Here is a 55097-nt window from a genome sequence, read left to right as displayed (position 1 = left end):
AACCTCGCCCTCCTGCACAAGTTCCGGCACGACTGGGAGCAGGCGCGGGCCGCGGGCCTTCGGGCCGTCGCGCTGCTCGACCGGGAGACCGGGGCGCCCGACTGGTGGAACGTCGGCATCGCCGCGACCGCGCTCCAGGACTGGCCGCTGGCCCGCCGCGCCTGGCAGGCCTACGGGCTGCGGGTGCCCGGGGGTGCCACGGCCTCGGGTGAGCCGCTGGGGATGGACCTGGGCAGCGCCGCCGTACGGCTGTCTCCCGAGGGCGAGGCCGAGGTGGTCTGGGGGCGGCGGCTGGACCCCGCGCGCATCGAGGTGCTGTCGATTCCGCTGCCGTCCTCCGGGCGCCGCTGGGGCGAGGTCGTGCTGCACGACGGGGTGCCGCACGGGGAGCGGACGACTGCGTCGGGCCACGCGTATCCGGTGTTCGACGAGATCGAGCTGTGGGCGCCGTCGCCTGTGCCTACGTGGGTGGTGCTGCTCGAGGCTGCCACCGAGGCGGACCGGGACGCGCTGGAGCAGCTGGCTGCCGATGCCGGGTTCGCTGCGGAGGACTGGTCTTCCTCGGTGCGGTTGCTGTGCCGGATGTGTTCCGAGTCGCGGATGCCGTCGGATGAGGGGGACGGGGAGCATCTCGATCCGCACGATCACAGTGAGCCGGGGCATCCTGGGCCGCTGGGGCATCGGACGGACGGGCAGTTGTGGGTGCCGGAGCGGGAGTGCGGGGTGGCTGCGCCGGCTTCGCTGGTTCGGGGGCTGTTGGACGGGTGGGTTGCGGACAGTCCGGATTCTCGTGACTGGCGGGATTTGGAAGAGGTCTGCTAGGTCGTTGGTCGGGTGCGGGTCCGTTGTGGCTGGTCGCGCCCACGCGGCGGAGCCGCATATCAGACACAGTCCCGCGCCCCTGCGGGGGCGTGACCCCCGTACCCTGTATCCGCAGCTTCCCCCTGTTCTTGTTTTAGGAAGGCATACGTCGGTCATGGCCCAGCAGGACACCGATCAGCAGCACGCGGGCGTGCTCCCCGTCGACGACGAGGGGTTCGTCATCGACACCGAGGACACCGAGGAGCGGGAGAACGCCTGGCGTGAGCGCGGCACCTCGCGGCCCATCACCGTCGTCGGGAACCCCGTCCTGCACAAGGAGTGCAAGGACGTCACCGAGTTCGGTGAGGAGCTCGACCAGCTGGTCGCGGACATGTTCGCCAGCCAGCGCACCGCCGAGGGCGTCGGCCTCGCCGCCAACCAGATCGGCGTCGACCTGAAGGTCTTCGTGTACGACTGCCAGGACGACGAGGGCCGGCGGCACGTGGGTGTCGTCTGCAACCCGAGGCTCGTGGACCTGCCCGCCGACAAGCGCCGGCTCGACGACGCGAACGAGGGCTGTTTGTCGGTGCCCACCGCGTACGCGCCGCTCGCCCGTCCCGACTACGCCGAGGTCACCGGGCAGGATGAGAAGGGCAACCCGGTCAAGGTCCGTGGCACCGGCTACTTCGCCCGGTGTCTGCAGCACGAGACCGACCACCTGTACGGCTACCTCTACATCGACCGGCTCTCCAAGCGCGAACGCAAGGACGCGCTGCGGCAGATGGCCGAGAACGAGCCCCGCTACCCCGTGGTCGCCAACGACTGACGTCCCACCACCCCCGTCCGCGCGGCGCCTGTTCAGGAATCACTCCCCGAACAGGCGCCGTTCGCGTGTCCGTCGCACGTTCGATCGGATGTGCTCACTTAGTGATCCAGTTCCCGTCACACATGGGGAGAATCTCGACACCGTGGGGTAGTGAATGAAGCAAATCCATTCCCAGAATGGTCAGTTGTGGTGCTGAATGGGCGGTGCGGGGTTACGCAACGGCGCACGCCCGGTTCAGCGGCAGGGGCATGCGCAACTGGCGGCTGGAAGGGGTTTGTTCGTGCCTGCTTTCCCACACAGCACCACATCGACGCCGACGGCGATCGCGGTTCCACCGTCGCTCTCTCTCCCGGTGATCGAGGCAGCGTTTCCCAGGCAACTGCATCCGTATTGGCCCAGGCTCCAGGAGAAGACACGCACCTGGCTTCTGGAAAAACGGCTCATGCCGACGGACAAGGTTGCGGAATATGCCGACGGACTGTGCTACACGGACCTCATGGCGGGGTACTACCTCGGCGCCCCCGACGAGGTCCTCCAGGCGATAGCGGACTACAGCGCGTGGTTCTTCGTCTGGGACGACCGGCACGACCGTGACATCGTCCACCGCCGTCCGCGCGCGTGGCGGCGGCTCAGGTTCCGGTTGCACGCGGCGCTCGACTCCCCACGGGATCATCTGCACCACGAGGACCCGCTGGTCGCCGCCTTCGCCGACTGCATGGTGCGGCTGTACTCGTTCCTGCCGCCAACGTGGAACACTCGGTTCGCCGGGCACTTCCACGACGTGATCGAGGCTTACGACCGGGAATTCCGCAATCGCACCAGGGGAACCATTCCCACGGTCGAGGAATACCTGGCACTGCGCCGCCTCACCTTCGCGCACCGGATCTGGACGGATCTGCTGGAGCCGAGCGCGGGATGCGAACTCCCGGACAGGGTGAGGAAACACCCGGCATACCGGCGGGCGGCCCTGCTGAGCCAGGAATTCGCCGCCTGGTACAACGACCTCTGTTCGCTCCCGAAGGAAATCGCCGGAGACGAGGTCCACAATCTCGGCATCAGTCTCATCAAACACGAGGGGCTGACCCTCGAAGAGGCCGTACGGGAAATGCGAAGGCTGATCGGTAAATGCGTGGACGCATTCCTCGTCGCCGAGGCCGACGCCCTCCTTTTCGCCGACGGTCTCGACGACGGCACCCCGCGGGGAAAGGAACTGAGCGCCGCCGTCCGGGCCTGCGTCTGCAATATGCGCAACTGGTTCAGCACCGTCTACTGGTTCCACCACGAGTCCGGCCGTTACCGGGTCGACAGCTGGGACGACCGGTCCACGCCCCCGTACGTCAACAACGAAGCGGCAGGTGAGAAATGACCGTCGAATCCGTGAAACCCGAAGCCACCGTGGCTCCCGAGTCCGGTGAGCCGCCGCTCGCGGGCGGGGCCGTCCCCGTCCTCGGCCACGGCCTGCGCCTGGTCCGTGATCCGCTGAGCTTCCTGTCCGGGCTGCGGCGGCACGGCGATGTCGTACGCCTGCGGCTCGGCCCCAAGACGGTGTACGCGCCCACCACCCCCGAACTGACCGGCGCCGTGGCGCTCAACCCGGACTTCATCATCGCCGGGCCGCTGTGGGAGTCCCTGGAGGGGCTGGTCGGCAAGGAGGGCGTGGCCACCGCCAACGGGCCGCAGCACCGGCGCCAACGGCGCATCATCCAGCCCGCGTTCCGGCTCGACGCGATACCGGCGTACGGGCCGATCATGGAGGAGGAGGCGCAGGCGCTCGCCGAGCGCTGGCGGCCCGGTGAGACCGTCGACTGCACCCTGGAGTCCTTCCGGGTGGCCGTGCGCATCGCGGCCCGCTGCCTGCTGCGCGGCGACTACATGGACGAGCGCGCCGAGCGGCTGTGCGTCGCGCTCACGACCGTCTTCCGGGGCATGTACCGGCGGATGGTGATCCCCGCGGGACCGCTGTACCGGCTGCCGCTTCCGGCCAACCTCGCATTCAACCGGGCGTTGGCCGATCTGCATCGCGTGGTCGACGAGACCGTCGCCGAACGCCGGGCATCCGGTCAAAAGCCGGACGATTTGCTGACGGCATTGCTGGCGGCGAAGGACGCGAATGGCGACCCCATCGGGGAACAGGAGATCCACGACCAGGTCGTCGCGATACTCACCCCCGGCGGCGAAACCGTCGCGTCCACGATCATGTGGCTGCTTCAGGTGCTCGCCGAACACCCGGAACACGCGGACAAGGTGTGCGCGGAAGTCGAATCGGTCACCGGTGGCCGTCCTGTGGCATTCGAGGACGTACGGTCGCTCAGGTACACGAACTATGTGGTGGTCGAGACCATGCGTTTGTGGCCCGCGGTATGGATATTGACGCGCCGGGCGGTACGGGACACCGAACTCGGTGGCTATCGCATTCCGGCCGGATCCGACATCGTCTACAGTCCGTACGCGATCCAGCGCGATGCGAAGTCCTTCGACGACAGCGCGGAGTTCGACCCCTTGCGCTGGAGTCCCGAGCGGGCCGGGTCGGTTCCGAAACACGCCATGAGCCCGTTCAGCACCGGCAACCGGAAGTGCCCGAGCGACCACTTCTCGATGGCCCAGCTGACGCTGCTCACGGCGGCGCTGGCCCGGAAGTACCGCTTCGAGCAGGTGGCCGGCTCGGACGACACCCCCCGCCCAGGCATCACCTTGCGGCCGAACCGGCTCCTGGTGCGGCCCGTGCCCCGGTGACGGGTCAGGCGGCCGCCTCCGGACCCTGGAAGGTGCGCCGGTAGGCGTTCGGAGTGGTGCCCACCGCGCGCAGGAACTGGTGACGCAGCGCGGCCGCGGTGCCGAACCCGGCGCGGCCCGCGATCGCGTCCACCGTCTCGTCCGTCGCCTCCAGCATCCGCTGGGCCAGCAGCACCCGCTGGCGCAGGATCCAGCGGTAGGGAGTCGTCCCCGTCTCCTGCTGGAAGCGGCGGGCGAAGGTGCGCGGCGACATGTGCGCCCGCTCGGCGAGCTGCTCGACGGTGACCTCCTCGTCGAGGTGCTGCTCCATCCACACGAGCACCTCGCCGACGGTGTCGCACTTCGACCGGGGCAGCGGCCGCTCGATGTACTGCGCCTGTCCGCCGTCCCGGTGCGGGGGTACGACCATCCGCCGGGCGATCTTGTTGGCGACCTCGGGGCCCTGCTCCTTGCGCACGATGTGCAGACAGGCGTCGATGCCGGCGGCGGTGCCCGCGGAGGTGATCACCGGGTCCTCGTCGACGTACAGGACGTCCGGCTCGACCGTCAGCCGCGGGTAGGCGAGCGCGAGCTCCTCGGCGTGGTGCCAGTGCACGGTGCAGCGCCGGCCGTCGAGCAGTCCGGCGGCGGCGAGCACGAAGACGCCGGAGCACACGCTGAGCACCCGGGCGCCGCGCTCGACCCCGCGCCGCAGCGCCTCCAGCAACTCGGGCGGGAAGTCCCGGGTCTCGTAGCGGGCGCAGGCCGGTACGGCGATCAGGTCGGCCGACTCCAGCCTCTCCAGACCGTGCTCGAAGTGCATGGAGAAGCCCGACCGCGAGGTCAGCGTCGGGCCCTCGGCGGAGGCGACCGCGAAGTCGTACACGGGCAGTCCGTCGTCGCTGCGGTCGGTCCCGAAGACCTCGCAGACGACGCCGAGCTCGAAGGGGTTCACGCCGTCCAGGACGACGGCGGCCACGTTCTTCAGCATGCTGCCAGTGTGCCTCAAGGCTGGCAGTAAATCGAGGGTGTGCGGCAGTCCTGCCACTGTTTGTCAGGAGTCAACGGCGCGAGAGTAGTGACATGACTTCAGCGCAGACAGAAGGACTGATCGCCATGCTGACTGTTTTCGCCATCCTCGTCCTGCTGCTCGTCCCGTCGATGATCGGGATCGTGCACGACAAGCGGGTCGACCGTCAGATCCGGGAAGCGCAGAGGCGTTACTTCACCTCTACGGCGACCCACCACTCCTGAATGCCCTTGCAGGACACCTTGCCGGTCCCGGTGGCGCACAGCGGACGTGAGGAACTGAGCCGTACCCTGCCCGCCGAGACCGCCTTGAACGCGGAGTTCGCGTCCCCGGGCAGCAGGACGATCCCGCTGTTGGCGGCCTCCAGTCCACTGCCCTCGGTGGTGACCGGCTTCCAGGGGCGGCTCTTCGTCCCGTCCAGGGAGATCCGGAGGGTGTCACCCACCGCGAGACAGACCGTGCTGCCGCTGTCGGCCGCGTGGAGCTCCGAGGCCGGCGTGCAGTCGGGCGACGGCGACGCGGACGGGGATGACGACGAGGGCGGTGGCGACACGGTGCCGCTGCTGCCGCCTTCGCTCCCGGCCTCGGTCCCGCATCCCGCGAGCAGCAACGTCAGTACCGCGAGCGCGAGGGTGGTGTGACGGTTCGTACGGTGCATGAAGGCCTCCTGTTCCCCTTGGACGTATGACCCGTACACCTGGATCCAGGCCGGGCCCCGGTCGCCAAAAGCGGCGACCGGGGCCCGGGTCATGCGGGGGAGGTCAGCTGGTCGTCACGGCGGTGTCGTCGAGGACGAAGCTGGTCTGGAGCGAGGAGTCCTCGACACCGCTGAACTTCAGGGTGACGGTGGAGCCGGCGTACGAGGACAGGTCGATGGACTTCTGGGCGTAGCCGGAAGCCGCGTTGACGTTGGAGTAGGTGGCCAGGGTGGTCGAACCGGCGGTGACCGTCAGCTTGTCGTAGGCGGTGCTGCCGGTCTCCGCGGTGTCGATGTGCAGGTAGAAGGTGAAGGTGGCCTTGCAGCCGCTCGGCACGGTCACCGACTGGGACAGGGTGTCGGTGTGCGCGGAGCCGTACCCGTCCAGCCAGGCGTAGTACGAACCGGCGTGCGCCGACTCGTCGGTGGAGTTGGTGATGACACCGCTGGAGGAGGTCCAGGTGGTGCTGCCCGACTCGAAGCCCGGGTTGCCGAGCAGCTGCGCGGAGGTGCAGGTGCTGCCGCTCGAACCGACCGTCCAGGTGAAGGAGGCCGAGCCGGAGGCGCCGGTCGAGTCCTTCGCGGTGACGGTGACCTGGTAGGTGCCCGCGGTGGACGCCGTACCGGAGATCTTGCCGGTCGAGCTGCTGATCGACAGTCCGGTCGGCAGGCCGCTCGCGCTGTAGGTGAGGGTCGCGCCCGCGCTGTCGCTCGCGCTGATCTGCAGGCTGACCGAACCGCCGGTCGTCGTCGACTGGCTGCCCGGGTTGGTGACGGTCACGGTGTTGCCGGTGCTGGTGCCCGCGGTGAAGGCGGTGGTGCCGTTGGGGGTGCCCCAGCCGGTCGGGCCGTCGTAGCCGGTGGTCGCGGTGCAGAAGTACGAGGGGGAGCAGGAGCCGTTGTTGCCGCTGGTGACGTCGTACAGGTTGCTCGTGTGGCTGTAGGGGTACTTCGCCGGGTAGTCGCTGGAGCCCGGGGTGCCCGCCAGCGCGTAGACACCCGCGATGATCGGCGACGAGGCGCTGGTACCGCCGTAGACGGCCCAGCCGGAACCGCCGTAGGTGTCGTACACGGCCACGCCGGTGGCGGGGTCGGCGACGGCGGAGACGTCGGCCTCCATGCGCTTGGTGCAGCCGGTGTCGGTCTGCCAGCTGGGCTTGGGGTCGTAGGCCGAGCAGCCGGAGCCGGTGCCCTCGGTGGAGCTGGTCTTCCACACGGACTCGGTCCAGCCGCGGGAGTTGGAGGACGTGGACAGGGCGGTGCCGCCGACGGCGGTCACGTACTGGGAGGTCGCCGGGTACTCGGCGCCGTAGGCGGAGTCACCTGCGGAGACGGTGATGGCGACGCCCGGGTGCTTGAAGTAGGAGGTGTCCTCGCTGGTCTGGGAGGAGGCCTCGGAGCCGCCCCAGCTGTTGGACACGAACTTGGCGCCGAGCGCGACGGCCTCGTTCTCGGCGATGCCGAGGTCGGAGTCGTTCGCGGAGTTGGCCTCGACGAGGATGATGTTGCAGTTCGGGCAGACGGCGCTGACCATGTCGATGTCGAGCGCTTCCTCGCCGGCCCAGCCGGTGTCGTTGGTCGGCAGCGAGGTGGTGGAACCGGTCTGGCTGACCTGCTTGAAGCATCCGTTGGCGACCGTGCACGCCGACAGGCCGTAGGTCGAGCGGTAGGTCGCCAGGTCGGCGGCCGCGTTGGGGTCGTTGTACGCGTCGACCACGGCGACGGTCAGGCCCGTGCCGCCCGTCGAGGGCAGGTTGTAGGCACTGTGCAGGTTGGCCGGGCTGAGCCCGGAGGGCGCCGCGGCGGCGGCCGCGGACGCCAGCCGCTGCTTGATGTCGGTCCGGCGCTGGGCGAAGCAGGACGCGTGACCGGGGGACGGGGTGCCGCACAGGTGCGTGGTCGGCACCTTCTGGCCGGCCTTGCCGGTGGAGTGGAAGGTCTGACGGTCGGGGGAGGTGAGCGCCTTGGAGTTCTGGGCGGTGCGGGTGGTGTGGGTGGTCGCGGACACCGCGGGTGCCGCCTGGGCCGGTACGGCGACCAGCCCGGCGAGGCCGAGGGCGAGGGCGGGTATGGCGGTGCTCAGGAGTCTTCGCAGGCTCCGGCGGGGCTTTTCACGCATGGGGTACTGCCTCCATCGGTGGGGTTACAGGCAGGCCCGTGACGCGCGTAGCGGCGGCAGATCACGCAGTCATGAGCATGACGTGCCAGAAGCTAGCGGCCGTTGAGAAGGCGGGAGAAGCGGCGGGGGGAGATCTTTGCTGTGCCATAGCAGGCTCATGGACGGCCCATGGAAGCTCCATGGGCCGTCCAGGGCCTGGCGGCTAGAAGTCCTCGTCCAGGTCGACCGTGCCCTCCACGGCCACCTGGTACGCGGACGGACGCCGCTCGAAGAAGTTCGTCAGCTCCTGGACGCCCTGGAGCTCCATGAAGGAGAACGGGTTCTCCGAGCCGTACACCGGCGCGAAGCCGAGGCGCGTCAGGCGCTGGTCGGCGACACACTCCAGGTACTGGCGCATCGACTCCGTGTTCATGCCGGGCAGTCCGTCACCGCACAGGTCGCGCGCGAACTGGAGCTCCGCCTCCACGGCCTCCGCCAGCATGTCGGTGACCTGCTGCTGAAGCCGCTCGTCGAAGAGCTCCGGCTCCTCCTTGCGGACGGTGTCGACCACGTCGAAGGCGAAGGACATGTGCATGGTCTCGTCGCGGAACACCCAGTTGGTGCCGGTCGCGAGTCCGTGCAGCAGACCCCGGCTGCGGAACCAGTAGACGTACGCGAAGGCGCCGTAGAAGAAGAGGCCCTCGATGCACGCGGCGAAGCAGATCAGGTTGAGCAGGAAGCGACGGCGGTCGGCCTGGGTCTCCAGCCGGTCGAGCTTCTCCACCTCGTTGATCCACTTGAAGCAGAACGCGGCCTTCTCACGGATGGAGGGGATGTTCTCGACGGCGTCGAAGGCCGCCGCCCGGTCCTCCGGGTCGGGGAGGTAGGTGTCGAGCAGCGTCAGATAGAACTGGACGTGCACGGCCTCCTCGAAGAGCTGCCTGCTCAAGTACAGGCGTGCCTCGGGGGAGTTGATGTGCTTGTACAGCGTCAGCACGAGGTTGTTCGCCACGATCGAGTCACCCGTCGCGAAGAACGCGACCAGCCGGCCGATCATGTGCTGCTCGCCCTCGGACAGCTTCGCGAGGTCGGAGACGTCCGAGTGGAGGTCGACCTCCTCGACGGTCCAGGTGTTCTTGATAGCGTCCCGGTAGCGCTCGTAGAAGTCCGGGTAGCGCATGGGGCGGAGGGTCAGCTCGAAGCCCGGGTCGAGAAGGTTCTTGGCTTCGCTGGTCATTACTGGCAGGCCTCGCAGGATTCGGGGTTTTCCAGGGAGCAGGCGACGGCGTCCGTCTCCTGTTGCACGGGGACCGTCGCCCGGGCGGCGCGGGCGATACGGGTCGCCGGGCGCGAGCGCAGGTAGTACGTCGTCTTCAGCCCGGACTTCCAGGCGTACGCGTACATCGAGGAGAGCTTGCCGATGGTCGGCGTCTCCAGGAAGAGGTTCAGGGACTGCGACTGGTCGAGGAACGGGGTCCGCGCCGCCGCCATGTCGATCAGACCGCGCTGCGGGATCTCCCACGCCGTGCGGTACAACGCCCGTACGTCCTCCGGGATCCACGCGAAGTCCTGCACCGAGCCGTTCGCGTCGCGCAGCGCCTCACGGGTGCGGGCGTCCCAGACGCCGAGGTCCTTGAGCTCCTGCACCAGATACGAGTTGACCTGGAGGAACTCCCCGGACAGCGTCTCGCGCTTGAACAGGTTGGAGACCTGCGGCTCGATGCACTCGTACACGCCGGCGATCGACGCGATGGTGGCGGTGGGCGCGATGGCGAGAAGCAGGGAGTTGCGCAGTCCGGTGGCGGCGATACGGCCGCGCAGGGCCTCCCACCGCTCCGGCCAGGTGAGTTCGACGCCGGGGAAGTGGTCCGGGTGCAGGACACCCTGTGCCGTACGGGTCTTCTCCCAGGCCGGCAGCGGGCCGCTCCGCTCGGCGAGGTCGGCGGAGGCCTCGTAGGCGGCGAGCATCACGCGCTCGGCGATCCGGGTGGACAGGCGCTTGGCCTCGGGGGAGTCGAAGGGCAGGCGCAGCTTGAAGAAGACGTCCTGGAGGCCCATCGCGCCGAGGCCGACGGGACGCCACCTGGCGTTGGACCGCCCGGCCTGCTCGGTCGGATAGAAGTTGATGTCGACGACCCGGTCGAGGAAGGTCACGGCGGTGCGCACGGTGGCGTCCAGCCGCTCCCAGTCGAGGTCGCCGGTCGTCGTGTCGACGAACGCGCCCAGGTTCACCGACCCGAGGTTGCAGACCGCCGTCTCCCCGTCGTCCGTGACCTCCAGGATCTCCGTGCAGAGGTTGGAGGAGTGGACCGTGTGCCCAGGCAGGGCCGTCTGGTTGGCCGTGCGGTTGGCGGCGTCCTTGAAGGTCATCCAGCCGTTGCCGGTCTGCGCGAGGGTGCGCATCATGCGGCCGTAGAGGTCACGGGCCGGGATGGTCTTGCGCGCGAGCCCCTCGGCCTCGGCCTTGCGGTACGCCGCGTCGAACTCGTCGCCCCACAGGTCGACCAGCTCGGGCACGTCGGCGGGCGAGAAGAGGGACCACTCGGCGTCCGCGTTCACCCGGCGCATGAACTCGTCCGGCACCCAGTGCGCGAGGTTCAGGTTGTGCGTGCGGCGGGCGTCCTCACCGGTGTTGTCCCTGAGCTCCAGGAACTCCTCGATGTCGGAGTGCCAGGTCTCCAGGTAGACCGCGGCCGCGCCCTTGCGCCGGCCGCCCTGGTTCACGGCGGCGACCGAGGCGTCGAGGGTCTTCAGGAACGGGACGATGCCGTTGGAGTGCCCGTTGGTGCCGCGGATCAGCGAACCGCGGGAGCGGATGCGGGAGTACGAGAGACCGATGCCGCCGGCGTGCTTCGAGAGCCGGGCGACCTGGTGGTAGCGGTCGTAGATGGAGTCGAGCTCGTCCTTCGGGGAGTCGAGGAGGTAGCAGGACGACATCTGGGGGTGCCGGGTGCCGGAGTTGAAGAGCGTGGGGGAGGAGGGGAGGTAGTCGAGGCGGCTCATGAGGCCGTAGAGCGCGGCGACTTCGTCGAGTGCCCTGATCGTGTCGTCCTCGGCGAGGCCCGACGCCACCCGGAGCAGGAAGTGCTGGGGCGTCTCGATGACCTTGCGGGTGATCGGGTGCCGCAGGAGGTAACGGCTGTGCAGGGTGCGCAGGCCGAAGTAGCCGAAGCGGTCGTCGGCCTCGGTGTCGACCAGCGCGTCGAGCCGCTCGGCGTGGACGCGCACGAACTCGGCGGTCCGGTCGGCGATGAGGCCCTCGCGATGGCCGACGGCGACCGAGCCGGTGAACGAGGTGACGCCCTGTGAGGCGGCCTCGGCGGCGATGGAGACGGTCAGCAGCCGGGCCGCCAGCCTGCTGTACGCGGGGTCCTCGGAGATCAGGCCGGCCGCCGCCTCGGTGGCCAGCTCGCGCAACTCCGCGACCATCTCGGCGGATGCGCCCCGCGCGGACCGGCCGCGCAGCGCGGCGGCGGCGACCCGGCCGGGGTCGGCGTCGGGGAGGTCGGCGGTCAGCGCGGTCAGGGTCCGCAGCAACGCGGTTCCGGGACCGTCCTCGTCCACCAGGGTGGTCGCTGAAGCCGGGTCGGCTGGCGCGATGGTCACGTGGGGCTCTCCCTCGCTGGGCACAGGGGCCTTGCGGAGGGCAGGGGGCAGCACACGAGCGCGCACGGCGTCGCGTCCACCGGCCCATTCCACGAGGCCCGGACGTCATGACACCCGGGCCGGGATGGCACGGGCGTGCTGTCGACAGGTCCTCGGACTGACTCTCATGTGCGCTTATGCACGCATGAGTACACCGTTGCGGGACAGTTCCGGATTCACACCGGATTCCCCTGCGACGACAGCGAGCATGAGCATACATCTTGTGTCGGGTTCGGGTGACACCCCTAGATGTTGTGTCGCGGCGGTTTCAGAGTGTCAACTCATAGGCGAGGAGAGTGAAGTCCGGAGCCGCCGGTACGGGGTGCCAGTCGCGCTCCGGGGCGCGGGTGAAGCCCAGGCGTTCGTAGATGCGGTGGGCCGTGTGCATGGTGGGCTGGGTGCACAGGACGATGCCGGCGCCTGCGGCGCTCGCGCGGTCGATGCAGGCCTGTACGAGGGCTTGTCCTACGCCTATGCCGCGGGCCTCGTGGGACACGGCCAGCATGCGGATCTCCGCCTCTCCGGGGCGCGCTATCTCGGACATGGGGCCGCCGTCGGGGACGTAGGTGACTCCGCCGAGCAGTTCTGTTCCGAGGACGGCGACCAGGACTTCGGCGTGTGCCGCTCGCTTGGCCACGTCCTTGAGTTCCGAGAGGTACCAGTCGTCTTCGTCGCCGAAGGCCAGGAGGCCGTCGTCAAGGTAGGCCCTTGCCGTGATGTCGCCGAGGCGTTCGTAGTCGGCGGGTTCGGCGGGGCGGATCAGGATGTCCATGGGGGTGAGTGTGCACGAAAAGCGGGCCGCCGAGGGTCTTGCTCCCGGTGGCCCGCTGCGGGTTCGTCGTGGCTGGTTGCGCCCACGCGGCGGAGCCGCAGATCGATACAGCCCCGCGCCCCTGGAGGTTAGTGCGAGCTTCCTGCGGTAGCGGGCGGAAGTTCTACCTCCACCCCCGGGTCGCCCGCGTCCGCCGTGTAGTCCTCCGGGCTGGTCTCGTCGATGCCGTCGGGGGCCTTCGCCGCCTTCAGGACGAAGGTCAGGATCACCGTGACGACGACGTTGAGCACGAACGCGGTGAGGCCGATGTAGCCGATCTCGCCGATGCCCGGGATCTCCTTGGACGAGCCGCCGAAGTGCTTCTGGGTCGGGGAGGCGACGCCGTAGGCGGCGACCGTGCCGTAGATCATGCCGACGGCCCAGCCGGCGAGCAGCGCCCAGCGGTGGAACCAGCGGGTGAACAGGCCGCCGACCAGGGCCGGGAAGGTCTGGAGGATCCAGATGCCGCCCAGGAGCTGGAAGTTGATGGCGACCGTCTTGTCCATGGTGAGGACGAAGACCAGGGCGCCGACCTTCACCAGGAGCGAGACCAGCTTGGAGACCTTCATCTCCTGGGCCGGAGTGGCGTCCGGCTTGATGAAGTCCTTGTAGATGTTGCGGGTGAAGAGGTTCGCGGCCGCGATGGACATGATGGCCGCGGGGACCAGGGCGCCGATGCCGATCGCCGCGAACGCCACGCCCGCGAACCACGCCGGGAACATGTTCTCGAACAGCTGGGGGATGGCGAGCTGGCCGTTGGTGACCTTCACGCCGGCCGCGATCGCCATGAAGCCGAGCAGGGCCAGCAGACCCAGCATCAGCGAGTACAGCGGCAGGATCGTGGTGTTGCGGCGGATCACGTCACGGCTCTTCGAGGAGAGCGTCGCGGTGATCGAGTGCGGGTACATGAAGAGCGCCAGCGCGGAGCCCAACGCCAGCGTGGCGTACGTCCATTGGCCTGGCTCGGCGGGGGCCAGTGCGCCGCGCGGCTTCCCGGTGGCCGGGTTGGTCTGGCTGAACGCCTCGCCCGCCTTGGTGAAGATGTCGTCGAACCCGCCCAGCTTGATCGGGATGTAGATGATCGCCACCGCGATGACGATGTAGATGAGCGTGTCCTTCACGAACGCGATCAGCGCGGGGGCCCGCAGACCCGAGGAGTACGTGTAGGCCGCGAGCACGCCGAAGGCGATCAGCAACGGGAGGTCCTTCACGAACCAGTTCGTGTCCTCGCCGCCGCCGACGCCCATCACGTCGAGGACCGCCTGGATGCCGACCAGTTGGAGCGCGATGTACGGCATCGTCGCCAGGATGCCGGTGACCGCCACCGCCAGCGACAGTCCCTTCGAGCCGAACCGGCCGCGCACGAAGTCCGAGGTCGTCACATAGCCGTGCTTGTGCGAGACCGACCAGAGGCGGGGCAGGAACGTGAAGATCAGCGGGTAGACGAGGATCGTGTACGGCACCGCGAAGAAGCCGGCCGCGCCCGCCGCGTAGATCGCCGCGGGTACCGCGACGAAGGTGTACGCCGTGTAGAGGTCACCGCCCAGCAGGAACCAGGTGATCCAGGTGCCGAACGAACGGCCGCCCAGCCCCCATTCGTCGAGGCTGTCGCTCTCGGCCCGGCGCCAGCGCGCGGCCAGGAAGCCCATGACCGTGACGGCCAGGAAGAAGATGATGAAGACGGTGAGTGCCACGCCGTTGACGCCGTCGTTCACTTGGCACCTCCGTGGCGGGCGCGCTGGTCACGCTGCCAGAGCTTGTACGCGGTCATCGTCAGCGCGGTGGAGATCAGCACCCACAGCATCTGGTACCAGTAGAAGAAGGGGATCCCGATGAAGGCCGGATCCACCTTGGCGTACGAGCCGACCCACAGCATCGCCACGAACGGGGCGATCAGGCAGAGGGCGATGACCACCCGTGCCGGTGTCACCACCGGTGGTCTCACTTCAGGTGCGTCCGACATTCCCTGGCTCCGTCCCCTCGCTGATCACCTGTAACGCGCAGGCAATGTAGGTCACCGTGTCACGTCAGCGAAAGACCTCGTCCGCATATCGGTATGTCGATTCTGTGAAGCATCCATCAGGGGGCGAAGAGGGTTTTGGATGACGGTGGTTCGGACGTTCGCGGTACGCACGAGGCGGTCCTCCCGTCCAGACGGAGTCGGGAGGACCGTAGAGCAGGAAGCGTGGTTGCGCTACAGGGCGTGCATCAGTCGACGGGCCTCTTGAGGCGGGCCACGAACTTGTACCGGTCGCCCCGGTACACCGACCGCACCCACTCCACCGGCTCGCCCTTCTTGTCGAACGAGTGGCGGGACAGCATCAGCATCGGCAGTCCCACGTCGGTGCCGAGCAGGCCGGCCTCGCGCGGGGTGGCCAGGGAGGTCTCGATGGTCTCCTCGGCCTCGGCGAGGTGGACGTCGTAGACCTCGGCGAGGGCCGTGTAGAGGGACGTGTACTTGACCAGCGACCTGCGCAGGGCCGGGAAGCGCTTGGCGGAGAGGTGGGTCGTCTCGATGGCCATCGGCTCGGCGTTGGCCATGCGCAGGCGCTCGATGCGCAGCACCCGGCCGCCGGCGGTGATGTCGAGGAGCTCGGCGAGACGGTCGTCGGCGGTGATGTAGCCGATGTCGAGCAGTTGCGAGGTGGGTTCGAGACCCTGGGCCCGCATGTCCTCGGTGTAGGAGGTGAGTTGCAGTGCCTGGGAGACCTTCGGCTTGGCGACGAAGGTGCCCTTGCCCTGGATGCGCTCCAGCCGTCCCTCGACCACCAGCTCCTGCAGGGCCTGGCGGACGGTGGTGCGGGAGGTGTCGAACTCGGCGGCGAGCGTGCGCTCGGGCGGTACCGGAGTACCGGGCGACTGCGTCTCCGTCATGTCGAGCAGGTGCTTCTTCAGGCGGTAGTACTTGGGCACGCGCGCGGTACGGACGCCTGACCCGCCATCGGTCTCCGCACTGCTGACGTCGCTGCTCATGGTCTGCCTTCCCGGCTCCGGATGCGGATCACATCGTGATCCCTTCTGTATACCGTTGCCGTCTCTTTTGGTCTAGTCCACAGGGCTAAGTGGTCTAGCGGACGAGGGTACTCCGGCGTCGCTGTTTTCGCTGGCTTCTTTACTAATGGTTCCTGCATATGTAGGTCGCATAACGGCTGGTCAGGGCCGTTTCGAGCACCCTTGACAGGCTTCCTGGTCTGGTCCAAGCTCCCCCTACTGGTCTACACCATTGGTCCAGGTCCCGGCCTGTGGGCGGGAGGTGTGGGCATCCCTGAGGAGGGTGGCGTGAAGCGCAAGCTGATAGCCGCGATCGGTATCGCGGGCATGGTGGTCACCGTCGCGGCGTGTGGGGGCAGCGACAGCGGAAGTTCGGACAACAGCGGCGCGGACGCCAAGGAGCTGACCGTCTGGCTCACCGTCGACGCCCAGAACAACTGGCCCCAGCTGGTGAAGGCCGCAGACGCGGCGGTCCAGAAGAAGCACCCCGGCGTCAAGATCAACCACGAGTACTACGGCTGGCCCGACAAGAACACCAAGCTCGACGCGGTCCTCGCCACCGACAAGGCCCCCGACGTGGTCGAGATGGGCAACACCGAGATGCTCGGCTACATGGTCAAGGGCGCCTTCGCTCCCCTCGACACGTCGAAGTTCACCAACTCGTCCGCCTGGCTCGACGGCCTCAAGGCCTCGGTGAGCTACGACGGCAAGACCTACGGCGTCCCGTACTACGCGGGTGGCCGCGTCGGCAACTGGCGCAAGGACGTCTTCGCCTCGGTCGGCGTCAAGTCCACCCCGAAGACCTATGCGGAGCTCACCGCCGCCCTCGACAAGGTTCAGAAGAAGGAGGGCGACAAGTTCTCCGCCTGGTACCAGCCCACCCGTGACTGGTACGCGGCCATGTCCTTCGTCTACGACGCCGGCGGCTCCATCGCGGTCGACTCGGGCGGCCAGTGGAAGGCCAACCTTTCCTCGCCCGAGTCGGTCAAGGGCCTCACCGAGTTCAAGAACGTCATCGACAAGTACATGCACGGCGACAAGACCAAGGACGAGTCCGACCGGTACATCGTCTACGGCCAGGGCAAGTCCGGCATGATCTTCGGCGCGGCCTGGGAGGGCGCGACCTCCGCCGACCCGAAGAACGACAAGACCGGCAAGCTCAAGGACAACCTCGAGAACTTCGTGATGCCCGGGCCGTCCGGCAAGAACATGCCCGTGTTCCTGGGCGGTTCGGACCTCGCGGTGCCGGTGAAGTCCAAGGCGCAGGCCCTCGCCGCCGAGTGGATCAACGCGTTCACCGGTCCGTCCGGCCAGAAGGGTCTGATGGCCAAGGGCAACCTGCCCAACAACAAGACCGACCTCGCCACCCTGAAGAACGACCCGGCGACCGCGGTCCCCGCCACCGCGGCCGAGTCCAACTGGTTCGTCCCGATGGCCCCCGGCTGGGGCCAGGTCGAGAAGGCGCAGGTCCTGCAGACCATGCTCCAGAACATCGGCACGGGCAAGAAGTCGGTGGAGGCGGCGGCCAAGGAGGCCGACGCGGCGATCGACAAGGTCATCAACACCAAGTGACCGCGGGCAGGGCCTCGTTGAGAGCGGCGGGGCCCTGCTTCCCGTACTTCGGTACGGGGTTCGACCTCCGAACGACCTGCGCGGGGCCGTGCTCGTCGTACTGGCGGTGCGGAGTTCCGGTCCGGTACGGCCGGTGCGGGGCTGTGTTTCCCGTACTGCCTGTGGGGGGTTCGGCTCCCGTATCACCCGTGCGGGGCCCTGCTTCCCGTACCGACTGTGCGAGGTCCACTCCCGTACCGCCGGTGCGGCGCTGGTTCCCGTACTGCCGGTGCGGGGTTCGGCTCCCGTATCACCCGTGCGGGGCTCTGCGTCTCGTACCGACTGTGCGAGGTCCACGCCCGTACTGCTTGCTGGTGCGGGGTTCGAGTCCGGCACGGTCGGGGCGGGCGCTGGTTCCCGTACCACCTGTGCGGGGCCCTGCTTCCCGTACTGCCCGTGCGGGGTCCACGCCCGGAGCGCCCGGGCGGGCTTCGGACCCGCATGACCTGTGCGGGCTTCGACATCCGCACGACCCGTGCGGGCTTCGCTTCCGTACGACCAGAAGGATCGCTGAGGAGCGCGCGATGAGTGCCGCAGACACGACCACCCCCGCCAAGGCGCCGCCGCCGATGGCCGTACCGCCGCCGCCCCCGCCCGCGCCGCCGAGCAGAAAGCGCGCGTTCAGCGGCACTCCCTGGCTGCTGCTCGCCCCCTGTCTGCTCGTCCTCGCCCTGGTCATGGGCTATCCGCTGGTTCGCCTGGTCACGCTGTCCTTCCAGAAGTTCGGCCAGTCCCAGTTGTGGGGCTTCCTGCCCGCCCAGTGGATCGGCTTCGACAACTTCACGGGCGTACTGAACGACGGCGAGTTCTGGGCGGTCGTCGTCCGGACCATCGTCTTCGCGGCCGGCTGCGTCATCTTCACGATGGTCGCCGGCATGCTGATCGCCCTGCTGCTCCAGCGGGTCTCAGGCTGGGTGAAGACCCTCGTCAACATCGCCCTCGTGGCCAGCTGGGGCATGCCGATCATCGTCGCCACCACCGTCTTCAAGTGGCTCTTCGACGCGGACTACGGCGTCCTCAACGCCCTGCTGAGCAAGCTGCCCGGGGTCGACATGATCGGCCACAACTGGTTCGCGAGCGGGCCCCAGGGCCTGGCCGTGATCATGCTCCTGGTGGTCTGGGGTGCCGTGCCCTTCGTCGTGATCACCCTCAGCGCCGGCCTCACCCAGGTCCCCGCCGAACTGGAGGAGGCGGCCCGGCTGGACGGCGCGGGCGCCTGGGGCGTCTTCCGGTACGTCACCCTGCCGATCCTCAAGCCGATCATCGTGATGCTGACGACCCTCTCGGTCATCTGGGACATGGGCGTCTTCCCCCAGGTCTTCGTCATGCGCAACGGCCACCCGGAAGCGGAGTTCCAGCTCCTGACCACCTACTCCTACGACCGGGCCTTCGTGGTCAACGACTACGGGCAGGGCTCGGCGATCGCGCTCATCACCGTGCTGCTGCTGCTCGGTGTGGTCGCCGTCTACATGCGCCAGATGCTGAAGATCGGAGAGGTCGAATGAGCACCCTCGCTCCCGGGACGCCCCGCAGGTCGAGGTGGGGCTGGAACCTCCTCGGTGTCCTCGTCTTCCTTGCCGCCGGCTTCCCCGTCTACTGGATGGTGAACACGGCGTTCAAGCCCGCCAAGGACGCCATCGACCCGGACCCGAGCCTGCTGCCGACCGGCCTCACGCTCGACAACTTCCGGCGCGCGCTGGACATCGCCGACTTCTGGGGCCCGGTCGGCCGCAGCCTCATCGTGTCCCTGTCGGTCGTGGCGATCGGCATCGTGGTGGGCACGCTGGCCGCGCTCGCCATCTCCCGCTTCGACTTCCGCGGCCGCAAGGTCGTGATCGTGGCCATCCTGGCGGTCCAGATGGTCCCCCTGGTCGCGATGATCATCCCGGTCTTCCTGCTGCTCAACGACCTCGACCAGTACGACAAACTGTCGGGCCTGATCATCACGTACCTGACCTTCATCCTCCCCTTCACGGTGTGGACGCTGCGCGGCTTCATCGTCAACATCCCCCGGGAACTGGAGGAGGCGGCGATGGTGGACGGCTGCTCCCGCACCAGCGCCTTCATCCGCGTGGTCTTCCCGCTGCTCGCCCCCGGCATGGTCGCCACCTCGGTCTACGGTTTCATCCTGGCCTGGAACGAGTACCTGTACGCCCTCATGCTGCTCAGCCAGGAGCACCAGACCGCGACCGTCTGGCTCGGCAACTTCACCACCAAACACGGCACCGAATACGCCCCGATGATGGCCGGTTCCACCATGATGGCCGTCCCGATCGTGGTCCTCTTCCTCCTCGTCCAGCGCAAGATGGCCGCGGGCCTCACCGCGGGCGCCGTGAAGGGATAACGCCCCCGATGACGACTTTCGCCAGCGGCACCACTGCATCGAATTGGGAAAGGGGCTTGACGCGGGACGCCCTGACCGTCCTCCAGCCCGGCTTCACCGGCACCACCGCCCCCGACTGGCTGCTCCGCCGCCTCGGCGAGGGCCTCGCCTCGGTCGGCCTGTTCGGCCGCAACATCGCCTCACCGGAGCAACTGGCCGCCCTGACGGCCCAGTTGCGCGCCGAACGCGACGACGTCCTGGTCGCCATCGACGAGGAGGGCGGTGACGTCACCCGCCTGGAGGTGCGCACCGGCTCGTCCTTCCCCGGCAACCACGCCCTCGGCGCGGTGGACGACCTGGAACTGACACGAAAGGTGGCCGCGGAACTGGGCCGCCGCCTCGCGGCCTGCGGGGTCAACCTCAACTGGGCCCCCTCGGCCGACGTGAACTCCAACCCGTCCAACCCGGTGATCGGTGTCCGCTCCTTCGGCGCCTCCGCCGACCTGGCCGCCCGGCACACGGCGGCCTATGTCACCGGGTTGCAGTCGGCGGGCGTCGCCGCCTGCACCAAGCACTTCCCGGGCCACGGCGACACCGCGATCGACTCCCACCACGCCCTGCCGCGCATCGACGTGGACGAGTCGGTACTCCTCGAGCGGGAACTGCGGCCCTTCCGCGCGGCCATCGCCGCCGGCACCCGCGCGGTGATGACCGCCCACATCCTGGTCCCGGCCCTGGACCCGGACCGCCCGGCGACACTGTCCTCCAAGGTGCTCAGCGACCTGCTCCGCCGTGAACTCGGCTACACCGGTCTCGTCGTCACCGACGGCATGGAGATGCAGGCCATCGCCGGCACCTACGGCATCGAGCGCGGCAGCGTCCTGGCCGTCGCCGCCGGCGCCGACGCGATCTGCGTGGGCGGCGGCCTCGCCGACGACGAGACGGTACGGCGCCTGCGCGACGCCCTGGTCTCGGCGGTCCGCTCGGGCGAACTCCCCGAGGAGCGGCTCGCGGAAGCGGCGGAACGCGTCCGTACGCTGGCCCACTGGACGGCCGCCGGCGCGGCCGACACGCAGCCGCCGGCCGACGAGGAGGTGGGACTGCGCGCGGCCCGAAGGGCGTTGCGCGTCACCGGCGCGGACGGCTTCACCCCCCTCACCACGGCGCCCTACGTCGCCGCCTTCACCCCGATGGCCAACGTGGCCGTCGGCGACGAAACACCCTGGGGCGTCGCCGCCGAACTCGCCCGTCTGCTCCCCGGCACGGAAACGGGCAGCTTCGCAGGCGAGGATGCGGGCCTCGCCACCCTGGCCGCGGCCGGTCCGCGCCGCATCGTGGCCGTGGTCCGCGACGAACACCGCCACCCCTGGATGGGGACGGCCCTGGACACCGTCCTCAGAACCCGCCCCGACACCATCGTGATCGAAATGGGTCTCCCCCAGGCCCCGGTCCGAGGAGCCCTGCACATCGCGACCCACGGCGCGGCAAGGGTGTGCGGCAGAGCGGCCGCGGAGGTCATCGCGGGGGAGTAGGCCCTACGACAGGACAGGTGCCGGTCCCCTCCGAGGGGACCGGCACCTGTCTTCGCCAGGGGCCCTAAATCCCCTGCCAGTCAGGCTTGTTGACGAAGGTGTGCCGGAAGTAGTCCGCCAGCTTCAACTTGGAAGCAGCCCCCTCGTCCACGACCACCGTCGCATGCGGGTGCAGCTGAAGTGCCGACGCAGGGCACACCGCGGCGACCGGCCCCTCCACCGTCGCCGCCACCGCGTCCGCCTTGCCCTCACCGGTGGCGAGCAGCACCAGATGCCGTGCCTCGAGAATCGTCCCGATCCCCTGGGTGATCACATGGTGCGGCACCTGCGCGATGTCCCCCTCGAAGAACCGCGCGTTGTCCACCCGGGTCTGCTCGGTCAACGTCTTGATCCGGGTCCGCGAGGCCAGCGAGGAACACGGCTCGTTGAACCCGATGTGCCCGTCCGTCCCGATCCCGAGCAGCTGCAGATCCACGCCCCCGGCCTCCGCCAGCGCCGAGTCGTACGCCTCGCACGCGCCGGTGATGTCCTGGGCCGTCCCGTCCGGCCCCATGAAGGAGGCCATCGGTATCCCGAGCGGCTCCAGCACCTCGCGCCGCAGCACCGAACGGTAGGACTCCGGATGTTCGGCCGGCAGCCCCACGTACTCGTCGAGCTGGGCTATCCGCGCCTGCGAGGCGTCCACGGCACCGGACCGCACCTTCGCCGCCAGCGCCTCGTAGATGGGCAGCGGGGTGGAGCCGGTCGCCACACCGAGCAGGGCGTCGGGCTTGCGCCGGAGCAGCTGGGCCATGGCCTCGGCGATGAGCTCGCCACCCGCCTTGGCGTCCGGAACGATGACAACTTCCACGCTGGGCCTGCCGATCTGAGGAAACGGTCTGATCTGTAGCAACGGTCTGAACAGAGAGGGCTCGACCGGACCCCGGTGCGGCCCATGTGGTTTAGACCAATCTAACAGAATCGGGTTCCACCGCCCAGGTCCCCGAACGCCGCCACCCCGTCACATCGCGGACAGGCGCCATTTCGCGCGGGGGAGTGGAACGGGGAGTGGAACAGGGCCATGACCACCGTCACGACACCCGACCCGCAGAGCGAACTCCCCGGCCGGATCATGGCCCGCGAGATGGCCGAACAGCCCGCCGTCCTGCGCCGCATCCTGGACGAGGGCGCCCCGGCCGTCCGCAAGGCAGCCCAGGAGATCGCCGCCCGCGCACCCCGCTTCGTCCTGCTCACCGCCCGCGGCACCTCCGACAACGCGGCCCTCTACGCCAAGTACCTCCTCGAAGTCCGCCTCGGCCTGCCCTGCGGCCTGAGCTCCATGTCGACCACCACCGCCTACGGTGCCCGCCCCGACCTCACCGACGTCCTCGTCGTCACCGTCAGCCAGTCCGGCGGCTCCCCGGACCTGGTGGCCTCGACCCGGGCCGCGCGCGAAGCCGGCGCCATTACCCTCGCGGTGACCAACAATCCCGACTCCCCGCTGGCCGGCGTCTCCGAGTACCACATCGACATCATGGCCGGACCGGAGAAGGCCCTCCCCGCGACCAAGACCTACACGGCCTCCCTCCTCGCTCTCTATCTCTTCGTCGAAGGTCTGCGCGGCGGCGACGGAGCGCCCGCCCGGGGACTGCCGGACCTGGCCACCGGACTGCTCGCCCGGCAGGACGAGGTCCGCGCCCTGGCCGCCCGCTACCGCTTCGCCGAGCGCATGGTGATCACCTCCCGCGGCTACGGCTACCCCACCGCCAAGGAAGCCGCCCTCAAGCTGATGGAGACCAGCTACATCCCCGCCCTCGCCTACTCCGGCGCCGATCTGCTCCACGGCCCCCTCGCCATGGTCGACAACGTCTCGCCGGTCATCGCGGTCGTCACCGACGGCAAGGGCGGCGAGGCCCTCCAGCCCGTCCTCGACCGGCTGCGCGGCCGGGGTGCGGACCTGGTCGTGGTCGGCCCCCGGAGTCAGGTCGAGCAGGCCTCGGCCGGCTTCGTCCTGCCCACCGACGGCGTGGCCGAGGAGGTCCAGCCCGTCCTGGAGATCATCCCCCTCCAGCTCCTGGCCTACGAGGTCACCATCGCCCGCGGCCAGGACCCGGACGCGCCGCGCGCCCTGGCGAAGGTGACGGAGACGCACTGATCCTGGCGGGACGGCTCACGGCATCGAACCTCCCGTGGCATCCACCCAGCTCCCGGTCACCCACCGCCCGTCGTCCGAGGCCAAGAAGGCCACCACGTCCGCGACATCGGCCGGTGTCCCCACCTTCCCCAGCGCCGAAAAGGCCTCCGCCCGCGCCCAGCCGCCCTCCGTGCCGTGCAGCAGCTCGGCGGTGTTGTCGGTGTCGATCAGACCGGGTGCCACCGAGTTCACCCGGATACCCCGGATGCCCAGGACCTTGGACAGATCGCGGGAGAACACGTCCAGTGCGCCCTTCGTCATGGCGTACGCCATGTTGTGCGGCATCGCGGCGGTACGGGCCAGCCCCGACGAGACGTTGATGATCCGGCCGCCGTCCCGGAGTCGTATCGAGCCCTGTTTGACCAGGAAGAACGGCGCCTTTACATTCACCGCGAAGAGCCGGTCGTATTCCCCTTCGTCGATCTCCTCGATCGGGCGGGAGGAGCCGATTCCCGCGTTGTTCACCAGGATGTCCAGCCCGTCCGCGTGCCGGTCGAACTCCTCCCAGAGAGCGTCGACGGCTCCGGGTGTCTCCAGCTCGGCCCGGATCGTGAAGGCGCGGCCGCCGGCCGCCTCGATCGCGGCGACGGTCTCCTTCGCCGCCGCTTCACTCCTGCCGTAGTGCACCGCCACCCGCGCGTCGTCCCGCCCCAGGCGCTCGGCGATGCCCCGCCCGATCCCCCTGCTCGCCCCTGTCACCAGAGCGGTCCTGCCCGTGAGCGCGCCCATGTCAATTGCCCCCTGTTTTCTCTAGCGGTCGCTACAGAAAAAACCGTACAGGGTCCCCACGTCCTTTATCTAGTGCCCGCTATACAATTCACTCCATGGTGGGCAGCGAGGGAGCGGAAGTGCAGGTCAAGCCTGCGGTCGGCAGATCGAAACCCCGTGGGCGCCCTCGGTCCTTCGACCGTGAGACCGCCCTGGAGAAGGCGATCCTGGCCTTCTGGGAGCACGGATACGAGGCCACGTCCGTCTCCGACCTCACCCGCGTCATGGACATCGGGGCCCCCAGTCTCTACGCGGCCTTCGGTGACAAGCGGTCGCTGTTCGAGGAGGTCGTGAAGGAGTACGGGGTCCGGTACGGCTCCTTCGGTGACCGTGCCCTCGCCGAGGAGCCCACCGCCCGGGCCGCCGTGCGGCGGATGCTGCGGGAGGCCGCCGTCGAGTACACGGCCCCCGGCCATCCGCACGGCTGCCTCGTCATCCATGCCGCCACCAACTGCTCCACCCCGGAGGTCGAGGAGTCGCTGCGCGCGCGGCGCAACGCCAACATCGCCGCCCTCGAGAGCCGTATCGGCGCCGGCATCGCCGCAGGGGAGCTGCCGGCCGGAACCGACGCCGCCGCGCTGGCCCGGTACACCGGGGCGGTGATCCAGGGCATGTCCCAACAGGCGCGCGACGGCGCGAGCCGGGTGGAGTTGGAGGCGGTCGCGGAAATTGCCATGACCATCTGGCCCCGCACATGAACCCACACGCGTTAGGCTGCGTGGTGGATGTCAGGGCGTCCGACCCGTTGGCTCCCGCGAGGGAAAGCTCCAACAACAAACAGGCTCCAACGCATGGACACACCTAGTGGTCTAGTCCACAATTGAACCGCGACTTCCGTCTTCCCCGCACAGGAAGGCGGACCGAGGAACCGGAGCTCTCTGCCCTGACTGCCCCGGGTCCTCATCCTCGGCCGACCGGGACCGCACACCCCGCGGCCGATGTTGCTCCGGGCTGCGGTGCCGGGAAGGTTGAGGGTCCTTCCCAGGCGCCGCGGCCCGCGGGTGTTCCCGGGCTCGGAATTCCATCGGCGTACGGTGTTTTTAGGTCACTCACATACCCCCAGGTACGCTCGCACCCGTGCCCTCCATGAACGAACTGGTCCGCCAGCACACCGCCCTCGACGACTCCGACCTCGAGTGGCTGCATCTGCTGGTCTCGGAGTGGCAGTTGCTCTCCGACCTCTCCTTCGCCGACCTCGTGCTGTGGGTCCCCACGCGCGACGGCACCCGCTATGTCTCCGTCGCCCAGATGCGGCCCAACACCGGCCCCACCTCCTACCAGGACGACATGGTCGGCCACCTCGTCCCGCGCGGCCGCCGCCCGCTGCTGGACGCGGCGCTCGACGAGGGCCGGATCGTGCGCGAGGGCGACCCGGAGTGGCGCGAGGAGGTCCCGGTCCGCGTCGAGTCGATCCCGGTACGACGGGAGGGGCGCGTCCTCGGTGTCATCGCGCGCAACACCAACCTGCTGACCGTCCGCACCCCGAGCCGTCTCGAACTGACCTATCTGCAGAGTGCGTCCGACCTGGCCCAGATGATCGCGGCCGGCTCCTTCCCGTTCCCCAACCAGCAGATGGACATGGACGCGGCCCCCCGCGTCGGCGACGGCCTGATCCGCCTCGACGCGGACGGCATCGTCCAGTACGCCTCCCCGAACGCCCTGTCCGCCTACCACCGCATGGGCCTCGCCTCCGACCTCGTCGGCCAGCACCTCGGCAGGACCACCGCCGAACTCGCCCCGACCCGCGGTCCGGTGGACGAGGCACTCGCCAAGGTCGCCAGCGGCTGGGCGCCCCGTGAGTTCGAGATCGAGGCGCGTGACGGGGTCATCCAGTTCCGGGCGATCCCGCTCAAACCCAAGGGCACCCGCATCGGTTCACTGGTCCTGCTACGGGACGTGACCGAACTGCGCCGCCGCGAGCGTGAGTTGATCACCAAGGACGCGACCATCCGGGAGATCCACCACCGGGTGAAGAACAACCTCCAGACGGTGGCGGCCCTGCTCCGCCTCCAGGCCCGGCGCATCGAGTCCGACCGCGGCCGGGAGGCGCTCGAAGAGGCGGTACGGCGGGTCGGCTCGATCGCGATCGTGCACGAGACGCTGTCTCAGAACCTGGACGAGCGTGTGGAGTTCGACGAGATCGCCGACCGCGTGCTCGCCATGGTCGCCGAGATCTCCCCGGGCAAGGTCACCGGCCGGCGCAGCGGACGCTTCGGCATCCTGGACGCCGAGGTCGCCACCCCGCTGTCCATGGTCCTCACGGAAATCCTACAGAACGCCCTGGAGCACGGCTTCCGCGAGGGCGAGACCGGCACGGTCGAGGTCTCGGCCGTCCGCGGCGGCACCACGAAGGAAGCCCGCCTCCTTGTCACCGTCCAGGACAACGGCGTCGGTCTGCCCGAGGGATTCGACCCGCACACCGCGGGCAACCTGGGCCTGCAGATCGTACGGACGCTGGTGGAGGGCGAGTTGGGCGGCACGTTCGACATGGTCCCGGCACCGGAGGGCGGCACCCGCGTGATCCTGGATGTGCCGGTGCAGGCCCACAAGTAGGGCGGTAGGCGGCGAGCAAGGCCACAGGTGACGAGCAAGGCCGTGCACAAGGCCGGTGGACAGCAAAAAGCCCCGGACCGTTCAGGGGTCCGGGGCTCAAATGCTCGTTGCCAGCGTGTGCTGCGCATCGGGGGTACTGCGCGCTGCGGCTCGGGGGCGGGAGAAGCGTACGCGGTGTACGCGCCGCCAAGCTCAGGCTGTGCGGGGTGGGTGTGTCAGGCGGAGGCCTGACGGGCCCGGTTGCGGGCGGCACGGCGCTTCATGGCGCGACGCTCGTCCTCGCTGAGACCACCCCAGACGCCGGAGTCCTGACCGGACTCGAGCGCCCACTGCAGACACTGATCCATAACGGGGCAGCGACGGCAGACGGCCTTGGCTTCCTCGATCTGCAGCAGCGCAGGACCGGTGTTGCCGATGGGGAAGAAGAGCTCGGGGTCTTCCTCGCGGCAAACGGCGTTGTGACGCCAGTCCATGGCTGCTACCTCTCCTTGGTATTACGTGCAAGTTGCTTGTGAATGTGAACGCTTTCACGAATCCCTCAACAAGTGAAGGGCCGATCACCGAGTCTTCCCCGGTGTGGTCCTGTGGATTGAAGAGGGGTTCCGGTGGCCTGTGGACGCTGGTGTTGCGGGCTGTCCCGACCGCCACGTAGAGACTCGCAAACCTCAGCGGCGGATACAACCCCTTCCGGAAAGTTTTTTTTGATTCCTCGGTGTCGACTAGGTCACAGCCGTACTTCCATGGGGTGGACCCTGGTCTAAACGTTCGAGTGAAAGGACTTTAGCCCCTTCTGCTCACACAATCACACGCAGTGCACGGCGTACGCCTGTGAACGTCACGCTCGTACGCAGTCCGAGGTGGTCGCCGTCCATCTGGAGGGGCAGGGGCACCTTCGAATGCAAGGTGAACTGGTCCAGGTCGTGCAGGGACACGGCGTGCTTGCCGTGGGGGCCGCGCTCGGGGGACGAAGTGAGCAACTGGGTGCCATATCGGGCGATCGAGGTCGTCGTCATACGGCTGAGAGCGAGTACGTCGAGGCCTTTATCGAACGACGCCTTAGGTGACGCGTACATCGGGTGATTGCCCAGGAAGGTCCACGGAGAGGTGTTCGAGACTATGGACAGGACCAGATCGGTCACCGGCTCCGCATCCGGACGCTCCAGGGTGATCGTCCCGTGCCGGCGGTGCGCCTCGCCGAAGAACTGGCGCAGTGCCTGACGGACGTAGAGAGCGTGTGTGGATTTCCTGCCGCGCTCCCTCTGCTGCTCGACCCGGCCGACGACGCCGGCGTCGAATCCGAGCCCCGCGTTGAAGGTGAACCAGCGCCCCGGCACGGCCTCGTCCTCGGTGCCGGGTGTGCCCGAGGCCAGACCCAGGCCGACCGTACGCTCGCTGCCCTCGCGCAGAGCGTCGAGGAGGGCGCCGGTGGACTCCACGGCGTCGTTGGGCAGGCCGAGGGCGCGGGCGAAGACGTTGGTGGAGCCACCGGGGACCACGGCGAGGCCGGGGAGGTGCTCGGGGGCGGGGCCGGCGTGCAGGAGGCCGTTGACGACCTCGTTGACCGTGCCGTCGCCGCCCAGCGCCACGACCAGGTCGATGTCCTTGCTCTCCGCCGCCTGCCGGCCCAGGTCGCGCGCGTGGCCGCGGTACTCGGTGGTGACCGCTTCCAGTTTCATCTCGCTCGCGAGCGCGTGGATCAGGACATCGCGCGTACGTGCGCTTGTGGTGGTTGCCGCCGGATTGACCACGAGAAGTGCACGCATGGGTTGCAGCGTACCTACTGGGTGGTACCGGGCACAGGTCGAGGTAGGGATCACGTAAGACTTCGGCGCGTGAACCTTGCCACGCGGAGGCGTGGGGCAACCTCCGCGCGGCGGTGTGCGTTGCCCACGCCGCACCCGCGGCGCCTCCGGGGGCGCGGGCTACTCTTCAGGGGTGAGCAGCGAGCAGATTCCCGCCACCCCCGAGACCGCCGGTCCGCGCCCGCGGCGCCTGACGTACGCCGCCGCCCTGGCCGCCCTCGAAGGGCTCGCGCTCGTCGCGGGAGGCGTCTGGATGCTCGTGGAGGGCCTGGCCGGCGACCCGGACGACCGGCAGTCGGCCGTCACCGGGGGCATCACGCTGATCGTCCTCGCACTGCTGCCGCTCCTCGCCGCACGCGGGCTGCTCGGCCGGCGCAGCTGGAGCCGGGGGCCGGCCGTCATCACCCAGATCATGGCCCTGCCCGTCGCCTACAACCTCCTCCAGGCCGACAGCGTGGCGATCCCGGCGGGCATCGCCCTCGCGGTCGTCGCGGTGGCCGCGCTGATCCTGCTGATCAACCCGGCGACGACCCAGGCGCTCGGAATCAGGGGACCGGGACGGGCTGAGGACGGCAAGCGGTAGCCGTTGGGGGTGTGCGCCGGCTGCGATCGTGGGGCTCGGCGCTTGTCCGGTCGGGGAGGAAGGGTCGTCGCAGCGGAGCCGTCGTGCCGGTGCACGGCCGTTGATCGCGGCCGGTGGCAGTCGTAGAAACCGAGAGGGCGGCGGCGACCGTACAGCAGTCGAACCCCGGCCCCGGAACGCCGGCGGAGCCGTGGGGCGCATGCGAGGGACGACCTACGGCCCCAGCTCCTCGGCGCTCCCCGGCCTGAGGCCGCGCCCGGCGGCGAGCGGTGGCCTCGGCTCGGAGCTGCCCCGTGGCGGAACGGCCTTGGGGCGGGCCCCGGCGTCTACTCCTCCACCAGCAGCTTCTCCCGGAGCTGGGCCAGTGTGCGGGCCAGCAGTCGGGAGACGTGCATCTGGGAGATGCCGACCTCCTGCGCGATCTGCGACTGGGTCATGTTGCCGAAGAAGCGGAGGAGAAGGATTCGCTTCTCGCGCGGGGGGAGATCCTCGAGCAGCGGCTTGAGCGACTCCCGGTACTCGACGCCCTCCAGCGCCTCGTCGTAGGCACCCAGCGTGTCCGCGACCGCCGGGGACTCGTCGTCCGTGTCGGGGACGTCCAGGGACAGCGTGGAGTACGCGTTGGCGGACTCCAGGCCCTCCAGGACCTCCTCCTCCGAGATGGCCAGCTTCTCGGCCAGCTCGTGGACCGTGGGGGAGCGGCCGTGCCGCTGCGAGAGCTCCGCCGTGGCCGTCGTGAGGGCCAGGCGCAGTTCCTGCAGACGCCGGGGCACCCGGACCGCCCAGCCCTTGTCACGGAAGTGGCGCTTGATCTCGCCCACCACCGTGGGGGTCGCGTAGGTCGAGAACTCCACCCCGCGGTCCGGGTCGAAACGGTCGACCGACTTGATCAGGCCGATGGTCGCGACCTGGGTCAGGTCGTCCAGCGGCTCGCCGCGGTTGCGGAAGCGGCGCGCGAGGTGCTCGACGAGCGGCAGGTGCATCCGGACCAGCTGGTTGCGCAGCTCCGCGTACTCCGGGCTGCCGTCCTTCAGCGCGCGCAGCTCGATGAAGAGGGCACGTGCCCCGCTGCGGTCCTGTGGATCGTGCCGCGGGACCGGCGTGTTGTTCGCGCCCGCCGCGCCGTCCTCTGCGTTTCGCTCGTGCTCGCTCATCGTCCCGCCCGTCGCCCTTCCACGAGCCGTCGCCTCCGTCCGCACCGGGAGGACCCCGGCCCGCCCTGCGGGAGGCGCATCCTGCACGGCACCCTTCCGATCACGCTGCCCGTCGTCCAGGAAGCCGGTCGCCGTCGTGTCGACGACGTCCTCCTCCGGATGCGGCCGGGGCTGCTCGGGGATGCCGTCGATGCCGTCCGCCATGCGACGGAAACCGCCGGAGCCGTCGTCGCCCAGGCTGTCGGCGCCGCCCGGGCCGACAGGACGGTGCCCGCCCTCGGCCGGCAGCTCCCGTGTGCCGCGCTCTTCGTCCCGCACCGGCCCGTCCCCGTTCCTCACGCCGGCCCGGGTCCCGCGCCGCGCTGTTTGTAGAGGCTGATCGAAACGGTCTTGTCCTCGTCCACGGCCGAAGAGACCTTGCCCGCGAGGGCCGAGAGGACGGTCCAGGCGAAGGTGTCCCGTGACGGTGCGTGACCGTCCGTGGTCGGGGCCGAGACGGTGACCTCCAGCGAGTCGTCGACGAGTCGGAAGACACAGCTGAGCACCGAGCCGGGCACGGCCTGCTGGAGCAGGATCGCGCAGGCCTCGTCCACCGCGATGCGCAGGTCCTCGATCTCGTCGAGGGTGAAGTCCAAACGGGCTGCGAGGCCGGCCGTGGCCGTCCGCAGCACCGACAGGTAGGCACCCGCGGCCGGCAGCCGGACTTCCACGAAGTCCTGGGTCGCGGGCTCGCCTGCGATCTGGGACACCCTCACCTCCAAGGTGGTACAAGCTTTACGGGGGCCGAGGGTCGCCCCCCGGAGTAACGCGACGTGTGGTTCAGCGGTGACGCTACCGCGCTCTCGACTTTCCTGTCCCCGGGACCCCAACCCCTTGCCGTCACTCACAGTAAAACTGTGGACACGCTCCGTGTCTAGGGGTTTGCGGCTCCAATTGGGAAGAACGCGCGCCGGGTTGACGTACCCAGACGTCAGACGGTCGAACCGTCCTGGAACCCGGGGGTCCAGGGTCACACAAGGACGTGGTCCACGAAGCACCAACGCCAGTTCTCACCCGGTTCGTGGGTCCGCATGACCGGGTGCTCGGAGTCCTTGTGGTGCTTCGTCGCGTGTTGTCCGGGAGAGGAGTCGCAGCAACCGACGTGACCACAGGACAGGCACAGGCGCAGTTGTACCGGGTGGGTACCGTCCCTCAAGCACTCCGGGCAGGTGTCGCTGAGCGGCTCGGGCTCCGGGTGCGGCAGCGCGTCCGCGTGCGTGCACTGTTTCATGATTGCCAGGTTACGACGGCCGCGCGGGCGGCCGCGTGCAAAAAGAGGGCGGGCGCACGACGATGAACGAGGGCGGGCGAGGGTCATGGACGTGATGCCACTGCTGTTGCTGGTGGCGGGAAGCGCGGGGATCGCGGCGGCGGCCCGGCGCACCCCGGTTCCGGCGCCACTGCTGCTGGTCGCGGCCGGGCTGCTGATCTCGTACCTCCCCGGGGTCCCCGAGTACACGCTCGACCCGGACGTGGTCCTGCCCATCATCCTGCCGCCGCTGCTGCACTCCGCGGCCACCGACAGCTCCTATCTCGACCTCAGGGCGCAAATGCGGCCCGTGGCGCTGCTGTCTGTGGGATACGTGCTCTTCGCGACCATCGCCGTCGGCTGGGCGGCGTACCGGATCGTGCCGGGTCTGTCGCTGACGGGGGCGCTCGTGCTGGGCGCCGTGGTGGCACCGCCGGACGCGGTCGCGGCGACGGCGGTGGCACGCCGCGTGGGCCTGCCCTCCAAAATCACGACCATCCTGCAGGGCGAGTCCCTGGTGAACGACGCGACGGCGATCACCGCCTACCGGGTCGCGCTCGCGGCCGCGATCGGCGAGGGCGCCACCTGGGCGGGCGGCATCGGCGAGTTCCTGCTCGCGGCGGTCGGCGGGGTCGCGGTCGGCCTGGTGCTGATGGTGCCGATCCACTGGCTGCGAACCCATCTCGAGGAGCCGCTGCTGCAGAACACGCTCTCCCTGCTGATCCCGTTCGTCGCCTACGCGGCGGCCGAGCAGTTCCACGCGTCCGGCGTGCTCGCCGTGGTCGTGGTGGCCCTCTTCCTCGGACACCGCGCGTGGGAGGTCGACTTCGCGACGCGCCTTCAGGAGGACGCCGTCTGGAAGATGGTCGCCTTCGTCCTGGAGTCGTCGGTGTTCGCCCTCATCGGGCTCCAACTGCCTGTCGTGCTGAAGGGCCTCGGGGAGTACGAGGGCGGCCCCGCCGTCTGGTACGCGGTCGCCGTCTTCCTCCTGGTCGTCGTCTCGAGGTTCGTGTGGGTCTATCCGGCGACCTTCCTGCCGCGCATCCTCTCCGCGCGGATCCGCGCGCGTGAGGACAACCCCACCTGGAAGGCGCCCTTCGTCATCGCCTGGGCCGGGATGCGGGGCGTGGTCTCGCTGGCGATCGCCTTCTCGATCCCGGAGCACCTGCACAACGGCGAGCCGTTCGAGGGCCGCAACCTGATCCTCTTCCTGACCTTCACGACGGTCATCGGCACCCTCGTCGTCCAGGGCGTCACCCTGCCCCCGCTGATCCGCCTGCTGAAGCTCCCTGGCCGCGACCAGCAGGCCGAGACCCTCGCCGAGGCCAACGCCCAGGCGCAGGCCTCGCGCGCCGCCGAACGGCGTCTGGACGAACTCCTCTCCGACGAGCGCAACGCCCTCCCACCGCCGCTGGCCGACCGTCTGCGCATGGTCCTGGACCGCCGCCGCAACGCCGTCTGGGAACGCCTCGGCCAGTCCAACCCCCTCACCGGCGAGACAGTCGACGACACCTACCGCCGGCTGTCCAGGGAGATGATCGGAGCCGAGCGCACGGTGTTCGTGAAGCTGCGGGACCTGCGCTACATCGACGACGAGATGCTGCGGACACTGCTGCGCAGGCTGGACCTGGAGGAGGCGGCGGCCTATCGGGAGGCGGCCGAGTAGGGGCGGCCGGTGACCACGGCCGCCAATGTCGTCCCGCGCGGGAAGGCGCCCTCTTCGGTGAGGGTGACGAGTCCGTAGAGCAACTTGGCGACATAGAGACGTTCCACGGGGACACCGTGACGCTGCTCGAAGTCCTCGGCGAAGGTGTCGAGTGCGGCGGGTATTCGGGCGTAGCCGCCGAAGTGGAACCGGTCGTCCAGTGTCCAGGCCCCGCGTCGGGCACCGAACGCACGGCGTTGCAGGGACTCTATGTCGGCGGTCAGGAAACCGCCCTTGAGGACCGGGACGCCCAGGCAGCGCTGGTCAGGGGCCAGTCCGGCCGCCAGGCCCGCGAGGGTGCCGCCGGTGCCGCAGGCGATCGCGACGACGTCGGCCCGGCCCGACAGCTCCTCGCCGAGTGCTCGGCATCCTCGGACGGCCGGGGTGTTGCTGCCGCCCTCCGGGACGACGTACGCCTCCTCGGCGTCCGCCGCGCGCAGCACGCGCGCGAGGGTGTCCGGTTCGGTCTTGCGGCGGTACGTCGGCCGGTCGACGAAGTGCAGTCGCATGCCGTCGGCCGTGCACCGGGCGAGGGAGGGGTTCAGGGGGCGGTCGGCGAGTTCCTCACCCCGGACCACACCGATGGTGGGCAGGGCCAGCAGGCGGCCCGCGGCGGCCGTGGCACGCAGATGGTTGGAGTACGCGCCGCCGAAGGTGAGGACCGTACGGCCGGCCGCCGCGGTGAGGTTCGGTGCGAGTTTGCGCCACTTGTTGCCGATGAGCTCGGGGTGGATCAGGTCGTCACGCTTGAGGAGAAGGCGCACGCCGTGCCGGGCGAAGCGGGGGTCCGACAGCTCCTGCAAGGGCGAGGGCAGGCGGGGGCGCAGGGTGTCGAGGCCGGTCACGCCCCCATTGTGACCTGCGGGGTCACTTCAGGCGCTCCCGGATCCGGCCGCGCAGCCAGGCCATGGTGAAGCCCCGCGGATCCACCTTGCCCGGTTGCCACTCCAGGTGGCCGATGACCGACCGTTCCGTCCAGCCGTGGTGACGGCACACCGCAGCGGACACCTGCTCGATCGCCTTCAGCTGGGCCGCCGGCCAGGGATCCTCGCCGTCGCCGAGGTTCTCGCACTCGAAGCCGTAGAAGTGGCGGTTGCCGTCGGTGTTGGCCTCGTTGTCGAGAGGGAGGGCCTTCTCGGCGATCACGGCCCGCAGGACGTCGTCGTCGCCGAGACCGGCGTGGTTGGCGCGGCCGTAGCCGACGAGATGGACGGTGCCGTCCTTGGTGATGACGCCGTGGCACAGGGGTCCCGGCAGGTCGGTGTAGCCCTTGCGGCAGAGTTCCACCGTCGCCGCGCTGCCCCTGGTCACCGTGTGGTGGATCATCACGCCGTGCACCGGTCCCCAGGCGCCGACGTGGTTGCGGTTGTGGTGCTCCCAGTCGCCGACCTCGACGACGGTGGCGCCCTCCGCCCGCAGGACGGCCAGGAATCTGCCCGCGGACATGGGTGAGGCCATGGCTCCCTCCTTTCGCATCGCGCGCCGGCCGCCGACCGCGGCCGGCCCCTACTGGTTCTTGTACCGAAAGCGGCCGACTGCGACTCCTGGTTCGCACAGCGTGCGAGCTGATTCGGACAGTCAAATTCCGCTCTCCGGCATCGAATTGACTGGATGTCAGTGGATAGGAAGCACGCATATGCCCAACCCCGCGGTGATCCATTCCCCCCCTTTCGGGTAATAGCACCGGCACGCTCCGTGAGGAAGGGTTGCTCTTGCACATCGGTGCCGGGGCGCAGATCGCGTCCGGGCATGTACCGGGAGGGCAATTCCTTATGTCGGTAGGCGAAGAGGTCCGCACCGAGCAGGACAGGCCGCAGCAGAGCCTCGGCACAGCGGCCGCGCGGAACCTGGCCACCACCACCAAGTCCGCACCTCAGATGCAGGAGATCAGCTCCCGCTGGCTGCTGCGCACGCTGCCCTGGGTGAACGTACAGGGCGGTACGTACCGGGTGAACAGGCGCCTGAGCTACGCCGTGGGCGACGGCCGGGTGACCTTCGTGAAGACCGGGGACCGGGTCGAGGTGATCCCGGCCGAGCTGCGCGAGCTGCCGGCACTCAGGTCGTACGAGGACGACGACGTGCTCTCCGAGCTCGCCCAGCGCTGCCAGCAGCGGGAGTTCACCCAGGGCTCGGTGATCGCGTCCTTCGGCGCCCAGGCCGACGAGGTGTATCTGCTGGCGCACGGCAGGGTGGAGAAGGTCGGCACCGGACCCTACGGCGACGACGCGGTCCTCGGCGTCCTCGCCGACGGCGCCTACTTCGGCGACCAGGCACTCCTCGACCCGGACGCCATCTGGGAGTACACCGCCCGCGCGGCCACCACCTGCACGGTCCTCGTGCTGCCCCGCCAGGACGTCGACCAGGTGGCGGAGCGCGCCGAGGCCCTGCGCGAGCACCTCCAGGAACAGCGCGCGATCCCCTCGCAGCGCACCAACAAATACGGCGAGAAAGAGATCGACCTCGCCGCGGGTCACGCGGGCGAGCCCGACATCCCGCACACCTTCGTCGACTACGACGCCCGGCCCCGCGAGTACGAACTGAGCATCGCCCAGACCGTTCTGCGCATCCACACGCGGGTGGCCGACCTCTACAACCAGCCGATGAACCAGACGGAACAGCAGATCCGGCTGACCGTCGAGGCGCTCAAGGAGCGCCAGGAGCACGAACTCGTCAACAACCGCGAGTTCGGGCTGCTGAACAACTGCGAGTACGACCAGCGGCTCCAGCCGCACGACGGCGTGCCCAGCCCCGACGACCTCGACGAACTGCTCAGCCGCCGCCGGGGCACCAAGCTGCTGCTCGCCCACCCGCGCGCGATCTCCGCGATCGGCCGTGAGCTCAACAAGCGCGGACTGGTCCCCGAGACCATCGACGTGGGCGGCAACCGCATCCCCACCTGGCGCGGGGTGCCGATCTATCCGTGCAACAAGATCCCGGTCACCTCGGAGCGGACCACCTCGATCATCGCCATGCGTACCGGTGAGGCCGACCAGGGCGTCATCGGCCTCCAGCAGGCCGGCATCCCGGACGAGATCGAGCCGAGCCTGTCGGTGCGGTTCATGGGCATCAACGAACAGTCGATCATCAAGTACCTGGTGACGGCCTACTACTCGGCGGCCGTGCTGGTGCCGGACGCGCTCGGAGTCCTGGAGAACGTCGAGATCGGCCGCTGGAGGTGACCTTCCCGCGCCGGGGAGCCGTGTCCCCGGCCACCGGGGCGGAGACACCCCGGAGGAGCGCGCCCGCCCACGGCGGAAGCGCCACCGACCGCGGACTGACCGAGGGGGGTTCGATGGCCGAGTTCACGACGGGTACGCAGGCACTGGCGACAGAAAGGACGGAGGTGCTGGCACCGGCCGCCGGGGGGAGAGAGGTGCCGACCGCCAAGGGGACGGAAGCGCCGGCCGCCGGGCGGACCGGGGACGGGGTACCGGCCGGGGGGACGGGCCGGTTCGACGGGGACGAGGCGCGCCCGTTCCAGGAGCCCGACGCGAGACCCGAGGCACATCGACGTCACGGGGCTGGCGTGCCGCCCCAGACCCGCCCGCTGAACGGACCCGATGCCGGGGCCGAGGCGCGTTCCGCCGATGGGCACGAAGCCGCGGTGATCCTGGAGCGGGTCCGGGCGTCGGTCGACCCCGAGCTGCGTTCCGCGCTGGAGTCGCTGCCCGGCTCCCTGCGCAGGGTCGCGCTCTACCACTTCGGCTGGGAGTGCGCCGACGGCACTCCGGCGGCGGGCAACGCGGGCAAGGCGATTCGGCCCGCACTCGTCCTCACCGCGGCCGCCGCCGTCGGTGGGGACCGGGCGCGGGCGGCTGCCGTCCGGGCGGCCGTGGCGGTGGAGCTGGTGCACAACTTCACGTTGCTGCACGACGACGTGATGGACCGCGACACCACCCGTCGGCACCGCCCCACCGCGTGGACCGTGTTCGGCGACGCCGACGCGATCCTGGCCGGGGACGCCCTCCAGGCGCTGGCCCTCCGGCTGCTGGCCGAGGACCCGCACCCCGCGGCGGGAGCGGCCGCGGCCCGGCTCGCGGCCTGTGTCGTCGAACTGTGCGAGGGCCAGCACGAGGACACCGCCTTGCAGGGGCTCGCTCCCGGCGAGGTCACCCTCGACCAGGTGCTCGCGATGGCCGAGGCCAAGACGGGCGCGCTGCTCGGATGCGCCTGTGCGCTCGGCGCGCTGTACGCGGGCGCGTCCGCCGAGGACGTCGGGGCGTTGGACGCGTTCGGCCGCGAGGCGGGTCTCGCCTTCCAGCTCATCGACGACGTGATCGGCATATGGGGCGACCCCCGCCGCACCGGCAAACCGGTCGGCGCGGATCTCGCCGCCCGCAAGAAGTCCCTCCCCGTGGTCGCCGCGCTCACGTCCGGGACGGCAGCGGCCGCGGAACTGGCCGAGCTGTACGCGGCGCCGTACGCCGAAGAGGACCTGGCGCGTACGGCTCTGGCCGTGGAGGAGGCCGGCGGCCGCGACTGGGCGCAGGTGCAGGCGGCCGACCGGATGGCCCGGGCGATGGATCAGCTGGCCCGTGCGGTGCCCGATCCGGAGGCGGCGGGCGGGCTGCTCTCCCTCGCGGAGTTCGTGACGCGGCGCAGCGCCTGAGGGCTCCGGAGCGGCCGGCACCGTGCGGTTCCTGACCCCGCACGGCCCCGGGAGCTCCGGCCGACGGGTCCCGCACATCCCCACGGTGTGCGGGGCCCGTTCACACGTGTTCACCGGATAGTCTCAACACCCTTGTGTTCAAAGGTGGTTGAGATGAAGGGGTGGGGCATGGGCGTGGTGATACGGACGGCCGACAGAGGCGATCGCGAGCTGGTCGCGGGGCTGCTGGACTCGGCCTTCCAGGACGATCCGGTCAGCGGGTGGATCTTCCCGGAGGAGGAGAACCGGCGCACGACCCACCCCCGGCTGATGGCCGCCTTCGTCGACATCGTGCTCGCGGAGGGGCGTGTGGATGTCACGGATGACGGAGCGGCGTGTGCGCTGTGGTTGCCTGTGCCGTCCTACGGAGGTGACGAGGCTGACGAGGAGGGGTTCGCTCAGCTGCGGGAGGCGCTTGATCCGGGCAACGAGCGGATCGAGCAGATCGGGACGCTCACGGCCGAGGTGCATCCGGCCGGGCGGGCCCATGAGTACCTGTGGATGATCGGCGTGGCTCCTGGGCGGCAGGGAGAGGGGTTGGGGACGGCGCTGATCGGGTCGGTGCTCGAGCGGTGCGACCGGGAGGGGGTTCCGGCGTATCTGGAGGCGAGCAGCGAGCGGAGTCGGGGGCTGTATGAGCGGCTCGGGTTCGAGCTGGTGGAGCGGCCGCTGGAGCTGCCCGGCGGGCCTCAGATGTGGCCCATGTGGCGAGAACCCCGCGCTTCGCGATAACGCCGATACGGGTCGTCCTGCAGCTGCGGCCGAGTGGGGCTGGTCGCGCAGTTCCCCGCGCCAGGGAAGCGCCGACGGCCCCTTCGCCCTACCCTGAGGGCATGGGCAGCGACGAACGCGTCTGTCCCGTCTGCGGACAGCCGGTCGAGTCGGTCGTACGGCGTCACAAGACGCTGGGTGCGTGGGTTCCCGTGTGGACGGGCGGCCCGTGCCGCAACCCCGAGTGCGAGGCGTACGCCGGCCAGGCCGCCGGGTCCGGCGAGGACCACGGCGGCGCATCCGCCGGAAAAAGTTCCTGAACCCTGTCGAGAATCCGTCCCCGGCTCCGACGTCTCCTGTGAAAGCCGCCCGCACCGGGCGGCCGAGCCGACCGAAGCCGAAGGAGCGGAATCGTGAAGTACCTGGTCATGGTGCAGGGAACGCAGGCCGACTACGACGCCATGCGCGGCAAGGGCTCCGAGCACTCCCCGGCCTGGAGCGAGCAGGAGATCCAGACGATGTACGCCTTCATGAGCGCCGTCAACGACGACCTGTCCGAGACCGGCGAGATGCTCGACGGCCAGGGCCTCGCCGAGCCCGCGAAGGTCCGGCACGTCAGCCGGGACACGGAAGGCAAGGCCGTGATCACCGACGGGCCGTACAGCGAGACCAAGGAGCTGCTGTGTGGCTACTGGGTGCTGGAGTGCGAGAGCCTGGAGCGCGTCACGGAGATCGCCGAGCGCATCACCCAGTGCCCCCAGCCCGCCGGCGCCCCCGTGTACCCGGTGGTGATCCGGCCCATCCTGGACGGCGCCGGGGACATCTGAGGACCGTGCGGCCGACGACCCCGACCGAGGACCTGCTGCGCCTGCACGCGCCGCAGGTCCTCGGCGCGCTGGTCAGGCGGTACGGCCGTTTCGACGCCGCCGAGGACGCCGTACAGGAGGCGCTGCTGGCCGCGGCCGGGCAGTGGCCGTCGGCCGGGGTGCCCGACAATCCGCGCGGGTGGCTCATCAAGGTGGCCTCGCGGCGGCTGACCGACGCGCTGCGCGCGGAGGAGGCGCGCCGGGCGCGGGAGGAGAAGGCGGCCGCGCTGAGTGTGCGGGACACCGCCCTCGCCGACCGTGCGCCGCGCCCCGACGACACCCTGTCCCTGCTGTTCCTGTGCTGCCATCCGGAGCTCACCCCGTCCGCGCAGATCGCGCTGACCCTGCGCGCGGTCGGCGGTCTGACCACGGCGGAGATCGCCCGGGCGTATCTCGTCCCCGAGGCGACCATGGCGCAGCGCATCAGCCGGGCCAAGCAGAAGGTGCGGGGCGTGGGCTTCGGGCGGCCGGACAACTGGCAGGATCGGCTGCCCGCCGTCCTGCACACCCTCTACCTGATCTTCAACGAGGGCCATACGGCGACCTCCGGCCCGGCTCTCCAGCGGCGTGACCTCGCCGCCGAGGCGATCCGCCTGACCCGCACGGTCCACCGCCTCCTGCCCGAGGACTGCGAGATCGCGGGCCTGCTCGCCCTGATGCTCCTCACCGACGCCCGCCGCGACGCCCGCACCGGCCCGGGCGGCGACCTGGTCCCCCTCGACGAACAGGACCGCGACCGCTGGGACCGGGCCGCGATCGAAGAAGGCATCGCGCTGGTCACCCGGGCGCTGGCCGGCCGCCGTGCCGGGCCCTACCAGATCCGCGCCGCCATCGCCGCCGTACACGACGAGGCGCCCTCGCCGGAGGAGACCGACTGGCGAGAGATCCTCGGGCTCTACGACGTTCTCGTACGGCTCGTTCCGGGGCCCGTGGAGCGGCTGAACCGGGCGGTCGCGGTCGCGATGGTCCACGGGCCGGAGGCGGGGCTCGCGGAACTGGACGCGCTCACCGGTGAGTTGGGGCACCGGCTGGACGCCGTGCGCGGACACCTGCTGGAGCGGGCCGGTTCCCACGAGGAGGCGCGTGCCGCGTACGAGTCGGCGGCCGCCAAGACCCTGAGCCTGCCCGAGCAGCGTTATCTGCACGGGCGGGCGGCCCGGCTGAGGCCTTAACGTGACGGCATGTCCACAACGACACCCATCGTGCACCTGACCGAACGCTCCCTCTGGGAGGCGGCTCGCGCCCGGGGCACGTACGAGATCTCGACGCGCGGCCGCACTCTCCAGGAGGAGGGGTTCATCCACTGCTCGACGCGCGAGCAACTTCCGGGCACGGCCGCCCGTTTCTTCGCCGATGTGCCGGATCTGGTGGTTCTCGTCATCGACCCCGCCCGGCTCGACGTACCGCTGAAGTACGAGGCCCCCGCGCCCGGCGCCGAGGCGTTTCCGCACGTCTACGGGCCGATCCCGGTGGACGCGGTCGTCGACGTGGAGCCATGGAGGTGAGCGGTCGCCGCCGGGTCTGGGTGTGGGCCGTGGCGGTCTGGGCCGCTCTCGTGGTCGTCGCGGGCGGGCTCACGCTCTGGCTGCAGGACTCGGCCGAGCCGCAGGGGCCGTACAGCTGGGAGGAGAGCAGTCCGAGCTCCGGGCTCCCCGAGGGGTGGGAAACCATGTGTCCCACCCCCAGCGCCGACTCCCGGGGGCGTCGGGCGCTGGTGGCCTGCGCGTTCAGCTCCGGCTAGGCAGTCCGCCCGTCTCCGGGTCCCGGCCCGTCAGGCAGTACAGGCCGCCCGCCGGATCGCGCAGCACCGTCCAGTGCGGGTGGCGGGCGACGAACTCCGCCCCCAGACGCTCGTGTTCCGCCCGCGTCGCCTCGATGTCCGCGCAGGCCAGGTCGAGATGGGCGGCGGCGGGGCGTTCCTCGTCGAGGCGCTGGAGGAGGATGCGGACCGGGAGGCCGGCCGGTGGCTCGAGGACGTGGAACTCGGGGAGCGAGCCGGAGCGCGACTGCCAGTCGGGCAACAGGGCCGCCCAGAAGGCGACTTCGGCGACGTAGAGGGAGGGCGGGATGTCGAGGCAGACCTGGTCGAGACGGCTGCCGCGGATCACCGGCGGGCGAGTCGACTGCCCGCGCCAGGGATCGGCGCAGAACAACTGGCCGGCGGGGGAGCGGAGCACGACCAACGTGCCCTGATCGGCGACCACATGTGCGCCGAGAGCCTGCGCCGCCTTCGTGAACTTCCGTACGTCGTCGACGCAGAAGTCGAGATGGGCACCGCCGGGCCCGGAGGCGACGGCCTGGGCCTTGACGCAGGCGTCGGCGCCGCCGAACGGCACGAGGGTCACGAACTCCCGCCGCTCACCCCGGAACTCGGACAACCGGGTGCCGGTGACGCTGGTCCAGAAGTCGCAGGCCTGAGCGAATCGTGCCGTGGGCCGGTCAACGAAGGCGTACGTCCAGCGGGTGGTCATACGGTGATCGTAGGCGCCTCCCCATCGGCGCCTCCTCCACTTCGGCGCCTCTTCCGCTTCGGGCTCCCTCTACTTCGGCACCTCCATGAACCGCAGCATGTTCCCGGCCGGATCCCGGAACGCACAGTCCCGCACCCCGTACGGCATGTCCGTGGGCTCCTGGATGACATCGGCCCCCGACTCCCGCACCCGGGCGAACAACGCGTCACAGTCGGTGGTCGTGAAGTTCACCCCCCGCAGCAGCCCCTTGGCCAGCAGCCGCGCCATCGCCTCCTTGTCCGCGGGCGACGCGTCCGGGTCCGCGGCCGGCGGCTCCAGGACGATGTCCACGTCCGGCTGGAGCGGCGAGCCGACCGTCACCCAGCGCATGCCCTCGTACCCGACGTCATTGCGCACCTCCATGCCCAGGACGTCCCGGTAGAACGCGACCGCCTTGTCGTGGTCGTCCACGGCGATGAAGCAGTTCTTGAGTTTGATGTCCATGGCTTCACGTTAGGCCCGTCGGGGCCGGGTGTGCCTGCGGACCACGCACGGCGGGATCCCGGCGATCTCCTCGTGAGGGCGTGCGCGGTACGCGCTCGGCGTCTCACCCACCAGCTCCGTGAAGCGCGAGCTGAAGGAGCCGAGGGAGGTGCACCCCACGGCCATGCAGACCTCGGTGACGGAGAGGTCGCCCCGCCGCAGCAGGGCCTTCGCGCGCTCGATGCGGCGGGTCATGAGATAGCCGTACGGCGTCTCCCCGAAGGCCGCGCGGAAGCTGCGCTGGAAATGGCCCGGTGACATCAGCGCGGTGCGGGCGAGGGCGGTCACGTCGAGCGGCTCGGTGTACTCGCGGTCCATCCGGTCGCGCGCCCGCCGCAGCCGCACCAGGTCCTCGATGCTCACCATCACGCCAGCATCGCACGATGCTCACCAGCTGGGCGCGGGGATCTGGAAGGGGCTTTGCCTCACGTTCTCCTGCCGTACGGAAGCGCTTGCTCCCATGAGAGGCATGGACCACATCACGTTCCTCGTGGCGGTCGTCATCGTCACGGCCCTGGCCTTCGACTTCACCAACGGATTCCATGACACCGCCAACGCGATGGCGACGTCCATCGCGACCGGCGCGCTGAAACCCAGGACAGCCGTCCTGGTGAGCGGAGTTCTGAACATCGTCGGTGCCTTCCTGTCCACTGAAGTCGCCAAGACGATCTCCGGCGGCATCGTGGACGACGCTCTGGTCTCGCCCGGGATGATCTTCGCGGGGCTGGTCGGAGCGATCCTGTGGAACCTGCTGACCTGGCTGGTCGGCCTGCCGTCGAGCTCGTCGCACGCCCTGTTCGGCGGGCTGATCGGCGCGGTGTGGGTGGGTGCGGGCTCCCACGGTGTGCACTTCGACAAGGTCGTCGAGAAGATCCTGATCCCCGCGGTGGCCTCCCCGGTGGTCGCGGGCGTGGCGGCACTGATCGCCACCTACCTCGCCTACAAGCTCACCGCGCGCGCCCGCAAGGACTCGGTGACCAAGGGCTTCCGGCTCGGCCAGATCGCCTCCGCGTCCCTCGTCTCCCTGGCGCACGGCACCAACGACGCCCAGAAGACCATGGGCGTCATCACGCTCACCCTCATCTCGGCGGGCGCGCTCGGCCACGACGCCGGTCCGCCGGTGTGGGTCATCGCCTCCGCGGGGCTGGCGATCGGCCTCGGCACCTACCTCGGAGGCTGGCGGATCATCCGCACCATGGGCAAGGGGCTCACCGAGATCCAGTCCCCGCAGGGCTTCGCCGCGGAGACCGCGTCGACGACGGTCATCCTGACCTCCGCCCACCTCGGCTTCGCCCTGTCGACCACGCAGGTCGCCTCGGGCAGCATCCTCGGCGCGGGCCTCGGCCGGAAGCTGGCGGAGGTCCGCTGGGGCATCGCCGGCCGGATGGTCGCGGCCTGGCTGATCACCCTGCCGGCGGCCGCGCTGGTCGGGGGCATCTCCGCGAGTGCCGTGAAGCACGGCGGCGACTTCGGCACGGTCGTCGTCGCGCTGGTCGGTGCCGCCGTCGCCGCGGGCATCGTGCTCATCTCCCGCCGCAACCCGGTGAGCGCGCACAACGTCAACGACGCCCACGAGGTCACCCTCCGCACCGAGCCGCCGGCCCGCGTCGGCACGGCCGCCTGACCCCTCCTAGGAGTTCCTGTCATGAGCATCGACTGGACCGCACTCGGCCAGGTCACCGCGGTGAGCGTCGGCGTCACCGTCGCCGTGGTGGTGGTCTTCGCCCTCGGGGTACTCGGCCTCGCCCGCTTCGAGGGGGCGAGGGAGGACAGCGGTGGTGGTACGTCCACGCTCGGCTTCGCGCAGGCCGGCCTGTGCTTCCTCGCCTGCGCGGCGGTGGTGGCGTACGGCATCTACCTGATCGTGCCGCAGTTCCACTGACCCACCGAGAGGAGAGGGGAGCAAGGGTGACACCTCTGCTGAACGACCTGAAGGTCGACTACACCGATCCCGACGACCCCGTCCTCATCCGCCCGGACGGCAGCCCGATCGACACCTGGCGGGAGAACTACCCCTACGCGCACCGCATGGAGCGCAAGGAGTACGACTGGCACAAGCGGCTCCAGCAGATCGAACTGCTGAAGCTGCAGAGCTGGATCAAGGAGACCGGGCGCCGGCTCGTCATCGTCTTCGAGGGACGGGACGCGGCAGGCAAGGGCGGCACCATCAAGCGTTTCACGGAGCACCTGAACCCCCGCGGCGCGCGCGTGGTGGCGCTGGAGAAGCCGACCGAGCGCGAGCGCGGGCAGTGGTACTTCCAGCGGTACGTCGAACATCTGCCGACCGCGGGAGAGATCGTGCTGTTCGACCGGTCCTGGTACAACCGGGCCGGTGTCGAGCGGGTCATGGGCTTCTGCTCGGACGACGAGTACCGGCGCTTCATGCGGCAGGCCCCGCTGTTCGAGCGGATGCTCGTGGACGACGGGGTGGACCTGCTGAAGTTCTGGTTCTCGGTCTCCCAGGGCGAGCAGCGCACCCGCTTCACCATCCGTCAGATCGACCCCGTACGGCAGTGGAAGCTCAGCCCCATGGACCTCGCCTCCCTGGACCGCTGGGACGACTACACCGCCGCCAAGGTCGCCATGTTCCGGGAGACGGACACCCAGTTCGCGCCCTGGACGGTGGTCAAGAGCAACGACAAGAAGCGGGCCCGCGTCGAGGCCATGCGCAGTGTGCTGGCCCGCTTCGACTACGCCGACAAGGACGAAGAGGTGGTCGGTACGCCGGATCCGCGGATAGTGGGCGCGGCGGCGGGACTGCTGGAGGCGGGCGAGGTGTAAGCGCGTTTCGAGAGCGGGCCGAGTGCCGCATCCGGGGCACCTGTTCCAGGCCGCTGCGGGGTGCTCCAGGCGTCCGAGAGCGAGGCTGCCGACGCGAGGGCCGCAGGCAAGTCGTCACGCTGCGGATCTGCGCCCACCTGTGGCCGGGCCAAGAAGACCGCACCCGGACCGTCATGGTCGCCGTGCTCAGCGACCTGCGGACCGGGTGCGGACAGGGAGACACTGCACGTGAGGAAATTGCAGGTCAGAGGGCGTGATCCAAGATCAGGCCTTCTTGGTCTCCCAGAAGATCTTGTCGATCTGGGCGATGTAGTCCAGGGCCTTCTGACCGGTGGCCGGGTCAGTCGACGCCTTGGCGGCCGAGAGGGCCTTGAGGGCGTCGTTGACCAGCTGGTGCAGCTCCGGGTACTTCTCGAAGTGTGGGGGCTTGAAGTAGTCGCTCCAGAGCACGGAAACATGGTGCTTCGCGAGCTCGGCGCGCTGCTCCTTGATGACCGTGGCACGAGCCTGGAAGTGCGGGTCGTCGTTGGCGGCCATCTTCTCCTGCACGGCCTTCACCGACTCCGCCTCGATGCGGGCCTGGGCCGGGTCGTACACACCGCAGGGCAGGTCGCAGTGTGCGCTGACCTTGACCTTGGGGGCAAACAGGCGGGAAAGCATGGAGCGTTCCTTCCTCGTGATCGTCTTCTCAGGTGCGACATTACTCCCTGCGAGAGGCGAAAAGGCGGGTGCCCCCATGGGCTTAGGACAAAAGTCCGGGGTCAGACTGAGACTGGTGGATGAACGGACCGGGGAGGTGCCGGGGATGCCGGAGCTGTCGCAGGAGACCGAGCGGGGGAGGCCCCTGCTGCCCTTCGTGGGGGTGGCCGAGGTGACCGGGCCGTCGATGGTGCCCACCCTCCAGCACGGGGACCAGTTGGTCGTGCACTGGGGGGCCAGGGTCGGCCCCGGCGACATCGTGGTCCTGCGGCATCCATTCCAGCAGGACCTGCTCGTCGTCAAGCGGGCCGTGGAGCGGCGCGAGGGCGGCTGGTGGGTGCTCGGGGACAACGCGTTCGCGGGCGGCGACAGCACGGACTACGGCGTCGTACCCGAGGACCTCGTGCTCGGCAAGGCCCGGCTGCGGTACCGGCCGCTCAAGCCCGCTCAGCGCTCGCCGGTGGCCGCCGTGCGCTGGGCGCTGTCCGCCGTGCGGCCCGTCTTCCCCGACCGGTCGGCCTCCAGGCGCTTGCGGGCGCGGTAGGCGGCCACGTTGGCGCGGGTGGCGCAGCGGTCCGAGCAGTAGCGCCGGGAGCGGTTCGTCGACGTGTCGAGGTAGGCGTTGCGGCAGGGTGACGCCTCGCACAGGCCCAGCCGGTCCACGCCGTACTCGGTGAGGTGGAAGGCCAGGCCCATCGCCGCGATCGCCGCGTACCCGGCGGTGGCGTTGGACGGATGGTCCGCCAGGTGCATGTGCCACAGCGGGCGGCCGTCGTCGTCCCGGAAGTCGTGCCCGGAGATCTGCGGGCTCACCGGGAACTCCAGGAGCAGGGAGTTCAGCAAATCCACGGCGAGCGTCTCGTCGCCGCCGTCCGCCGCCTCGAAGACCGAGCGCAGCCGCGCCCGGACCGACCGGAACCGGGTGACGTCGGCTTCGGTGGCCCGGCGGGCGCCCGTGCCGTTGCCGCCGAACAGGTCGCGGACGGCCTCCACCGAGGTCAGCGTGTCCTTGCCCCGGGCCGGGTCCTCGCTGTTGACCAGACGTACGGCGTAGTCCGAGTAATAGGCCAGTTCCACTTGTAGTCCTTACGGAGGCGTTCTATCGTCGGGGTGCGGTCGGGTAACAGCTGATCGTGCTTCCAGGGTATTACGACTGCGACTGGACAGGGGCTCCCATGACGGCCGAACTCACTACCGACTGGAAGGCCTGGCAGCAGAGCTGGGACCAGCAGCAAGAGGTGTACATGCCGGACCGCGAGGACCGGTTCCGGATCATGCTGGACATGGTCGAGGCACTCGTCGGGCCCCGGCCGCGCGTGCTCGACCTCGCCTGCGGCACGGGAACCATCACGGCCCGGCTGCTCGCCCGGTTCCCGGAGGCCACCGGCACCGGCGTGGACCTCGACCCCGCGCTCCTCGCCATCGCCGAGGGCACGTTCGCGGGCGACGGGCGGGTCTCCTTCGTGACCGCCGACCTCAAGGACCCGGACTGGCCCACGAGGCTGCCGTACGACTCGTACGACGCCGTCCTGACCGCCACGGCCCTGCACTGGCTGCACAGCGAACCCCTCGCGACCGTCTACGGACAGATCGCGGAACTCGTCCGCGACGGCGGTGTCTTCATGAACGCGGACCACATGATCGACGAGACCACCCCCCGGATCAACGCGGCCGAACGCGAACAACGCCACGCGCACATGGAGCAGGCCAAGCGGGACGGCGCCCTCGACTGGGCCGAATGGTGGCAGGTCGCCGCCGAGGATCCCGTCCTCGCCGGGCCGACGGCGCGCCGCTTCGAGATCTACGGCGAGCACGCCGACGGGGACATGCCGTCCGCCGCGTGGCACGCACGCGTGCTGCGCGAGAAGGGCTTCGGGGAGGCCCGGCCGGTGTGGTGCTCGCCCTCGGACACCCTGCTGCTCGCGCTCAAGTAGGCGCCCGTACGAAAAGGGGCGGTACGGGAAGCCCGTACCGCCCCTTCGTCGTCGTATCGCTAGAGGACCTTCGACAGGAACGCCTGGGTGCGCTCGTGCTGCGGGTTCGTCAGGACCTCGCGGGGGTCGCCGGATTCGACGACCACGCCGCCGTCCATGAAGACCAGGCTGTCGCCGACCTCGCGGGCGAAGCCCATTTCGTGGGTGACGACGACCATCGTCATGCCGGACTCGGCGAGGTCGCGCATGACGTCGAGGACGTCACCGACCAGCTCCGGGTCCAGGGCCGAGGTCGGCTCGTCGAAGAGCATCAGCTTCGGGTCCATCGCAAGGGCGCGGGCGATCGCCACCCGCTGCTGCTGGCCGCCGGAGAGCTGGGCGGGGTAACTGCCCGCCTTGTCGGCCAGGCCGACCTTCTCCAGCAGCTCCCGCGCGCGCTCCCGGGCCTGGGCCCGGCTCGCGCCCTTGACCTGGACCGGTGCCTCCATGACGTTCTCGACGGCCGTCATGTGCGGGAACAGGTTGAACCGCTGGAACACCATGCCGATGTCCCGGCGCTGCAGCGCGACCTCGCTGTCCTTGAGCTCGTACAGCTTGTCCGCCTTCTGGCGGTAGCCGACCAGCTCGCCGTCGACGTACAGCCGGCCGGCGTTGATCTTCTCCAGGTGGTTGATGCACCTGAGGAAGGTCGACTTGCCGGAGCCCGAGGGGCCGATGAGGCAGAAGACCTCGCCGGTCTTCACCTCCAGGTCGATGCCCTTGAGGACCTCCACCAGGCCGAACGACTTGTGGACGCTCTCGGCCTTCACCATGGCGGTCATGTCACACGCCCCTTTCGCGACTGAAGGCCATCAGGTTGACCCTGATCTTCTGCCACGGCGTCGGCGGCAGGCTCCGGGACGAACCGCGGGCGAAACGGCGCTCCAGGTAGTACTGGAAGACGCTGAACACGCTGGTCATGACCAGGTACCAGATGGAGGCCACGAACAGCATCTCCATCACGGCGTACGACGTGGAGCCGATCGTCGAGGTGGCGCGCAGCAGTTCGTTGTACGTCACCGCGTACACCAGCGACGAGGTCTTGAGCATGTTGATGAACTCGTTGCCCGTCGGCGGCACGATCACCCGCATCGCCTGCGGGATCACGATCCGGCGCAGCGTCTTGGCGTGGCTCATGCCGAGCGCGTGCGAGGCCTCCGTCTGGCCCTCGTCGACGGCCAGCAGACCGGCGCGGCAGATCTCCGCCATGTACGCGGCCTCGTTGAGGCCGAGGCCCAGCAGGGCGCACATGAACGGGGTCATCACGTCCGTCATCTCGTCCTTGTAGATCGGACCGAGATTCAGCATCGGGAAGATCAGCGCCAGGTTGAACCACAGCAGGAGCTGGACGTAGACCGGGGTTCCGCGGAAGAACCAGATGTAGGCCCAGGCCACCCAGCTCGTCACCGGGTTCTTGGAGAGCCGCATGACGGCCAGCAGGACGCCGAGGACCACGCCCACGATCATCGCGAGCACGCTGATCAGCAGGGTGCGGCCGGCGCCCGCGAGGACCGTGGAGTCGAACAGCTTGTCGCCGACGGCGCTCCACTGGATCTTCTCGGCGGTGGCGAACGCGTTGACCAGCAGGGCCACCAGCGCCAGCACGACGACCGCGCTGACATAGCGGCCGTAGTGGCGGACCGGGATGGCCTTGATGGTCTCGGGGGAGGTCCTCGGCGGGGTGTCCGCCGGCTCCTTGTCGATCTTGTCAGTCACCGTGACTGCCCTTCAGTGGTGCCGGGTCCGTCACTTGCCGCCGTTGACCGCGGCCGTGTCGACGGCACCGGTCTGGGCGCCCCACTTGTCCAGGACCTTCTTGTACGTGCCGTCCTTGATGATGGCGTTCACGGCCGCCTCCAGGGCGCTCGTGAGCTCCTTGTTGTCCTTGTTCACGGCGAGGCCGAACGGACCGGCGTCGACCTGCTCGCCGACGACCTCGAAGGCGTTGCCGCCGTCGGCCTTGCGGGCGATGTCCACGGCGACCGGGTAGTCGTTGACGCCGGCGACGGCGCCGCCCGACTTCACGCGGGTCTGGGCCTCGGTGTCGTTGTCGAACGCCTCGATCGTCAGCGCCTTCTTGCCGGCCTGCGTGCACGCCTTGGACTGCTTCTGCAGGGCCTGCTCGTAGGTCGTGCCGTGCTGCACGGCGACCTTCTGACCGCAGAGGTCCTCGATCGAGCCGATCTTCTTCGGGTTGCCCTTCTGGACGTAGATGGCGGTGCCGGCCGTGAAGTAGTCGACGAAGTCGACACCCGGGCCGAGCTTCTTGCCCTTGTCGTCCAGGCCCTCCTGGCGCGCCTTGGTGTCCGTGATGGAGGACATGGCGACGTCGTAGCGCCCGGAGTTCAGGGAGCTGATCAGGCCGTCGAAGGAGCCCGAGGTGAACTGGAACTCCACACCCAGCTGCTTGCTCAGCGCGGCCGCGATGTCGGGGTCGACGCCGACGATCTTGCCGCCCTCCTGGTATTCCATGGGCGCGTACTCGGCGTTGGTGCCGACCTTGATGACACCCGCCTTCTGGATCTTCGCGGGCAGCTTGTCGAACAGCGGGGCCTTGCTGGACGACGCCGATTCCTTGGTGCTGCCGCCGCTGTCCGTCTGGTCACCGCAGCCGGTGAGAATCAGGGCGCCGGCGACCGCGATCGCACCTACCGCGGCTGTCCTGGTGCGCGCGACGGTCGTACGACGGGTGGAGCTTGCGGTCATGGTGGGTTCCTCCGGCGGATGGGTGGAGTTGCCGATGGGCGGGGCGGCTGCCGATCGGTTCGGCAGCGCTGCCTTCGTTCCTCAGGTCGACGAGAGCACACGCCTTCGAGTGTCGCGACCTCGTGTGATGACGGCATCTTGCCATTCGGACTGGACCATTCAGGGCGCCGGTCATATCAAAATCGCATAACGGGTGACCCGCGAACCGCACCATGTCCGTACATCACGACCGGACCATCTGCGGGAATCTGGCATTCCGGCCGGAAGATCTCCGGTGCGGATCGCGCGGCGGGCGACCCGGCCGGGGCGTCCCGCGGTCGCCCGAGTGGCTCTCCGGTGATCGTCAAGGGCGTGCCGATGGTTTGTCCGGGTGGCGTTTCATGATTCATGTCACCGGCCTCCGGTGATCGATGATCGATTTTCGTTCCGGCATGTGACCTTGGACGTATTGGACTCGTCCCCGAAGCCGGTCGTCCGGTAAGAAGGTTCTTTACACCCCTCATCCGGGGCTCAGGGCGCGTGTGCGGCGCGCCCGTCGCGTACCGGCCCGTACGCATCAGTGACCAGGGCCGTACGCGGTGCCCGCCCACTTCTCAACCAGGAGTGGCCACCCTCAAAACATGAAGACCTAAGGGGTAAGACAAAGTGGCAGCGGAGATCGTCAATCCTCGCAGCGACAGCAATACGGGACAGGACGGAGGGGCGGAGCCCCTCGATTCCTTCGACCCCGCGTTCGCGCTGCACCGCGGCGGCAAGATGGCTGTGCAGGCCACCGTGCCGATCCGCGACAAGGACGACCTGTCCCTCGCGTACACGCCCGGCGTGGCGAAGGTGTGCAGCGCCATCGCCGAGCAGCCGGACCTCGTCCACGACTACACGTGGAAGTCCTCGGTCGTCGCCGTCGTGACGGACGGTACGGCCGTCCTGGGGCTCGGTGACATCGGGCCCGAGGCCTCCCTCCCGGTGATGGAGGGCAAGGCGATCCTGTTCAAGCAGTTCGGCGGGGTGGACGCGGTTCCGCTCGCGCTGGCCTGCACCGACGTCGACGAGATCATCGAGACCGTGGTCCGTCTCGCCCCGTCCTTCGGCGGCGTGAACCTCGAGGACATCTCGGCTCCCCGGTGCTTCGAGATCGAGCGGCGGCTCCAGGAGCGGCTCGACATCCCCGTGTTCCACGACGACCAGCACGGGACCGCGGTCGTGACGCTGGCCGCCCTGCGCAACGCCGCGCGTCTCAGCGGGCGGTCCATCGGAGATCTTCGTGCGGTGATCTCCGGTGCGGGCGCCGCGGGCGTGGCCATCGCCAAGATGCTCGTCGAGGCGGGCATCGGGGACGTCGCCGTCGCCGACCGCAAGGGTGTCGTGTCCGCCGACCGGGACGACCTCACGTCCGTGAAGCGGGAGGTGGCCGGCTTCACGAACAAAGCCGGTCTGACCGGGTCGCTGGAGGACGCGCTGGCGGGCGCGGACGTCTTCATCGGCGTGTCCGGCGGTACGGTCGCGGAGTCCGCGGTCGCCTCCATGGCGAAGGGCGCCTTCGTGTTCGCGATGGCCAACCCGGACCCCGAGGTGCACCCCGATGTGGCGCACAAGTACGCGGCCGTGGTGGCCACCGGGCGGTCCGACTTCCCGAACCAGATCAACAACGTGCTGGCGTTTCCGGGGATCTTCGCGGGGGCGCTGCAGGTGCGGGCCTCGCGGATCACGGAGGGCATGAAGATCGCGGCGGCCGAGGCGTTGGCGGCGGTGGTCGGTGACGATCTGGCGGCCGACTACGTGATCCCATCCCCGTTCGACGAGCGGGTGGCTCCGGCGGTCACGGCGGCGGTTGCCGCGGCGGCTCGGGCGGAGGGTGTTGCTCGCCGCTGAGTCGTGCCTGGCTGAGGCGGTCCTGTCCGGGTGGGTTTCCGGGCGGGGCCGTTTCTTTGCCCGGGGGGTCAGCTGATCGGGTTGCCTGCGGGTTCGCTGGGGGGCGTTGATGCCTGCGCCGGCCTGCGTTGGGCTGGGCAGGCTTGTGTTGTCGTGTGTCTGCGGGCCGGTGGGGGCGGGCGTTTTTGCGCAGTTCCCCGCGCCCCTGGATGCCTGCGGCGCAGCTGTGGGCCCGGTGGGGGCGGGTGTAGCGCGTGCGGGTGTGTTGTGGGTCGGGGCCGGGGTGGGGGTATCCGTCCTCGGTCCGGCGGCTCGGTTGCTTGAGCTGTGCTCGGTGCCGGACGCCGGCCGCTGCGGGCGGACACCCCCCACCCCGTCACCTTCCCGCCGTACGCGGCCAACGGTCCGTCCCGACGCACGGTCCGGCGAACGGACCGCCGTGGCGCGCGGGGTGACAAACGGCCCGTCCTGGCGCGCGAGGGTAGCGAACGGCCTGTCCTGGCGCAGGTCACTGCACCCCCCCAGGGGCGTCGGGAACTGCGCGACCAGCCCCCACCGGCCCGCGGCCGCCTGACGTACCCCTCCACCCGGCACCCCCATGAGGCGCCCTGTCCCAGCCCGGCGCAGCTGCCCGCACCCGCCTGACAACCCCTACCCGGCACCCCCATGAGGCGCCCTGTCCCAGCCCGGCGCAGCTGCCCGCACCCGCCTGACAACCCCTACCCGGCACCCCCATAGGCGCCCCGATCCGCAAGAGGGCGTGTGTCACAACGCGGTCCTGTTCCCCGCGCCGTCGGCGGACCCTATCGTCAAGGTCATGTTCGCTGTCTACGCCGCCCGAATCGACCGCGACAACCCGCTCTCGGGACTGGAGTCGGGGGAGCGCCCGGCCCCCGAAGCCCGCCCGGGTTGGAGCGTCGTCGACGTCAAGGCCGCTTCCCTCAATCACCATGACCTCTGGTCCCTGCGCGGCGTAGGCCTCGCAGAGGACAAGCTCCCGATGATCCTCGGCTGTGACGCCGCCGGTGTCGACGAGGACGGCAACGAGGTCGTCCTGCACTCCGTCATCGGGCAGAGCGGGCACGGGGTCGGTCCCAAGGAGCCGCGGTCCATCCTCACCGAGCGCTACCAGGGGACGTTCGCCGAGCAGGTGGCCGTGCCGACCTGGAACGTGCTGCCCAAGCCGAAGGAGCTGTCCTTCGCGGAGGCCGCCTGCCTGCCCACGGCCTGGCTGACGGCGTACCGGATGCTGTTCACCAATGCCGGGGTCCGGCCCGGTGACTCCGTGCTGGTGCAGGGCGCGGGCGGCGGTGTCGCCACGGCCGCGATCGTGCTCGGGAAGGCCGCGGGGCTGCGGGTCTTCGCCACGAGCCGGGACGAGGCCAAGCGGAAGCGCGCCCTGGAGCTCGGGGCCGTGGAGGCGCTGGAGTCGGGTGCGCGGCTGCCGCAGCGGGTGGACGCCGTCATCGAGACGGTGGGTGCGGCCACATGGTCGCACTCCGTGAAGTCGCTCAAGCCCGGCGGCACGCTGGTCATCTCCGGTGCCACGAGCGGTGACCGCCCTTCGCACGCCGAACTGACCCGGATCTTCTTCCTGGAGCTCAAGGTCGTCGGCTCGACCATGGGCACCAAGGACGAGCTGGAGGACCTGCTCTCGTTCTGCGCGGCCACGGGTGTGCGGCCCGTCATCGACGAGGTGCTGCCCATGGACCGTGCCCGTGAGGGCTTCCAGCGGGTGGAGTCCGGTGAGCTGTTCGGGAAGATCGTGCTCACCAACGGCTGATCCCTTCCTTTCCTTCTCTTCAGCGGCCGGTCCGGATGCGGATCGGCCGCTGACGTTTGTCAACTGCGATTGACGGATGGGTGATGTCAACGTAGGTTGACATCATGACCGAAGCAACAGATCTCGCCGAGCGCGCCGGTGATCGCGATCCCCGGGTCGGACTGCGTGCCGTCGCCGCACTGCGCAGGCTGCTGGAGCAGCTGGAGTCGGTGCAGGTGCGCAGTGCGCGCAATCAGGGCTGGTCGTGGCAGGAGATCGCCGCGGAACTCGGAGTGAGCAGGCAGGCCGTGCACAAGAAGTACGGGAGGCATTGATGTTCGAGCGGTTCACGAAGGACGCCCGCGCGGTGGTCATGGGCGCGGTCGAACACGCCGAGCAGGTGGGGGCGGGGGCTGTGGACGCCGAGCACCTGCTGCTCGCCCTGCTGGACCGGGAGGCCGGTCGGGCCTCCTTCGCCCTGGCCGCTCTCGGGCTCGCCGAGCGCGGGGACGCCGTACGGGAGGCGCTGGGTGAGGCGCGGCGGCGGGCCGGGCTGTCCCAGGCGGACGCCGAGGCACTGACCGGGCTCGGGATCGACGTCTCGGAGATCGTCTCCCGGGTGGAGGGGGTGCACGGGGTCGGAGCGATGTCCGGCGACCGGAAGGGCAAGGGGTGGCGGTCCGGGCGGCGCTCCTTCGGGCGGGGAGCCAGGGAGATCTTGGAAAAGGCCCTTCGGATCGCCGTGGCCCGACGGGACCGTCATATCGGTGACGAGCACCTCCTGCTGGCCCTGACGGTCAGGCCGGGGGTGGCCGGGGAGGTTCTCGCCGATCACGGGGTGACCTACGAGTCGGTCGTGCGCGTCCTCTACGGCGGGGGAGAGGCGAAGGCCGGCTGAGTGCGCGGGGGTGCCGCCGTCTCCGACGGCGGCACCCCGGCCGCCGGTTCACACCTTCGGTGCTCGCAGGAGTGCCCCTATGTGCGCC

58 protein-coding genes and 1 riboswitch (2 of these 59 cut by a window edge) are annotated in these 55097 nt (G+C 69.6%); of the genes, 31 read left to right on the top strand and 27 right to left on the bottom strand.

The genetic code is table 11. The features are described 5' to 3' along the window. From ABZT06_RS36400 to ABZT06_RS36385, 4 genes are all read left to right on the top strand, one after another. Positions 1-822 carry the 3' portion of a hypothetical protein gene (locus ABZT06_RS36400; RefSeq protein WP_020119821.1) on the top strand. 159 nt of this gene lie to the left of the window's left edge, so only the last 822 of its 981 coding nucleotides appear in the window; the start codon falls outside the window, past its left edge; its stop codon occupies positions 820-822. A gap of 154 nt (positions 823-976) precedes the next feature. After that, the gene (gene def / locus ABZT06_RS36395; protein WP_355751114.1) at positions 977-1627 is read left to right on the top strand and encodes a peptide deformylase; all 651 of its coding nucleotides are present in this window, start codon (positions 977-979) and stop codon (positions 1625-1627) included. Between the two features lie 280 nt (positions 1628-1907). Further along, entirely contained in the window at positions 1908-2993 is a 1086-nt protein-coding gene (gene cyc1 / locus ABZT06_RS36390; RefSeq protein ID WP_355751161.1) for an epi-isozizaene synthase, read from the top strand. Then, positions 2990-4360 (top strand): cytochrome P450, encoded by a 1371-nt coding sequence (locus tag ABZT06_RS36385; RefSeq protein ID WP_355751111.1) that lies wholly within the window; start codon positions 2990-2992, stop codon positions 4358-4360. The genes cyc1 and ABZT06_RS36385 overlap by 4 nt, the downstream gene beginning before the upstream one ends. A gap of 4 nt (positions 4361-4364) precedes the next feature. On the opposite strand, the gene ABZT06_RS36380 is transcribed toward ABZT06_RS36385, so the two are convergent. After that, the gene (locus ABZT06_RS36380; RefSeq protein ID WP_355751108.1) at positions 4365-5330 is read right to left on the bottom strand and encodes a helix-turn-helix domain-containing protein; all 966 of its coding nucleotides are present in this window, start codon (positions 5328-5330) and stop codon (positions 4365-4367) included. A gap of 92 nt (positions 5331-5422) precedes the next feature. Between ABZT06_RS36380 and ABZT06_RS36375 the strand changes: the two genes are divergently transcribed. Next, positions 5423-5593 (top strand): hypothetical protein, encoded by a 171-nt coding sequence (locus ABZT06_RS36375; RefSeq protein WP_355751105.1) that lies wholly within the window; start codon positions 5423-5425, stop codon positions 5591-5593. Here the strand turns inward: ABZT06_RS36375 and ABZT06_RS36370 are convergent. The 8 genes from ABZT06_RS36370 to ABZT06_RS36335 all read right to left on the bottom strand — a co-directional run bounded on the left by ABZT06_RS36370 (position 5560) and on the right by ABZT06_RS36335 (position 15593). Next, positions 5560-6027, bottom strand: coding sequence for a hypothetical protein (locus ABZT06_RS36370; RefSeq protein ID WP_355751102.1), 468 nt, complete (start codon positions 6025-6027; stop codon positions 5560-5562). The two genes, ABZT06_RS36375 and ABZT06_RS36370, sit on opposite strands and share 34 nt — an antisense overlap. Before the next feature lie 103 nt (positions 6028-6130). Next, entirely contained in the window at positions 6131-8185 is a 2055-nt protein-coding gene (locus ABZT06_RS36365) for a putative Ig domain-containing protein (RefSeq protein WP_355751099.1), read from the bottom strand. Between the two features lie 202 nt (positions 8186-8387). After that, positions 8388-9401 carry a ribonucleotide-diphosphate reductase subunit beta gene (locus ABZT06_RS36360; RefSeq protein WP_355751096.1) on the bottom strand — a complete coding sequence of 338 codons (1014 nt, stop codon included), beginning with the start codon at positions 9399-9401 and terminating at the stop codon, positions 8388-8390. Continuing rightward, positions 9401-11770 carry a ribonucleoside-diphosphate reductase subunit alpha gene (locus ABZT06_RS36355; RefSeq protein ID WP_355751093.1) on the bottom strand — a complete coding sequence of 790 codons (2370 nt, stop codon included), beginning with the start codon at positions 11768-11770 and terminating at the stop codon, positions 9401-9403. The genes ABZT06_RS36360 and ABZT06_RS36355 overlap by 1 nt, the downstream gene beginning before the upstream one ends. A gap of 147 nt (positions 11771-11917) precedes the next feature. Beyond that, positions 11918-12000: riboswitch (cobalamin riboswitch) on the bottom strand. Positions 12001-12077: 77 nt separating this feature from the next. Continuing rightward, positions 12078-12581, bottom strand: a complete 504-nt coding sequence (locus tag ABZT06_RS36350) for a GNAT family N-acetyltransferase (protein WP_355751090.1) — start codon at positions 12579-12581, stop codon at positions 12078-12080. A gap of 128 nt (positions 12582-12709) precedes the next feature. Beyond that, positions 12710-14335 (bottom strand): monocarboxylate uptake permease MctP, encoded by a 1626-nt coding sequence (gene mctP / locus ABZT06_RS36345; protein ID WP_355751087.1) that lies wholly within the window; start codon positions 14333-14335, stop codon positions 12710-12712. Then, positions 14332-14583, bottom strand: a complete 252-nt coding sequence (locus ABZT06_RS36340) for a DUF3311 domain-containing protein (RefSeq protein ID WP_355751084.1) — start codon at positions 14581-14583, stop codon at positions 14332-14334. The genes mctP and ABZT06_RS36340 overlap by 4 nt, the downstream gene beginning before the upstream one ends. A 245-nt stretch (positions 14584-14828) precedes the next feature. Next, positions 14829-15593 carry a GntR family transcriptional regulator gene (locus tag ABZT06_RS36335; protein ID WP_355751081.1) on the bottom strand — a complete coding sequence of 255 codons (765 nt, stop codon included), beginning with the start codon at positions 15591-15593 and terminating at the stop codon, positions 14829-14831. A 306-nt stretch (positions 15594-15899) separates the two neighbouring features. On the opposite strand from ABZT06_RS36335, the gene ABZT06_RS36330 reads away from it, so the two are divergent. From ABZT06_RS36330 to ABZT06_RS36315, 4 genes are all read left to right on the top strand, one after another. Continuing rightward, positions 15900-17183 carry an extracellular solute-binding protein gene (locus tag ABZT06_RS36330; RefSeq protein WP_355751078.1) on the top strand — a complete coding sequence of 428 codons (1284 nt, stop codon included), beginning with the start codon at positions 15900-15902 and terminating at the stop codon, positions 17181-17183. A 563-nt stretch (positions 17184-17746) separates the two neighbouring features. Next, positions 17747-18727, top strand: coding sequence for a sugar ABC transporter permease (locus ABZT06_RS36325; RefSeq protein ID WP_355751075.1), 981 nt, complete (start codon positions 17747-17749; stop codon positions 18725-18727). Continuing rightward, on the top strand, positions 18724-19566 hold the full coding sequence (locus ABZT06_RS36320; RefSeq protein WP_355751072.1) for a carbohydrate ABC transporter permease: 843 nt from the start codon (positions 18724-18726) through the stop codon (positions 19564-19566). The genes ABZT06_RS36325 and ABZT06_RS36320 overlap by 4 nt, the downstream gene beginning before the upstream one ends. 8 nt (positions 19567-19574) lie before the next feature. Then, positions 19575-21077, top strand: a complete 1503-nt coding sequence (locus ABZT06_RS36315) for a glycoside hydrolase family 3 protein (RefSeq protein WP_355751069.1) — start codon at positions 19575-19577, stop codon at positions 21075-21077. A gap of 64 nt (positions 21078-21141) precedes the next feature. Here the strand turns inward: ABZT06_RS36315 and nagB are convergent, their stop codons facing one another. Beyond that, positions 21142-21927 (bottom strand): glucosamine-6-phosphate deaminase, encoded by a 786-nt coding sequence (nagB, locus tag ABZT06_RS36310; RefSeq protein ID WP_355751066.1) that lies wholly within the window; start codon positions 21925-21927, stop codon positions 21142-21144. A 210-nt stretch (positions 21928-22137) separates the two neighbouring features. Here nagB and ABZT06_RS36305 point away from each other — a divergent pair, with 210 nt between their 5' ends. Then, on the top strand, positions 22138-23211 hold the full coding sequence (locus ABZT06_RS36305; protein ID WP_355751063.1) for an SIS domain-containing protein: 1074 nt from the start codon (positions 22138-22140) through the stop codon (positions 23209-23211). A gap of 15 nt (positions 23212-23226) precedes the next feature. Here ABZT06_RS36305 and ABZT06_RS36300 read toward each other — a convergent pair whose 3' ends face one another. Beyond that, positions 23227-23979, bottom strand: coding sequence for an SDR family oxidoreductase (locus ABZT06_RS36300; protein WP_355751060.1), 753 nt, complete (start codon positions 23977-23979; stop codon positions 23227-23229). A 95-nt stretch (positions 23980-24074) separates the two neighbouring features. Here ABZT06_RS36300 and ABZT06_RS36295 point away from each other — a divergent pair, with 95 nt between their 5' ends. Further along, positions 24075-24716 carry a TetR/AcrR family transcriptional regulator gene (locus tag ABZT06_RS36295; protein ID WP_355751057.1) on the top strand — a complete coding sequence of 214 codons (642 nt, stop codon included), beginning with the start codon at positions 24075-24077 and terminating at the stop codon, positions 24714-24716. A 388-nt stretch (positions 24717-25104) separates the two neighbouring features. Then, a complete protein-coding gene (locus ABZT06_RS36290) occupies positions 25105-26571 on the top strand; it encodes a PAS domain-containing sensor histidine kinase (RefSeq protein ID WP_355751158.1) in 1467 nt (488 codons plus the stop codon). Between the two features lie 215 nt (positions 26572-26786). On the opposite strand, the gene ABZT06_RS36285 is transcribed toward ABZT06_RS36290, so the two are convergent. Together ABZT06_RS36285 and ABZT06_RS36280 are read right to left on the bottom strand one after the other, a co-directional pair. Beyond that, positions 26787-27044 (bottom strand): WhiB family transcriptional regulator, encoded by a 258-nt coding sequence (locus ABZT06_RS36285; RefSeq protein ID WP_006142322.1) that lies wholly within the window; start codon positions 27042-27044, stop codon positions 26787-26789. A 321-nt stretch (positions 27045-27365) separates the two neighbouring features. Further along, the gene (locus tag ABZT06_RS36280; RefSeq protein ID WP_355751052.1) at positions 27366-28334 is read right to left on the bottom strand and encodes a diacylglycerol kinase family protein; all 969 of its coding nucleotides are present in this window, start codon (positions 28332-28334) and stop codon (positions 27366-27368) included. A 172-nt stretch (positions 28335-28506) separates the two neighbouring features. Here ABZT06_RS36280 and ABZT06_RS36275 point away from each other — a divergent pair, with 172 nt between their 5' ends. Further along, positions 28507-28956, top strand: coding sequence for a hypothetical protein (locus ABZT06_RS36275; RefSeq protein ID WP_355751049.1), 450 nt, complete (start codon positions 28507-28509; stop codon positions 28954-28956). Between the two features lie 326 nt (positions 28957-29282). Here ABZT06_RS36275 and ABZT06_RS36270 read toward each other — a convergent pair whose 3' ends face one another. From ABZT06_RS36270 to ABZT06_RS36260, 3 genes are all read right to left on the bottom strand, one after another. Continuing rightward, on the bottom strand, positions 29283-30428 hold the full coding sequence (locus tag ABZT06_RS36270) for an RNA polymerase sigma factor SigF (RefSeq protein ID WP_355751046.1): 1146 nt from the start codon (positions 30426-30428) through the stop codon (positions 29283-29285). Between the two features lie 17 nt (positions 30429-30445). Next, the gene (locus ABZT06_RS36265; RefSeq protein WP_004925829.1) at positions 30446-30859 is read right to left on the bottom strand and encodes an anti-sigma regulatory factor; all 414 of its coding nucleotides are present in this window, start codon (positions 30857-30859) and stop codon (positions 30446-30448) included. 260 nt (positions 30860-31119) lie between these two features. Continuing rightward, positions 31120-31380: a UBP-type zinc finger domain-containing protein gene (locus ABZT06_RS36260; RefSeq protein WP_355751043.1), complete on the bottom strand. Its 261-nt coding sequence runs from the start codon at positions 31378-31380 to the stop codon at positions 31120-31122. 85 nt (positions 31381-31465) lie between these two features. Between ABZT06_RS36260 and ABZT06_RS36255 the strand changes: the two genes are divergently transcribed. Beyond that, complete coding sequence (locus ABZT06_RS36255) at positions 31466-33064, top strand: Na+/H+ antiporter (protein ID WP_355751040.1); 1599 nt, start codon at positions 31466-31468, stop codon at positions 33062-33064. Here ABZT06_RS36255 and ABZT06_RS36250 read toward each other — a convergent pair. After that, positions 33043-33948: a pyridoxal-phosphate dependent enzyme gene (locus tag ABZT06_RS36250; protein WP_355751037.1), complete on the bottom strand. Its 906-nt coding sequence runs from the start codon at positions 33946-33948 to the stop codon at positions 33043-33045. The genes ABZT06_RS36255 and ABZT06_RS36250 overlap by 22 nt on opposite strands. Positions 33949-33970: 22 nt before the next feature. Then, positions 33971-34561, bottom strand: coding sequence for an N-acetylmuramoyl-L-alanine amidase (locus ABZT06_RS36245; protein WP_355751034.1), 591 nt, complete (start codon positions 34559-34561; stop codon positions 33971-33973). A gap of 314 nt (positions 34562-34875) precedes the next feature. Between ABZT06_RS36245 and ABZT06_RS36240 the strand changes: the two genes are divergently transcribed. From ABZT06_RS36240 to ABZT06_RS36205, 8 genes are all read left to right on the top strand, one after another. Beyond that, a complete protein-coding gene (locus tag ABZT06_RS36240) occupies positions 34876-36282 on the top strand; it encodes a family 2B encapsulin nanocompartment shell protein (protein ID WP_355751031.1) in 1407 nt (468 codons plus the stop codon). Positions 36283-36629: 347 nt separating this feature from the next. Beyond that, positions 36630-37712 carry a family 2 encapsulin nanocompartment cargo protein polyprenyl transferase gene (locus ABZT06_RS36235; protein ID WP_355751028.1) on the top strand — a complete coding sequence of 361 codons (1083 nt, stop codon included), beginning with the start codon at positions 36630-36632 and terminating at the stop codon, positions 37710-37712. Between the two features lie 168 nt (positions 37713-37880). Next, positions 37881-38483: a GNAT family N-acetyltransferase gene (locus ABZT06_RS36230; RefSeq protein ID WP_355751025.1), complete on the top strand. Its 603-nt coding sequence runs from the start codon at positions 37881-37883 to the stop codon at positions 38481-38483. Between the two features lie 101 nt (positions 38484-38584). Next, on the top strand, positions 38585-38782 hold the full coding sequence (locus ABZT06_RS36225; protein WP_355751022.1) for a hypothetical protein: 198 nt from the start codon (positions 38585-38587) through the stop codon (positions 38780-38782). 93 nt (positions 38783-38875) lie between these two features. Continuing rightward, a complete protein-coding gene (locus tag ABZT06_RS36220; protein ID WP_355751019.1) occupies positions 38876-39289 on the top strand; it encodes a YciI family protein in 414 nt (137 codons plus the stop codon). A 5-nt stretch (positions 39290-39294) separates the two neighbouring features. Then, positions 39295-40500, top strand: a complete 1206-nt coding sequence (locus tag ABZT06_RS36215) for a sigma-70 family RNA polymerase sigma factor (RefSeq protein WP_355751016.1) — start codon at positions 39295-39297, stop codon at positions 40498-40500. A gap of 9 nt (positions 40501-40509) precedes the next feature. Further along, complete coding sequence (locus ABZT06_RS36210) at positions 40510-40833, top strand: DUF952 domain-containing protein (protein WP_355751013.1); 324 nt, start codon at positions 40510-40512, stop codon at positions 40831-40833. Next, complete coding sequence (locus ABZT06_RS36205; protein ID WP_355751010.1) at positions 40824-41069, top strand: hypothetical protein; 246 nt, start codon at positions 40824-40826, stop codon at positions 41067-41069. Before ABZT06_RS36210 ends, ABZT06_RS36205 begins: the two co-directional genes overlap by 10 nt. Here ABZT06_RS36205 and ABZT06_RS36200 read toward each other — a convergent pair. From ABZT06_RS36200 to ABZT06_RS36190, 3 genes are all read right to left on the bottom strand, one after another. After that, the gene (locus tag ABZT06_RS36200; protein ID WP_355751007.1) at positions 41056-41799 is read right to left on the bottom strand and encodes a VOC family protein; all 744 of its coding nucleotides are present in this window, start codon (positions 41797-41799) and stop codon (positions 41056-41058) included. The genes ABZT06_RS36205 and ABZT06_RS36200 overlap by 14 nt on opposite strands. A 69-nt stretch (positions 41800-41868) precedes the next feature. Further along, complete coding sequence (locus tag ABZT06_RS36195) at positions 41869-42282, bottom strand: VOC family protein (RefSeq protein ID WP_355751004.1); 414 nt, start codon at positions 42280-42282, stop codon at positions 41869-41871. Between the two features lie 9 nt (positions 42283-42291). Continuing rightward, positions 42292-42687: a helix-turn-helix transcriptional regulator gene (locus tag ABZT06_RS36190; RefSeq protein WP_355751001.1), complete on the bottom strand. Its 396-nt coding sequence runs from the start codon at positions 42685-42687 to the stop codon at positions 42292-42294. 103 nt (positions 42688-42790) lie between these two features. Here ABZT06_RS36190 and ABZT06_RS36185 point away from each other — a divergent pair, with 103 nt between their 5' ends. From ABZT06_RS36185 to ppk2, 3 genes are read left to right on the top strand one after another with little or no spacing between them, the layout of a single operon-like run. Next, a complete protein-coding gene (locus tag ABZT06_RS36185) occupies positions 42791-43945 on the top strand; it encodes an inorganic phosphate transporter (protein WP_355750998.1) in 1155 nt (384 codons plus the stop codon). A gap of 21 nt (positions 43946-43966) precedes the next feature. Next, complete coding sequence (locus ABZT06_RS36180) at positions 43967-44203, top strand: hypothetical protein (protein WP_355750995.1); 237 nt, start codon at positions 43967-43969, stop codon at positions 44201-44203. A 26-nt stretch (positions 44204-44229) separates the two neighbouring features. Further along, positions 44230-45102: a polyphosphate kinase 2 gene (ppk2, locus tag ABZT06_RS36175; RefSeq protein WP_355750992.1), complete on the top strand. Its 873-nt coding sequence runs from the start codon at positions 44230-44232 to the stop codon at positions 45100-45102. Between the two features lie 264 nt (positions 45103-45366). Here ppk2 and sodN read toward each other — a convergent pair whose 3' ends face one another. Then, positions 45367-45762 carry a superoxide dismutase, Ni gene (sodN, locus tag ABZT06_RS36170; protein WP_020123534.1) on the bottom strand — a complete coding sequence of 132 codons (396 nt, stop codon included), beginning with the start codon at positions 45760-45762 and terminating at the stop codon, positions 45367-45369. Between the two features lie 145 nt (positions 45763-45907). Here sodN and sodX point away from each other — a divergent pair, with 145 nt between their 5' ends. Then, positions 45908-46345 (top strand): nickel-type superoxide dismutase maturation protease, encoded by a 438-nt coding sequence (sodX, locus tag ABZT06_RS36165; protein WP_355751155.1) that lies wholly within the window; start codon positions 45908-45910, stop codon positions 46343-46345. Here the strand turns inward: sodX and ABZT06_RS36160 are convergent. Next, positions 46249-46878, bottom strand: a complete 630-nt coding sequence (locus ABZT06_RS36160; protein ID WP_355750988.1) for a CGNR zinc finger domain-containing protein — start codon at positions 46876-46878, stop codon at positions 46249-46251. The two genes, sodX and ABZT06_RS36160, sit on opposite strands and share 97 nt — an antisense overlap. Before the next feature lie 98 nt (positions 46879-46976). Here ABZT06_RS36160 and ABZT06_RS36155 point away from each other — a divergent pair, with 98 nt between their 5' ends. Further along, a complete protein-coding gene (locus ABZT06_RS36155) occupies positions 46977-47735 on the top strand; it encodes a methyltransferase domain-containing protein (RefSeq protein WP_355750986.1) in 759 nt (252 codons plus the stop codon). 59 nt (positions 47736-47794) lie between these two features. On the opposite strand, the gene ABZT06_RS36150 is transcribed toward ABZT06_RS36155, so the two are convergent. From ABZT06_RS36150 to ABZT06_RS36140, 3 genes are read right to left on the bottom strand one after another with little or no spacing between them, the layout of a single operon-like run. Further along, positions 47795-48556, bottom strand: coding sequence for an amino acid ABC transporter ATP-binding protein (locus ABZT06_RS36150; protein WP_355750984.1), 762 nt, complete (start codon positions 48554-48556; stop codon positions 47795-47797). Position 48557: 1 nt separating this feature from the next. Further along, a complete protein-coding gene (locus ABZT06_RS36145) occupies positions 48558-49490 on the bottom strand; it encodes an amino acid ABC transporter permease (RefSeq protein ID WP_355750981.1) in 933 nt (310 codons plus the stop codon). A gap of 30 nt (positions 49491-49520) precedes the next feature. Further along, positions 49521-50480 carry an ABC transporter substrate-binding protein gene (locus tag ABZT06_RS36140; protein WP_355750978.1) on the bottom strand — a complete coding sequence of 320 codons (960 nt, stop codon included), beginning with the start codon at positions 50478-50480 and terminating at the stop codon, positions 49521-49523. A gap of 645 nt (positions 50481-51125) precedes the next feature. Between ABZT06_RS36140 and ABZT06_RS36135 the strand changes: the two genes are divergently transcribed. The 4 genes from ABZT06_RS36135 to ABZT06_RS36120 all read left to right on the top strand — a co-directional run bounded on the left by ABZT06_RS36135 (position 51126) and on the right by ABZT06_RS36120 (position 55009). After that, positions 51126-52349 carry an NADP-dependent malic enzyme gene (locus ABZT06_RS36135; protein WP_355750975.1) on the top strand — a complete coding sequence of 408 codons (1224 nt, stop codon included), beginning with the start codon at positions 51126-51128 and terminating at the stop codon, positions 52347-52349. A gap of 817 nt (positions 52350-53166) precedes the next feature. After that, complete coding sequence (locus ABZT06_RS36130; RefSeq protein ID WP_355750973.1) at positions 53167-54132, top strand: zinc-binding dehydrogenase; 966 nt, start codon at positions 53167-53169, stop codon at positions 54130-54132. A 104-nt stretch (positions 54133-54236) separates the two neighbouring features. Continuing rightward, positions 54237-54446 carry an HTH domain-containing protein gene (locus tag ABZT06_RS36125; protein ID WP_007384656.1) on the top strand — a complete coding sequence of 70 codons (210 nt, stop codon included), beginning with the start codon at positions 54237-54239 and terminating at the stop codon, positions 54444-54446. After that, positions 54446-55009 (top strand): Clp protease N-terminal domain-containing protein, encoded by a 564-nt coding sequence (locus ABZT06_RS36120; RefSeq protein ID WP_355750969.1) that lies wholly within the window; start codon positions 54446-54448, stop codon positions 55007-55009. Before ABZT06_RS36125 ends, ABZT06_RS36120 begins: the two co-directional genes overlap by 1 nt. A 48-nt stretch (positions 55010-55057) precedes the next feature. Here the strand turns inward: ABZT06_RS36120 and ABZT06_RS36115 are convergent, their stop codons facing one another. Further along, positions 55058-55097, bottom strand: partial view of a helix-turn-helix transcriptional regulator gene (locus ABZT06_RS36115; RefSeq protein ID WP_355750966.1) — the end only. The gene runs 1043 nt beyond the window's last position; the window shows 40 of its 1083 coding nt (coding positions 1044-1083); its start codon lies beyond the right edge, outside the window; its stop codon occupies positions 55058-55060.

This window comes from Streptomyces sp. NPDC005483, from assembly GCF_040606035.1.
In the GTDB taxonomy this organism is placed as follows: domain Bacteria; phylum Actinomycetota; class Actinomycetes; order Streptomycetales; family Streptomycetaceae; genus Streptomyces.
The sequence above is the reverse complement of the archived record's forward strand: the minus strand, read 5'-3'. Positions and strand labels throughout refer to the sequence as shown.

Bases quoted from the DNA above. Each gene is read 5' to 3' on its own strand.
- def (WP_355751114.1), top strand. From the start codon at position 977: ATGGCCCAGCAGGACACCGATCAGCAGCACGCGGGCGTGCTCCCCGTC.
- ABZT06_RS36385 (WP_355751111.1), top strand. From the start codon at position 2,990: ATGACCGTCGAATCCGTGAAACCCGAAGCCACCGTGGCTCCCGAGTCC.
- ABZT06_RS36380 (WP_355751108.1), bottom strand. From the start codon at position 5,330: ATGCTGAAGAACGTGGCCGCCGTCGTCCTGGACGGCGTGAACCCCTTC.
- ABZT06_RS36375 (WP_355751105.1), top strand. From the start codon at position 5,423: ATGACTTCAGCGCAGACAGAAGGACTGATCGCCATGCTGACTGTTTTC.
- ABZT06_RS36370 (WP_355751102.1), bottom strand. From the start codon at position 6,027: ATGCACCGTACGAACCGTCACACCACCCTCGCGCTCGCGGTACTGACG.
- ABZT06_RS36365 (WP_355751099.1), bottom strand. From the start codon at position 8,185: ATGCGTGAAAAGCCCCGCCGGAGCCTGCGAAGACTCCTGAGCACCGCC.
- ABZT06_RS36360 (WP_355751096.1), bottom strand. From the start codon at position 9,401: ATGACCAGCGAAGCCAAGAACCTTCTCGACCCGGGCTTCGAGCTGACC.
- ABZT06_RS36350 (WP_355751090.1), bottom strand. From the start codon at position 12,581: ATGGACATCCTGATCCGCCCCGCCGAACCCGCCGACTACGAACGCCTC.
- ABZT06_RS36340 (WP_355751084.1), bottom strand. From the start codon at position 14,583: ATGTCGGACGCACCTGAAGTGAGACCACCGGTGGTGACACCGGCACGG.
- ABZT06_RS36335 (WP_355751081.1), bottom strand. From the start codon at position 15,593: ATGAGCAGCGACGTCAGCAGTGCGGAGACCGATGGCGGGTCAGGCGTC.
- ABZT06_RS36325 (WP_355751075.1), top strand. From the start codon at position 17,747: ATGAGTGCCGCAGACACGACCACCCCCGCCAAGGCGCCGCCGCCGATG.
- ABZT06_RS36320 (WP_355751072.1), top strand. From the start codon at position 18,724: ATGAGCACCCTCGCTCCCGGGACGCCCCGCAGGTCGAGGTGGGGCTGG.
- ABZT06_RS36315 (WP_355751069.1), top strand. From the start codon at position 19,575: ATGACGACTTTCGCCAGCGGCACCACTGCATCGAATTGGGAAAGGGGC.
- ABZT06_RS36305 (WP_355751063.1), top strand. From the start codon at position 22,138: ATGACCACCGTCACGACACCCGACCCGCAGAGCGAACTCCCCGGCCGG.
- ABZT06_RS36300 (WP_355751060.1), bottom strand. From the start codon at position 23,979: ATGGGCGCGCTCACGGGCAGGACCGCTCTGGTGACAGGGGCGAGCAGG.
- ABZT06_RS36295 (WP_355751057.1), top strand. From the start codon at position 24,075: ATGGTGGGCAGCGAGGGAGCGGAAGTGCAGGTCAAGCCTGCGGTCGGC.
- ABZT06_RS36290 (WP_355751158.1), top strand. From the start codon at position 25,105: ATGAACGAACTGGTCCGCCAGCACACCGCCCTCGACGACTCCGACCTC.
- ABZT06_RS36285 (WP_006142322.1), bottom strand. From the start codon at position 27,044: ATGGACTGGCGTCACAACGCCGTTTGCCGCGAGGAAGACCCCGAGCTC.
- ABZT06_RS36280 (WP_355751052.1), bottom strand. From the start codon at position 28,334: ATGCGTGCACTTCTCGTGGTCAATCCGGCGGCAACCACCACAAGCGCA.
- ABZT06_RS36260 (WP_355751043.1), bottom strand. From the start codon at position 31,380: ATGAAACAGTGCACGCACGCGGACGCGCTGCCGCACCCGGAGCCCGAG.
- ABZT06_RS36255 (WP_355751040.1), top strand. From the start codon at position 31,466: ATGGACGTGATGCCACTGCTGTTGCTGGTGGCGGGAAGCGCGGGGATC.
- ABZT06_RS36245 (WP_355751034.1), bottom strand. From the start codon at position 34,561: ATGGCCTCACCCATGTCCGCGGGCAGATTCCTGGCCGTCCTGCGGGCG.
- ABZT06_RS36240 (WP_355751031.1), top strand. From the start codon at position 34,876: ATGTCGGTAGGCGAAGAGGTCCGCACCGAGCAGGACAGGCCGCAGCAG.
- ABZT06_RS36230 (WP_355751025.1), top strand. From the start codon at position 37,881: ATGGGCGTGGTGATACGGACGGCCGACAGAGGCGATCGCGAGCTGGTC.
- ABZT06_RS36225 (WP_355751022.1), top strand. From the start codon at position 38,585: ATGGGCAGCGACGAACGCGTCTGTCCCGTCTGCGGACAGCCGGTCGAG.
- ABZT06_RS36210 (WP_355751013.1), top strand. From the start codon at position 40,510: ATGTCCACAACGACACCCATCGTGCACCTGACCGAACGCTCCCTCTGG.
- ABZT06_RS36205 (WP_355751010.1), top strand. From the start codon at position 40,824: ATGGAGGTGAGCGGTCGCCGCCGGGTCTGGGTGTGGGCCGTGGCGGTC.
- ABZT06_RS36200 (WP_355751007.1), bottom strand. From the start codon at position 41,799: ATGACCACCCGCTGGACGTACGCCTTCGTTGACCGGCCCACGGCACGA.
- ABZT06_RS36195 (WP_355751004.1), bottom strand. From the start codon at position 42,282: ATGGACATCAAACTCAAGAACTGCTTCATCGCCGTGGACGACCACGAC.
- ABZT06_RS36190 (WP_355751001.1), bottom strand. From the start codon at position 42,687: ATGGTGAGCATCGAGGACCTGGTGCGGCTGCGGCGGGCGCGCGACCGG.
- ABZT06_RS36185 (WP_355750998.1), top strand. From the start codon at position 42,791: ATGGACCACATCACGTTCCTCGTGGCGGTCGTCATCGTCACGGCCCTG.
- ABZT06_RS36180 (WP_355750995.1), top strand. From the start codon at position 43,967: ATGAGCATCGACTGGACCGCACTCGGCCAGGTCACCGCGGTGAGCGTC.
- sodN (WP_020123534.1), bottom strand. From the start codon at position 45,762: ATGCTTTCCCGCCTGTTTGCCCCCAAGGTCAAGGTCAGCGCACACTGC.
- sodX (WP_355751155.1), top strand. From the start codon at position 45,908: ATGCCGGAGCTGTCGCAGGAGACCGAGCGGGGGAGGCCCCTGCTGCCC.
- ABZT06_RS36155 (WP_355750986.1), top strand. From the start codon at position 46,977: ATGACGGCCGAACTCACTACCGACTGGAAGGCCTGGCAGCAGAGCTGG.
- ABZT06_RS36150 (WP_355750984.1), bottom strand. From the start codon at position 48,556: ATGACCGCCATGGTGAAGGCCGAGAGCGTCCACAAGTCGTTCGGCCTG.
- ABZT06_RS36140 (WP_355750978.1), bottom strand. From the start codon at position 50,480: ATGACCGCAAGCTCCACCCGTCGTACGACCGTCGCGCGCACCAGGACA.
- ABZT06_RS36130 (WP_355750973.1), top strand. From the start codon at position 53,167: ATGTTCGCTGTCTACGCCGCCCGAATCGACCGCGACAACCCGCTCTCG.
- ABZT06_RS36125 (WP_007384656.1), top strand. From the start codon at position 54,237: ATGACCGAAGCAACAGATCTCGCCGAGCGCGCCGGTGATCGCGATCCC.
- ABZT06_RS36120 (WP_355750969.1), top strand. From the start codon at position 54,446: ATGTTCGAGCGGTTCACGAAGGACGCCCGCGCGGTGGTCATGGGCGCG.